Annotated in this window: 56 protein-coding genes and 8 pseudogenes (1 of these 64 cut by a window edge); 34 read left to right on the forward strand and 30 right to left on the reverse strand. The window is 68.9% G+C overall.

Annotated elements, in window-relative coordinates:
• On the reverse strand, positions 1-51 hold the beginning of the coding sequence (locus QF037_RS44730) for a hypothetical protein (protein ID WP_307037842.1). It extends 639 nt beyond the left edge of the window; 51 of the gene's 690 nt are visible here — the first part of the coding sequence; it begins with the start codon at positions 49-51; its stop codon lies beyond the left edge, outside the window.
• Between QF037_RS44730 and QF037_RS44735 the strand changes: the two are divergent.
• The 7 genes and pseudogenes from QF037_RS44735 to QF037_RS44765 form a co-directional block, all read left to right on the forward strand.
• Positions 48-303 (forward strand): annotated as a pseudogene (locus QF037_RS44735) (glycoside hydrolase family 43 protein); the annotation flags it as partial. The gene QF037_RS44730 and the pseudogene QF037_RS44735 overlap by 4 nt on opposite strands.
• Positions 298-498, forward strand: a pseudogene (locus QF037_RS44740) (MarR family winged helix-turn-helix transcriptional regulator); the annotation flags it as partial. The pseudogenes QF037_RS44735 and QF037_RS44740, both read left to right, overlap by 6 nt.
• A 152-nt stretch (positions 499-650) precedes the next feature.
• Entirely contained in the window at positions 651-1,259 is a 609-nt protein-coding gene (locus QF037_RS44745; protein ID WP_307035541.1) for a DsbA family protein, read from the forward strand.
• Positions 1,260-1,307: 48 nt separating this feature from the next.
• The gene (locus QF037_RS44750) at positions 1,308-2,114 is read left to right on the forward strand and encodes an MBL fold metallo-hydrolase (RefSeq protein WP_307035543.1); all 807 of its coding nucleotides are present in this window, start codon (positions 1,308-1,310) and stop codon (positions 2,112-2,114) included.
• Between the two features lie 2 nt (positions 2,115-2,116).
• Positions 2,117-2,527 carry a nuclear transport factor 2 family protein gene (locus QF037_RS44755; protein WP_307035546.1) on the forward strand — a complete coding sequence of 137 codons (411 nt, stop codon included), beginning with the start codon at positions 2,117-2,119 and terminating at the stop codon, positions 2,525-2,527.
• Between the two features lie 213 nt (positions 2,528-2,740).
• Positions 2,741-3,435 (forward strand): annotated as a pseudogene (locus QF037_RS44760) (RNA-guided endonuclease InsQ/TnpB family protein); the annotation flags it as partial.
• A gap of 244 nt (positions 3,436-3,679) precedes the next feature.
• Positions 3,680-3,868 (forward strand): hypothetical protein, encoded by a 189-nt coding sequence (locus tag QF037_RS44765; RefSeq protein WP_307035548.1) that lies wholly within the window; start codon positions 3,680-3,682, stop codon positions 3,866-3,868.
• A gap of 234 nt (positions 3,869-4,102) precedes the next feature.
• Here the strand turns inward: QF037_RS44765 and QF037_RS44770 are convergent, their stop codons facing one another.
• Complete coding sequence (locus tag QF037_RS44770; RefSeq protein WP_307035550.1) at positions 4,103-4,993, reverse strand: aminoglycoside phosphotransferase family protein; 891 nt, start codon at positions 4,991-4,993, stop codon at positions 4,103-4,105.
• Between the two features lie 185 nt (positions 4,994-5,178).
• Between QF037_RS44770 and QF037_RS44775 the strand changes: the two genes are divergently transcribed.
• Positions 5,179-5,832, forward strand: a complete 654-nt coding sequence (locus QF037_RS44775; protein ID WP_307035552.1) for a class I SAM-dependent methyltransferase — start codon at positions 5,179-5,181, stop codon at positions 5,830-5,832.
• 44 nt (positions 5,833-5,876) lie between these two features.
• Positions 5,877-6,302 (forward strand): response regulator transcription factor, encoded by a 426-nt coding sequence (locus QF037_RS44780; RefSeq protein WP_307035554.1) that lies wholly within the window; start codon positions 5,877-5,879, stop codon positions 6,300-6,302.
• A gap of 78 nt (positions 6,303-6,380) precedes the next feature.
• Here the strand turns inward: QF037_RS44780 and QF037_RS44785 are convergent, their stop codons facing one another.
• The 3 genes from QF037_RS44785 to QF037_RS44795 form a co-directional block, all read right to left on the reverse strand.
• Positions 6,381-7,238 (reverse strand): hypothetical protein, encoded by an 858-nt coding sequence (locus tag QF037_RS44785; protein ID WP_307035556.1) that lies wholly within the window; start codon positions 7,236-7,238, stop codon positions 6,381-6,383.
• Between the two features lie 109 nt (positions 7,239-7,347).
• A complete protein-coding gene (locus QF037_RS44790) occupies positions 7,348-8,178 on the reverse strand; it encodes a hypothetical protein (RefSeq protein ID WP_307035558.1) in 831 nt (276 codons plus the stop codon).
• Positions 8,179-8,219: 41 nt separating this feature from the next.
• The gene (locus QF037_RS44795; RefSeq protein ID WP_307035560.1) at positions 8,220-8,459 is read right to left on the reverse strand and encodes a hypothetical protein; all 240 of its coding nucleotides are present in this window, start codon (positions 8,457-8,459) and stop codon (positions 8,220-8,222) included.
• 258 nt (positions 8,460-8,717) lie between these two features.
• Between QF037_RS44795 and QF037_RS44800 the strand changes: the two genes are divergently transcribed.
• The 6 genes and pseudogenes from QF037_RS44800 to QF037_RS44825 all read left to right on the forward strand — a co-directional run bounded on the left by QF037_RS44800 (position 8,718) and on the right by QF037_RS44825 (position 14,696).
• The gene (locus QF037_RS44800) at positions 8,718-9,467 is read left to right on the forward strand and encodes an SDR family oxidoreductase (protein ID WP_307035563.1); all 750 of its coding nucleotides are present in this window, start codon (positions 8,718-8,720) and stop codon (positions 9,465-9,467) included.
• 362 nt (positions 9,468-9,829) lie between these two features.
• Complete coding sequence (locus QF037_RS44805; RefSeq protein WP_307035565.1) at positions 9,830-10,669, forward strand: helix-turn-helix transcriptional regulator; 840 nt, start codon at positions 9,830-9,832, stop codon at positions 10,667-10,669.
• Positions 10,670-10,844: 175 nt separating this feature from the next.
• Positions 10,845-11,438, forward strand: a complete 594-nt coding sequence (locus tag QF037_RS44810) for a TetR/AcrR family transcriptional regulator (protein ID WP_307035567.1) — start codon at positions 10,845-10,847, stop codon at positions 11,436-11,438.
• A gap of 106 nt (positions 11,439-11,544) precedes the next feature.
• Entirely contained in the window at positions 11,545-12,282 is a 738-nt protein-coding gene (locus QF037_RS44815; protein ID WP_307035569.1) for an NADPH-dependent F420 reductase, read from the forward strand.
• A gap of 259 nt (positions 12,283-12,541) precedes the next feature.
• Positions 12,542-13,243 carry a nitroreductase gene (locus tag QF037_RS44820; RefSeq protein ID WP_307035571.1) on the forward strand — a complete coding sequence of 234 codons (702 nt, stop codon included), beginning with the start codon at positions 12,542-12,544 and terminating at the stop codon, positions 13,241-13,243.
• Between the two features lie 218 nt (positions 13,244-13,461).
• Positions 13,462-14,696, forward strand: a pseudogene (locus QF037_RS44825) (NtaA/DmoA family FMN-dependent monooxygenase).
• A 102-nt stretch (positions 14,697-14,798) separates the two neighbouring features.
• Here QF037_RS44825 and QF037_RS44830 read toward each other — a convergent pair.
• The 5 genes and pseudogenes from QF037_RS44830 to QF037_RS44850 all read right to left on the reverse strand — a co-directional run bounded on the left by QF037_RS44830 (position 14,799) and on the right by QF037_RS44850 (position 17,686).
• Positions 14,799-15,404 (reverse strand): dihydrofolate reductase family protein, encoded by a 606-nt coding sequence (locus QF037_RS44830; protein WP_307035573.1) that lies wholly within the window; start codon positions 15,402-15,404, stop codon positions 14,799-14,801.
• 87 nt (positions 15,405-15,491) lie between these two features.
• Complete coding sequence (locus tag QF037_RS44835; protein ID WP_307035575.1) at positions 15,492-15,887, reverse strand: META domain-containing protein; 396 nt, start codon at positions 15,885-15,887, stop codon at positions 15,492-15,494.
• A gap of 49 nt (positions 15,888-15,936) precedes the next feature.
• Positions 15,937-16,768, reverse strand: a pseudogene (locus QF037_RS44840) (NAD(P)/FAD-dependent oxidoreductase).
• Positions 16,769-16,818: 50 nt separating this feature from the next.
• A complete protein-coding gene (locus QF037_RS44845; protein WP_307035576.1) occupies positions 16,819-17,238 on the reverse strand; it encodes an arsenate reductase ArsC in 420 nt (139 codons plus the stop codon).
• Positions 17,239-17,365: 127 nt separating this feature from the next.
• Entirely contained in the window at positions 17,366-17,686 is a 321-nt protein-coding gene (locus QF037_RS44850) for an arsenate-mycothiol transferase ArsC (RefSeq protein ID WP_307035578.1), read from the reverse strand.
• 73 nt (positions 17,687-17,759) lie between these two features.
• Between QF037_RS44850 and QF037_RS44855 the strand changes: the two genes are divergently transcribed.
• From QF037_RS44855 to QF037_RS44885, 7 genes and pseudogenes are all read left to right on the forward strand, one after another.
• A complete protein-coding gene (locus QF037_RS44855) occupies positions 17,760-18,074 on the forward strand; it encodes an ArsR/SmtB family transcription factor (protein ID WP_307035580.1) in 315 nt (104 codons plus the stop codon).
• 37 nt (positions 18,075-18,111) lie between these two features.
• Positions 18,112-18,888 carry an aquaporin gene (locus QF037_RS44860; RefSeq protein WP_307035582.1) on the forward strand — a complete coding sequence of 259 codons (777 nt, stop codon included), beginning with the start codon at positions 18,112-18,114 and terminating at the stop codon, positions 18,886-18,888.
• Positions 18,885-19,626, forward strand: a pseudogene (locus QF037_RS44865) (NAD(P)-binding domain-containing protein); the annotation flags it as partial. The gene QF037_RS44860 and the pseudogene QF037_RS44865, both read left to right, overlap by 4 nt.
• Before the next feature lie 446 nt (positions 19,627-20,072).
• Positions 20,073-22,049 (forward strand): sensor histidine kinase, encoded by a 1,977-nt coding sequence (locus QF037_RS44870; RefSeq protein ID WP_307035584.1) that lies wholly within the window; start codon positions 20,073-20,075, stop codon positions 22,047-22,049.
• Positions 22,046-22,456 (forward strand): roadblock/LC7 domain-containing protein, encoded by a 411-nt coding sequence (locus tag QF037_RS44875; protein WP_307035586.1) that lies wholly within the window; start codon positions 22,046-22,048, stop codon positions 22,454-22,456. Before QF037_RS44870 ends, QF037_RS44875 begins: the two co-directional genes overlap by 4 nt.
• An 829-nt stretch (positions 22,457-23,285) precedes the next feature.
• On the forward strand, positions 23,286-23,858 hold the full coding sequence (locus QF037_RS44880; protein ID WP_307035589.1) for a hypothetical protein: 573 nt from the start codon (positions 23,286-23,288) through the stop codon (positions 23,856-23,858).
• Between the two features lie 180 nt (positions 23,859-24,038).
• Positions 24,039-24,396: pseudogene (locus QF037_RS44885) on the forward strand (hypothetical protein); the annotation flags it as partial.
• Between the two features lie 349 nt (positions 24,397-24,745).
• Here QF037_RS44885 and QF037_RS44890 read toward each other — a convergent pair.
• Complete coding sequence (locus QF037_RS44890; protein WP_307035591.1) at positions 24,746-25,510, reverse strand: GAF and ANTAR domain-containing protein; 765 nt, start codon at positions 25,508-25,510, stop codon at positions 24,746-24,748.
• A 404-nt stretch (positions 25,511-25,914) separates the two neighbouring features.
• Here QF037_RS44890 and QF037_RS44895 point away from each other — a divergent pair, with 404 nt between their 5' ends.
• Positions 25,915-26,673 carry an anti-sigma factor antagonist gene (locus QF037_RS44895; RefSeq protein ID WP_307035593.1) on the forward strand — a complete coding sequence of 253 codons (759 nt, stop codon included), beginning with the start codon at positions 25,915-25,917 and terminating at the stop codon, positions 26,671-26,673.
• A gap of 77 nt (positions 26,674-26,750) precedes the next feature.
• Here the strand turns inward: QF037_RS44895 and QF037_RS44900 are convergent, their stop codons facing one another.
• From QF037_RS44900 to QF037_RS44935, 8 genes are all read right to left on the reverse strand, one after another.
• A complete protein-coding gene (locus QF037_RS44900) occupies positions 26,751-27,284 on the reverse strand; it encodes a DUF3291 domain-containing protein (protein WP_307035596.1) in 534 nt (177 codons plus the stop codon).
• Between the two features lie 303 nt (positions 27,285-27,587).
• Positions 27,588-28,271 carry a HemK2/MTQ2 family protein methyltransferase gene (locus tag QF037_RS44905; protein WP_307035598.1) on the reverse strand — a complete coding sequence of 228 codons (684 nt, stop codon included), beginning with the start codon at positions 28,269-28,271 and terminating at the stop codon, positions 27,588-27,590.
• Between the two features lie 482 nt (positions 28,272-28,753).
• The gene (locus QF037_RS44910) at positions 28,754-29,071 is read right to left on the reverse strand and encodes a hypothetical protein (protein WP_307035600.1); all 318 of its coding nucleotides are present in this window, start codon (positions 29,069-29,071) and stop codon (positions 28,754-28,756) included.
• A 154-nt stretch (positions 29,072-29,225) separates the two neighbouring features.
• The gene (locus tag QF037_RS44915) at positions 29,226-29,336 is read right to left on the reverse strand and encodes an SDR family oxidoreductase (protein WP_307035602.1); all 111 of its coding nucleotides are present in this window, start codon (positions 29,334-29,336) and stop codon (positions 29,226-29,228) included.
• A complete protein-coding gene (locus QF037_RS44920; protein WP_307035605.1) occupies positions 29,315-29,533 on the reverse strand; it encodes a hypothetical protein in 219 nt (72 codons plus the stop codon). Before QF037_RS44920 ends, QF037_RS44915 begins: the two co-directional genes overlap by 22 nt.
• Positions 29,534-29,572: 39 nt before the next feature.
• On the reverse strand, positions 29,573-29,884 hold the full coding sequence (locus QF037_RS44925) for a hypothetical protein (RefSeq protein ID WP_307035606.1): 312 nt from the start codon (positions 29,882-29,884) through the stop codon (positions 29,573-29,575).
• A 213-nt stretch (positions 29,885-30,097) separates the two neighbouring features.
• Entirely contained in the window at positions 30,098-30,826 is a 729-nt protein-coding gene (locus QF037_RS44930; protein WP_307035607.1) for a spermidine synthase, read from the reverse strand.
• Between the two features lie 102 nt (positions 30,827-30,928).
• On the reverse strand, positions 30,929-32,614 hold the full coding sequence (locus QF037_RS44935) for a ribonuclease J (RefSeq protein WP_307035609.1): 1,686 nt from the start codon (positions 32,612-32,614) through the stop codon (positions 30,929-30,931).
• Positions 32,615-33,038: 424 nt separating this feature from the next.
• Between QF037_RS44935 and QF037_RS44940 the strand changes: the two genes are divergently transcribed.
• Entirely contained in the window at positions 33,039-33,551 is a 513-nt protein-coding gene (locus tag QF037_RS44940) for an AAA family ATPase (protein WP_307035610.1), read from the forward strand.
• A gap of 90 nt (positions 33,552-33,641) precedes the next feature.
• Here the strand turns inward: QF037_RS44940 and QF037_RS44945 are convergent, their stop codons facing one another.
• The 3 genes from QF037_RS44945 to QF037_RS44955 all read right to left on the reverse strand — a co-directional run bounded on the left by QF037_RS44945 (position 33,642) and on the right by QF037_RS44955 (position 36,379).
• Complete coding sequence (locus QF037_RS44945; protein WP_307035612.1) at positions 33,642-34,184, reverse strand: NAD(P)H-dependent oxidoreductase; 543 nt, start codon at positions 34,182-34,184, stop codon at positions 33,642-33,644.
• 70 nt (positions 34,185-34,254) lie between these two features.
• Positions 34,255-35,235, reverse strand: a complete 981-nt coding sequence (locus tag QF037_RS44950; protein ID WP_307035614.1) for an aldo/keto reductase — start codon at positions 35,233-35,235, stop codon at positions 34,255-34,257.
• 304 nt (positions 35,236-35,539) lie between these two features.
• Positions 35,540-36,379 carry an SDR family oxidoreductase gene (locus QF037_RS44955; protein WP_307035616.1) on the reverse strand — a complete coding sequence of 280 codons (840 nt, stop codon included), beginning with the start codon at positions 36,377-36,379 and terminating at the stop codon, positions 35,540-35,542.
• Between the two features lie 243 nt (positions 36,380-36,622).
• Here QF037_RS44955 and QF037_RS44960 point away from each other — a divergent pair, with 243 nt between their 5' ends.
• Positions 36,623-37,579, forward strand: a complete 957-nt coding sequence (locus QF037_RS44960) for a helix-turn-helix domain-containing protein (protein ID WP_307035618.1) — start codon at positions 36,623-36,625, stop codon at positions 37,577-37,579.
• 144 nt (positions 37,580-37,723) lie between these two features.
• Here the strand turns inward: QF037_RS44960 and QF037_RS44965 are convergent, their stop codons facing one another.
• Positions 37,724-38,680 (reverse strand): threonine/serine dehydratase, encoded by a 957-nt coding sequence (locus QF037_RS44965; protein ID WP_307035620.1) that lies wholly within the window; start codon positions 38,678-38,680, stop codon positions 37,724-37,726.
• Positions 38,681-38,755: 75 nt separating this feature from the next.
• On the opposite strand from QF037_RS44965, the gene QF037_RS44970 reads away from it, so the two are divergent.
• Positions 38,756-39,424: a TetR/AcrR family transcriptional regulator C-terminal domain-containing protein gene (locus tag QF037_RS44970; RefSeq protein WP_307035622.1), complete on the forward strand. Its 669-nt coding sequence runs from the start codon at positions 38,756-38,758 to the stop codon at positions 39,422-39,424.
• A gap of 259 nt (positions 39,425-39,683) precedes the next feature.
• Here QF037_RS44970 and QF037_RS44975 read toward each other — a convergent pair whose 3' ends face one another.
• From QF037_RS44975 to QF037_RS44985, 3 genes and pseudogenes are all read right to left on the reverse strand, one after another.
• Positions 39,684-40,979, reverse strand: coding sequence for an MFS transporter (locus QF037_RS44975; RefSeq protein WP_307035624.1), 1,296 nt, complete (start codon positions 40,977-40,979; stop codon positions 39,684-39,686).
• Complete coding sequence (locus QF037_RS44980; RefSeq protein ID WP_307035626.1) at positions 40,976-41,515, reverse strand: ArsR/SmtB family transcription factor; 540 nt, start codon at positions 41,513-41,515, stop codon at positions 40,976-40,978. Before QF037_RS44980 ends, QF037_RS44975 begins: the two co-directional genes overlap by 4 nt.
• A gap of 301 nt (positions 41,516-41,816) precedes the next feature.
• A pseudogene (locus QF037_RS44985) lies at positions 41,817-41,954 on the reverse strand (VOC family protein); the annotation flags it as partial.
• A gap of 139 nt (positions 41,955-42,093) precedes the next feature.
• On the opposite strand from QF037_RS44985, the gene QF037_RS44990 reads away from it, so the two are divergent.
• Positions 42,094-42,249 (forward strand): alpha/beta fold hydrolase, encoded by a 156-nt coding sequence (locus QF037_RS44990; protein WP_307035628.1) that lies wholly within the window; start codon positions 42,094-42,096, stop codon positions 42,247-42,249.
• 140 nt (positions 42,250-42,389) lie between these two features.
• On the opposite strand, the gene QF037_RS44995 is transcribed toward QF037_RS44990, so the two are convergent.
• Both QF037_RS44995 and QF037_RS45000 read right to left on the reverse strand, forming a co-directional pair.
• Entirely contained in the window at positions 42,390-42,866 is a 477-nt protein-coding gene (locus QF037_RS44995; RefSeq protein ID WP_307035630.1) for a hypothetical protein, read from the reverse strand.
• Between the two features lie 109 nt (positions 42,867-42,975).
• Entirely contained in the window at positions 42,976-43,707 is a 732-nt protein-coding gene (locus QF037_RS45000) for a hypothetical protein (RefSeq protein WP_307035632.1), read from the reverse strand.
• Positions 43,708-44,605: 898 nt separating this feature from the next.
• Here QF037_RS45000 and QF037_RS45005 point away from each other — a divergent pair.
• From QF037_RS45005 to QF037_RS45015, 3 genes are all read left to right on the forward strand, one after another.
• Complete coding sequence (locus QF037_RS45005; RefSeq protein ID WP_307035634.1) at positions 44,606-46,930, forward strand: hypothetical protein; 2,325 nt, start codon at positions 44,606-44,608, stop codon at positions 46,928-46,930.
• Between the two features lie 85 nt (positions 46,931-47,015).
• Positions 47,016-47,801, forward strand: coding sequence for a hypothetical protein (locus QF037_RS45010; RefSeq protein WP_307035636.1), 786 nt, complete (start codon positions 47,016-47,018; stop codon positions 47,799-47,801).
• Between the two features lie 102 nt (positions 47,802-47,903).
• Positions 47,904-48,584, forward strand: a complete 681-nt coding sequence (locus QF037_RS45015) for a hypothetical protein (protein WP_307035638.1) — start codon at positions 47,904-47,906, stop codon at positions 48,582-48,584.
• A gap of 18 nt (positions 48,585-48,602) precedes the next feature.
• On the opposite strand, the gene QF037_RS45020 is transcribed toward QF037_RS45015, so the two are convergent.
• On the reverse strand, positions 48,603-49,079 hold the full coding sequence (locus QF037_RS45020; protein ID WP_307035641.1) for a MarR family winged helix-turn-helix transcriptional regulator: 477 nt from the start codon (positions 49,077-49,079) through the stop codon (positions 48,603-48,605).
• 62 nt (positions 49,080-49,141) lie between these two features.
• Between QF037_RS45020 and QF037_RS45025 the strand changes: the two genes are divergently transcribed.
• On the forward strand, positions 49,142-49,510 hold the full coding sequence (locus QF037_RS45025; RefSeq protein WP_307035643.1) for a VOC family protein: 369 nt from the start codon (positions 49,142-49,144) through the stop codon (positions 49,508-49,510).
• A 62-nt stretch (positions 49,511-49,572) separates the two neighbouring features.
• Here the strand turns inward: QF037_RS45025 and QF037_RS45030 are convergent, their stop codons facing one another.
• Positions 49,573-51,459, reverse strand: a complete 1,887-nt coding sequence (locus tag QF037_RS45030; RefSeq protein WP_307035645.1) for an ABC transporter ATP-binding protein — start codon at positions 51,457-51,459, stop codon at positions 49,573-49,575.
• A 269-nt stretch (positions 51,460-51,728) separates the two neighbouring features.
• Between QF037_RS45030 and QF037_RS45035 the strand changes: the two genes are divergently transcribed.
• The 3 genes from QF037_RS45035 to QF037_RS45045 all read left to right on the forward strand — a co-directional run bounded on the left by QF037_RS45035 (position 51,729) and on the right by QF037_RS45045 (position 54,835).
• On the forward strand, positions 51,729-52,598 hold the full coding sequence (locus QF037_RS45035) for a calcium-binding protein (protein WP_307035647.1): 870 nt from the start codon (positions 51,729-51,731) through the stop codon (positions 52,596-52,598).
• Between the two features lie 79 nt (positions 52,599-52,677).
• Positions 52,678-53,334: a 3'-5' exonuclease gene (locus QF037_RS45040; protein WP_307035649.1), complete on the forward strand. Its 657-nt coding sequence runs from the start codon at positions 52,678-52,680 to the stop codon at positions 53,332-53,334.
• Complete coding sequence (locus tag QF037_RS45045; protein ID WP_307035651.1) at positions 53,327-54,835, forward strand: DUF4246 domain-containing protein; 1,509 nt, start codon at positions 53,327-53,329, stop codon at positions 54,833-54,835. Before QF037_RS45040 ends, QF037_RS45045 begins: the two co-directional genes overlap by 8 nt.
• Positions 54,836-54,895 lie beyond the last annotated feature (60 nt).

Genomic DNA, 54,895 nt, shown 5'->3' on the forward strand with positions numbered 1-54,895 from the left:
CAGTCCGCGCTCGTCGAGGAAGTCCAGCAGCCCGGCGAGGGATTCGGCCACCGCCTCGGCGCGGTCCGGGCCCGGAACCTCGGCCAGGGCGCTGGGAAGAGGACGGCACCTGCTGGTGCGTCTTCTCCGCGGAAGGGGTTCGCGCGGTGCGCATCGACCCGAAATCCGGCGAACTGCTCGGCGAGCCGCGGCGAGTGGTGGTACCTCCTGCTGTCGGAGGGCGGGACCGAACGCGGACACGCGCTGTCGCTGGCCCGCGCCCGCACTCTGCCGGGCCCGTTCGAACCGCACCCGGCCAACCCGGGCGACCGGCGCGGCAAGCTGGTGCGGCTGACGGCGCTGGGCGAGGAGACGGCCGTACGCGTTGCGCAGGTGCACTTGGAGAACATCAAGCGGCACTTCGTGGAGCCCTTGCCCGAGGTGGACCGCGCGCGGTTCGCGGAGGATCTGCGGATCGTCAGCCACACTGCCCGGGACGTGCTGCCTCGACTGCCTTGACCTGCGAAGCGGTGGGAGTGCGGGTCTAATGACAGTGGCCTCGTTCGCGTGTCCTGGTTCACACGGGTCGAAGAATATCTGACGAGTCAGTTACTGTTTGGTCAGATGAACTGCTCGCAACCGGCGGGCGGTCCTCTTTACCGAGGTCTTCGATGAAGCTCGTCTACGTCTTCGACGCCTACTGCGGCTGGTCCCACGGTTTCTCCGGGACGCTCCGCGAGGCCGCCTCCCGCCACCCCGAACTGCCGGTGGAGGTGGTCTCCGGCGGCCTGTTCACCGGTCCGCGCCGGGTTCCGATCAGGCAGTTCGGCTACGTCCAGGGCGCGAACGCCAAGATCGCCGAGTTGACCGGTGCCGAGTTCGGCGAGGGCTACGAGCGGCTGATCGCCGACGGCTCGTTCGTCATGGACTCCGAGGCCGCCGCCCGTGGCGTCGCCGCCCTGCGCCAGGCGGCCCCCGACCGCGCGGCGGAACTGGCCGCCGCCCTCCAGAACGCCTTCTACATCGACGGCCTGAGCCTGTCCGACCCGGCCACCTACCGCACGGTGGCCCAGGCGGCCGGCCTCGACGCGGATGCCGTCTCCTCCGCCTTCGAAGCCCCCGCAACGCGGGCCGCCGCCGAAGCCGACTTCCGCCGCGCCGCCGCGCTGGGCGTCAGCGGCTTCCCCACACTCCTGGCCGTCGACGGCGACACCGTCACCCCGCTGGCCCACGGCCACGCCACCGCCGACGAGATCGACGAACGCCTCGCCGCGCACTGAGCTTCCCCCGTCCCCACGCCACCCGTCCCTCGCGCAAAGGAGCCATCGATGAGCACGCTCGACTTCAAGGTCCTCGACCTGGACTTCCCGGCCGGCAGCAAGAACAAGACCGCCACCCTCGTCACCGGCGAGACCGAGGCGCTGCTGGTCGACGCCGCCTTCACTCGCGCCGACGGCCACCGCCTGGCCGCCGAGATCCTCGACTCCGGCAAGCAGCTCACCACTGTGTTCGTCTCCCACGCCGACCCCGACTTCTACTTCGGCGCCGAAGTCATCGCCGACGCCTTCCCCGAGGCGAAGTTCGTCGCCACCCCCGTCGTCATCGAGCACATCCAGCACTCCTACGAGGGCAAGCTCAAGGCCTGGGCGGCACTCGGTCCGAACCTGCCCACCCGCCTGGTCGACCTGGAGCCGCTGACCGGCGACCTCACCCTGGAGGGCCACCGCTTCGAGCTCAAGGGCGGCACCCCCGAGCTCTCCGACCGGCACTACCTGTGGCAGGCCGAGCACCGCGCCCTGCTCGGCGGCGTCCTGCTCTTCCAGCAGGAGCACGTCTGGGTCGCCGACACCGCCACCCCCGCCTCCCGCACCGCGTGGATCAAGCTCCTCGACGAGATGGCCGCCCTCGACCCGCAGCTGGTCGTCCCGGGCCACCGCCTGCCCGGCACCGCCGCCGACGCGTCCGCGATCACGGCCACGCGCGACTACCTCGTCGCCTTCGAGGAGGAGCTCGGCAAGGCGGCCGACGGTGCCGCGCTGACCGAGGCGCTGATCGCGCGCTACCCGGACAACGGCATGCTGATCGCCGCCCAGATCGGGGCGAAGGTCGCCAAGGGCGAGATGAAGTGGGGCTGACCATGACCGAGTTCGCCACCTCCACCGCACCCGCGGATGTCGTACGCCGCCAGTACCTGGCCTCCGCCGCCGGTGACCTGGAAGCCCTGCGTGGCACCCTCGCCCCCGATGTGGAGTGGACCGAGATGGCCGGCTTCCCCCTCGCCGGCACCTACCGCACCCCCGACGGCGTCACCGCCAACGTCATGGAAAAGCTCGGCCAGGACTGGGACGGCTGGGCCGCCCACGACGACACCTACGTCGTCGACGGCGAGAACGTCGTCGTCCTGGCCCGCTACACCGCGACCAACAAGGCCACCGGCAAGGCGATCGACGTCCGCGTCGCCCACCACTTCGTCGTACGCGGCGGACTCATCGTGCGGTTCGAGCAGTTCGTCGACACCGCTCTCGTGCGCGACGCCATGACCGACTGACGCGTTCCGTACCACCGCATGGCAGGAGATCGGCAAGTCCGCTGACGACAACAAGGCGCTCGTGGTCGCCTTCTACGAGCAGGCGTTCAACGACTACCAGCCCGAGCAGGCCGCCGAAGCCCACCTCGGCGAGAGCTACATCCAGCACAACCCCGAGGCCCAGGACGGGCCGTAGGCGTTCGTCGGCTATGTCCACTGGCTGCGCGGGGCAGGGCAGGTTTGCTTCAGCAGTCCCTGCGCGATGCCAAGGCCGCCTACAGGAACTTCTTCGCCTCCCTCAGGGGCGAGCGCAGGTGGCCGAGGTTGAGTGCGCCCCGGTTCAAGTCCCGCAAGGACAGCCGTCAGTCGATCCGCTTCACCGCCAATGCCCGCTGGTCCATCACCGACTCCGGGAAGCTGACCCTTCCCAAAATCGGGGCGGTGAAGGTGAAACGGTCCCGCGCCCTGCCCGCGCAGCCCTCCTCGGTCACCGTCATCAAGGACGCGGCCGGACGGTACTTCGACACCGCCGCGCGGAGAAGAAACTGAAGAAAGCCCAGCGGGAGCTGTCCCGCAAACAAAAGGGCAGCCGGAACCGGGAGAAAGCCCGCCTGAAGGTCGCCCGCGCCCACGCGCAAGTGACTGACGCCCGCCGTGCCCTGGTCAAGGTCGGCAGGTTCGAGCCGATCTCCCAGACCTGCTCTGCCTGCGGTACCAAAGACGGCCCCAAACCCCTCAACAACCGGGAATGGACCTGCACCGCCTGCGGCAGCGTCCACGACCGAAACCACCACGCCGCGAGGAACGTGAAAACGGCCGCCGGACTGGCGGTGTCAGTCTGTGGAGCGCCGGTAAGACCAGGACACGTCCTGGCGCAGCGCGACGAAGCAGGAAGCCACGGATTCCCGTCCGAACCCCGTGCCGCGTAGCGGCACAGCAACGGAAGAGAAGGCCAAAATCCCCGGGCTTCAGCCCGAGGAGCAAGTCAAGGGCACGCCTACCGCGCCGCCTGGGCCGAGGCCGGCCACCCCGCCGAGCCAGGCGCGCAGGTCCGCTCGACCTATCTGGAGTACGAGCACCGCATGATGGCCGAGGGCATGGCCGAACTGGGCCGCCCCGCCCCGCCCCGTCCCGGCACGCGCCGACCGGGCCGCGGCCGTCGAACCCGGCGGCATGGTCTTCGCCGGCAGCCCCGACGAGATCGCCGACCGCATCCTCCACCTGCACGGGCTGCTCGGACACACCCGCCAGATCCTTCAGATGGACGTGGGCGGCATGCCGCAGCGCGACTTCCTGCACGCCATCGAACTTCTCGGCACGAAGGTGCTCCCTCAGATCCGGGCCGAGCTGGCGAAAGCATGAGCCGGAGCCGTCCCCGCAGCGCGGCCACCTGCCGCGCCGCAGTCTCCATCGGACTCCGTGGCACTCAAGTCGTCGCCGCTATGCAGTCCGCCCACCAGCCCATGGCCTCCCCGGGCCGGCGAGTTGCGTGAGCGACGCATCCGGGTCGATGCGATCAGCCCCGGGCGTGGTCTGCACGCCCGACCGGTGAAGCAGGGGGAAGGTGTCCCGTCTCGGCCTACGATCGGGGCGACATCACTCCATCGACTTCAGAATGCGGTCGAGTGTCCGGCGTCCCATTCTGCTCATCGTCGGATTGGTCTCGACGTAGTACCAGACCACACCCATCGCCTGTTCGAACGCCCAGGCCTTGCCGCGCTCCCACTCCAGATCGTCGCAGTTCAGTGTCCGCCGGAGCACGTCCCGCGGGCCTGACTGCAACAGGTGCCAGGCGCTGACCAGATCCAGTGCGGGGTCGGCCGGGCCGAAGCCGCCGGTGTCGAGTACGCCGCTGAGCCGGTCTCCCTCGACGAGAACATTGCCGGGAATCAGGTCACCATGGCTCATCACGTCGGCACCCGTGCGTGGCAACTCCCGAAAGTGGCTCCACAGTTGGCGCAGCCGGGGCACGTCGAGCAGCCCCTTGCTCTCCTCGAAGCACTGCGCCATCCAATCGTCGTGGTGGGCGAGAAGGCCGCCACGATTGTCGCCGTTGAAAAGCCGCCCCCGCGTGTCGACGTCCCGCAGGCCTGCGATGAAGGCCGCGAGGTCCTCGGCGAAAGCGTCGGACCCACTCGGGTCGGCATCGGAGGCGACCGTTCCCGGCAACCATGTCTGGACCGACCACGGCATCGGGTAACCCGCGCCAGGCTTGCCCAGGGCGACAGGTTCCGGGGCGGGGATCCGAGACACCTGTGCCAGCTCCGCGCTCGCCCGGGCTTCCTGTTCCAGAACCGTCAGCGCCTCGGCGGCATCGGCCGGACGCAGCGGGAAACGCGCAGAGAGGTCGTTCCCGATGCGGAAGATGGCGTTGACCGTCCCGGTCGACGCCAGGTGTCGGATCGCCTTGCCGCTCCACTGAGGGAACTGTTCTTGGATCAAGGTCGCAACAATGTCGGCGGTCACGTCCACTTGGTCATCGTGCATGGTGATTCGCGCAGGCCCTTCCCCTAGTCCAACGCGAAACGCCGGAAGCAGACCACAACTACTGAGACAACAGCCAGTATTCATAAGCCAGGGCCCAGATCAACTGAGATTTTTTCCGAAGCATCGCGGGCAACGGGTGGCAGAATCCCGTGTGCCCTCGGTGAACCTGCCACTAGGTTTGCGGGGTGACTGACACCGTCTACCTCGCCGCGGTCCGGGAGTCGTACGACACCGTGGCCGCCGACTACGCAGCAAGCGTCAAGGCTCCCGCCGAACTGGATCCGCTGTCGCGCGCGATGCTGGCCGCGTTCGCCGAACTCGTACAGACAACGGTGGGCGGGTCGGTCGCGGACGTGGGGTGCGGTCCCGGGAAGGTCACAGCGCACCTGACTGAACTGGGGCTCTCGGCATTCGGTGTCGATGTGTCCCCAAAGATGATCGAGCTGGCCCGGGAGGCCTATCCGGACCTGCGGTTTGCCGTGGGCTCCATGACCGCGTTGGAGATCGGCGACCACGATCTCGGCGGCATTCTGGCCTACTACTCCACTCACCACACGCCTCCGGAGTTGTTGCCGGTCGTGTTCGCCGAGTTCCACCGCACCCTGGCGCCGGGTGGCCACCTGATGCTCGTCTGCCGGGTGGGGAAGGATGAGCACCTGCGTCGAACCATTGCCTACGGCGACCGATCGGCGCCCTTCGAGTCCTATCGGCTGCCTGCGGATCGCATCTCCGAACTGCTGGACCAGGCTGGGCTCGTTGTCACCGCGCGACTGGTGCAAGCGCTCGACGAAGGGGTGAAGGGAACGATCGCCAGTTTCATGGTCCGCAAACCGGAGTAGCCCGGATTCGGTGCGATCCCGTCCCCGGTCAGTTTGCCCACTCCTTGCTGCTCGGCGCCCCGCTGGAAGCGGCGGCGGGGCGCGGCCGGGACGGCACGCACGCCTGGCTCAGGGGGCGCCGGCTCGCAGAGGCGGGCGGCAGCGGAATGCTGGTCGGCCTCGCCGACGTCACCCGTCCCCCCGGCGGCGGCTCCGAGGCTTTGTACGGCTCACCGGGCCGCGCCCAACTCACCGAACGGCTGGCCACCCTGACCGTCCGGGAGCTGGAGATAGTGGAGCTGGTCGCGCAGGGTCTCACCAGCAAGGCCATCGCGGACCGGCTCTACGTCAGTCGGCGTACCGTCGAGACCCATGTCTCCCGAGCCTTCCGCAAGACCGGGGTCTCCTCGCGTACCGCCCTGGCCACGCTGATGACCCGCCGCCGCCGCACGGGGAGCCGTTTCGGGGACGCCCGTGCGGAGCAGGAGTGAGCCCGGCCCGGGTGCCTCCTCGGCGGTGATGAATGAGGCTGTCCGGGCCGGTCACTGTGTTCTTGGCCGGGACGCGGCCTACTTGACGTCGATGAAGTCGCCGGTCGCCTTCGCGGTGCCGGTCGTGGTGGTGCCGGCGAAGGCGAAGCGGTAGTAGCCGTCGGTGCCGGCCTTGGTGGTGGTGCTAAGGGTGCCGGTGCTGCTGGTCTTGACCGTCTTGAGGGTGGTGTAGGTGCTGCTGCCCTTCTTGCGGAACTGCAACTGCACCGGCTGGGCCGCGTATCCGGCGTACTTGCCCGTGGTCCAGTTCGCGCGGCTCAGCTTGCCGGTGACCGTGATGGTCTTGCCCTTCTTCACCGGCTCCGGGGAGGCGTTGGCGGTCAGCTTGGCCGCGCGCTTGATCTTGGTTCTGGTGACGTCGTCGTCGTAACTGGCGTTCGCGTAGAGGTCGTAGGCGCCCAGGAAGAGCTTCCAGGTTCCCGCGGTGCCGTTGCCGTCCTTGAAGGCGACCGCGGGGTCGATGGTGAAGACCGTCTTGCAGCTGTAGCTGTAGCCGTCCTGGACCGGCGTCTCCGTGCAGGTGGGGTAGTCGTCCGACTCCAGGCCACCGGTGATGGTGTCCGTGCTCGAACTGTCGGTGCCCTGCCACAGGAACGCCTGGGTGATGGCCACGCCTTCCACGTCGAAGGCGGTGAACGTGACGGGAACAGCCTTCTTGCCGGTGACGCCGAGAACGATGTCCTTGCCGGCGTTGACGACCCCGTCCGAGAAGGTGGTGCCGCCCAGCGCGTCCTGCGGCTCGACGCTCGGCGAGGCGAAGGCGAGGAGATCCTTCGCCGCACCGGGACGCTCCGCTGCCTGGGCGGCACTCGGAAGAACGAGCGCCGAGAGTACGACGGCGCCGGAAAGGACAGTGGCAGCAGCGCGTATGCGCATGTGATTCCCCAAGGTGAGGTCGGGTGGCCCTGCCGAACTGTCTGTGTGGCAGGGCCTGTTGATGTGATGGTGAAGAGGTCGGAGCCCGCTGGCTCCCCGCCCGAGAGACTCAGGGCGTGGGAGAACGCAGGACGTCGTCGATGTCGAAGCTGGTGTCGGGAGTTGGGTAGAGGTCCGTCGGGTAGAGGTCTGTCGGCTGGGACCCCGGTGTGGGGACATCGGCCGGGTCGGCGGTGGGCTTGCCGTCCGGACTGCACACCTGCGGTGCCGAGGGCTGGGACAGTTCGTAGTCGGCGACCCGCTTCGACCGGAAGTCCACCGGGGCGCTGTCCCAGCGGCTCTCGTCGCCGCCGACCTCGATCTCCTCGGGAAGTTCCTTGCTCGTCAGCGGCTTGCCCACGGTGATCGAGAGGAGAGCGCCTACGCAGGGGCTGCGGTCACTCGCGTAGAGGGACTTGGGCAGGGCGATCTTCCGCTCGCTGCTCCCGTCCGTACGGAGTTCGACGCGCTTCACCCGGCGGATGTCGAAGTAGTAGACGGGTTTCGTTCCGTCCGAGAGACGTTCCCCGCGGGCGCCGTCCGCGACGCCGTACACGAGCTTCCAGAACTCGAACTGCACGGTGATCTCACGGCAGAGCGGGCCGTCGTACCCCGGCAGGCTGGCCACCTTCACCTTCTCGTCCTCGTAGTTCTCCTTGGGCGTGTCGACGACGAGCCGAGCCCAGTCCCTGGATTCCTGGGCCGTCCACCCCTTGTTGTCGTGGCAGCCGGACGCCCCGGTCGGATACGGGGGAGTGAGGGACGGGGTCGGCGAAGGGCTCGGCGACCCGGACACCACCGTCGCGCTCTCGGACGGATCCCCGGAAAGAGACGTGCCCTGGGTGCCGGAACAACCCCCGGTGAACAGGACGGCCACAGCGAGGGCCGCGACGACAGGCACGACGGAGTCTCTCCGCTCGGAAATGCGCCTCGGGATGTACCTCACCGGTCGAACCAGTTCCGGGCTTCCGCGGAGCTGAAGCCCCGCAGCAGGGCGAGGGCGAGGACGAGGACGACGCCCGCGAGGACCGGGGCGCCGCCCTGACCCTGATCCGCCGCGTTGCTCACCACGGCCAGCAACAAGGCGCCCACCGTCAGGTTCAGCACGGCGTTGACCCGTACCCCCACCACCGTCAGCTGGACGTTCCTCGGCATCGGCGCCTTCACGCTCGGTGTCGTCATAAGCGCAAGGAAACGGCACAGATGTCAGGGACACATCGGTAGGAGTACGTAATCCGTTACGTATGTGCCACCGCTGCCTGTGCGCCGCGTTCTCAGGGGGACGTCACGAGGACGGGGCCGGGCGGCTATGGCCTCTGTTGGCTCAGCAAGAGACTGCCGATCCATGGATAAACCGTCCTCTCCCGCCCCCGCACGGACGCTTCTACGGTCGAAGCCGCGGGCGCTCAACGGCCCGCCGTACCGAAGGAGCAGGACCCCATGAAGATGACCGGCAACACGATCCTGATCACTGGCGGAACCTCGGGCATCGGCCTCGGGCTGGCCCTGCGGCTGCACGAGGCCGGCAACAAGGTGATCGTCGCCGGACGGCGCAAGGAACTCCTGGACGAGATCACGGCCGAGCACCCGGGCGTCGACGCCCTCGTCCTGGATGTCGCCGACCCCGACTCGATCGCCCGGGCCCGTGAGACCGTGGCAGCGAGCCACCCGGGGCTGAACGTCCTGGTCAACAATGCCGGCATCATGCTGCGGGAGGACCTCCTCGACCCGGCCGGGCTCGCGGTCGCCGAGGACCACGTGACGGTCAATCTGCTCGGCGCGATCCGGATGACGTACGCCTTCCTGCCGCTGCTGGTGGGTAAGGACGACGCGGTCGTCGTGAATGTCACCTCGGCGCTGGCGTTCGTGCCGTACCAGAGCACGCCGACCTACAGCGCGACGAAGGCCGCGCTGCACTCGTTCTCCGAGAGCCTGCGCATCCAGCTCGCCGGTGCCGAGGCCGGCGTCCAGGTGATCGAGGTGGTCCCGCCGGGCGTGCGCACAACCCTGCTGGGCCAGCAGGACAGCGACCAGTCCATGCCGTTGGACGACTTCCTCACCGAGACCCTCGACCTGCTGCGCGAGAAGCCGGATTCGAAGGAGCTGGTCGTCGAGCGCGCCGGGTTCATTCGCGACGCGGTGGCCAACGGCTCCTACGACGACGTCCTCGCCATGATCAGCGGCAGCTGACCGTTCTGTGGTGACCGCGGCTCGGCGTGGTCCTCACCGAAGGCAAGCGTCTTTCCGCTTCGCCCCGGTCCTCGCACTGGAGGCGACCGGCTCGGTCCCGAGTGACGAGAGACGCGAGCGCCCGGACGACAGGGCGAACACCGTCGCGTCGGCCGGGTCGGGCGACGAGGCCCGTTGGACATCGTCGACGGGGAGCCCCGCCGCATGCCGTCCTCCCAGCGGCCGAGTGGTCATCGGGTCGCCTGCTTGCGAGCGCCCTCGGTGTCGGCCCCATGAGCAGCCTCACGCGGGCGGGAGAGCAGCGCTCATCCATGGATCGGCAGTCTCTGGATAGCCGGAGAGGATGAGGTGAGGATGGGGGGATGGACAAGAAGGAACTGGCGGCATTCCTGCGCCACCGGCGTGAGGCCCTGCGGCCCCGAGACGTCGGTCTGGTCGAGGGACCCCGCAGGCGCACACAGGGGCTGCGCCGCGAGGAGGTCGCGCAGCTCGCCGGCATGTCCACCGACTACTACGCCCGGCTGGAACAGCAGCGTGCCCCGCAGCCCTCCGTCCAGATCACCGCGGCCCTCGCCCGGGCACTACGGCTGTCTCTGGATGAGCGCGACCATCTCTTCGTCCTCATCGGACACAACGCCCCGGCCCGCTTCCACCGCTCCGAACATGTCAACCCGCCGCTGCTACGGGTCCTGGACCGCCTGGACGATTCCCCGGCCATGGTGCAGACCGACCTGCTCGACACCCTCGCGATGAACCCTTTGGCCGTCGCGCTGCTCGGCGACCAGACCCGCCACCCCGGTCTGGCCAGCAGTGGCTACTACCGCTGGTTCATGGACCCGGCCGACCGTCTGATGGTTCCCGAGGAGAACCGCGAACGCCACGGCCGCGCCCAGGCGGCACGCCTGCGGGCCGCGCTGACATCTGGCAGCGATACCCCCCGAGCCGCCCGGATCCTCGCCGAACTCCAGGAACACAGCCCCGAGTTCGTCCGCATGTGGGAACTTCAAGAAGTCGCGCAACGCTACGAAGACTGCAAGACCATCCTCCATCCCGAACTCGGCCGCATCGATGTCGACGCCCAGCTCCTGTTCACCGAGAACCGCGCCCAGACCCTGGTGGTGCTGACCACTCGCCCCGGCACGGAGAGCCACAGCAAACTCGAACTGCTCTCCGTCATCGGAGACCAGCAGCTCACCCCCTGACGTCCTGCTGGGGACGGGTTCGCACGTACGCGGCCATGTCATCGTCGACGCCGCGGGGCTGTATCAAAGTGATCGGCCGCCGGTTTGACCGGATGCCGCCTCCGTTTTACTGTTGAGTGCATACGGAGGCAGCATCCACTTTGCTGCGGTCACCAGATCACAGGCAGGAGGGCGTATGAGCGCCGACGAACAGCGAGGACGCAAGCCCCGCGCGGACGTCCAGCGCAACCGCGCGGCCCTCCTGGAGACCGCGCAGCGTCACTTCCTGCAGCACGGGGTCGGGACCTCCCTGGAAGCGGTGGCCAAGGAGGCGGGCGTCGGGCCCGGCACCCTGTACCGGCACTTCCCCACCCGGGAAGCGCTGCTGGCGGCCGTACTGCAGACACGCTCCGAGGAACTGGTCGCCCGCCAGGCGGACATCGACCAGCTCGGCGACCCGGCCGAGGCGCTGGAGCAGTGGCTGCGGGCGATGGAGGAGTACTTCAGCGCCTTCAGCGGGCTGCCGGACCCGCTCATGGCCGCGGCCCGGGCGCAGGAGCCGGACAACCCGCTCACCATTCCCTGCCACATCCTCATCTCGGCCACCGATCAGTACGTGCGGACCGCGCAGCTCGCGGGGCGCGTGCGCGCCTCGGTGCGCGGACAGGACCTGTTCCTCGCCGCCTGCTCCGTCGCCTGGATCAAGGGCACCGGCACCGAGGAGGAGTCGCTCGACCGGCTCCGCACCCTCATCGCAAGCGGCTACTGCGAGCAAGGCGCCCAGGCGTAAACCGCCGGGCCCTCCGCCCCGACCCCCGCCACGCCAGGCGGCAACGCCCCACGGCCATCACGTCGCGCTGCCCTCAGGGGCGGCACAACCTCGCAAGGAACAAATCATGAAAATTACTGTCATAGGCGCCGGTGCCATCGGCGGGAACCTCGCCGCCAAGCTCAGCACGGCCGGGCACGACGTCCAGGTGGCCGACGCCCGCGGCCCCGAGGCCGTCCGGGCGGAGGTGCTGCAGTCCGGGGCCCGCGCGGTGGACCTCGCCGACGCCGTCCAGGGCCGGGACGTCATCATCCTGTCGATCCCCTTCGGAGTGGCGGGCCAGCTGGCCGACGTGTTCGCGTCGGTGCCCGACGAGACGGTGGTCATCGACACCGCGAACTACTACCCCGGCATGCTCAGCGAGCCGATCGAGGCGGTGGACCACGGCCAGGTGGAGAGCTTGTACACCGCCGAGCTGCTCGGCCGCCCGGTGGTCAAGGCGTGGAACGCCGCCCTGGCCGAGACTCAGCGGACCAAGGGCGTCCCGGCCGGAACGCCCGGCCGCCTCGCCATCCCCGTCGCCGGCGACAGCGAGGAGGCGAGGAAGGTGGCCATGAGCCTGGTCGACGACACCGGCTTCGACCCCTACGACGCCGGCCCCCTGGCCGACTCCTGGCGCCAGCAGCCCAACAGCCCCGCCTACTGCACCGAACTCACCCTCGCCCAACTGCCGGCAGCCCTGGCCGCAGCCGACCGCGCCAAGGACACGCGCGTCCGCGACAGCCTCCCGCAACGCTTCGCCGCCCTCGGCGCCCACCCCACCGTCGACGACGTCGTCGAGATGAACCGCGCCGCCCACCGCTGAACCACCCGACGCCGCTCTCGCGCACGCAACGAACGAGAGCGGCCCCACAAAACGAACACGAAGAGCGCATAGCCCCCGCGCTGCAGCCTGCTGCCCGCAGTCTCGGCACGCCGCTGCCCGCGAGCATCCGCATGCCGGCCGGCGCCCCCAGGGCGCGCTGCAGCCGGCCCCCGTACGGCCTGCCCCGCGCATGGCCCGCCGTACGGCACTGCGCCGTGGCCGCCGTGGCGATGACTGCGCGCCATGGAGAGGAACCGCCGTGCCCGGCACCACATCACCCTTCACCGACATCGCACGCTCCCGACGCTCCCCCCGAAGGTTCCTGCCCACCGCCCTGTCCTCTTCGGATATCCGCGGCGTGCTGGAAGACGCACAGACCGCCCCCTCGAACAGCAACACCCAGCCGTGGACCGTGCACGTCGTCTCGGGTGCGGCGCGCGACGCCCTGGCCGAAGACCTGCTCCGGGCCGCGGAGGAGGGGCGGACCTCGCAGGATTTCACCGATGGCTACGGTGAGGAGGGCATCTATGTCGAGCGGTCGCGGGCCCTGGGCGCGAGTGTCTACCGGGCCCGGGGTGTCGAGCGCTCGGACCAGGGCGGCAGGAGGGCGGCGGTCCGCGAGAACCTGGAGTTCTACGGTGCTCCCCATGCCGCCTTCCTGTTCATGCCGGCCCTCGGCGACGGGGTACGAACGGCCGGCGACATCGGCATGTACGCGCAGAACGTCTTGCTCTCGCTGGCGGCCCGGGGTCTGGCCGGCATCCCGCAGACCATCCTCGGCGTCTACGCCGACACCGTCCGCGAGTTCCTGGGTGTCCCCGCGGAGCTCAAGCTGCTGTTCGGCATCTCCTTCGGCATGGCTGACCCGGCGGCGCCGGTGAACACACTTCGCACAGAGCGGGTTCCACTGCAGCGGAGCGTGGTCCTGCATGACACTCCGGGAGTCCTCGACAGGCCGTAGGTCCTGCGCCCGCACTGCTTTTGGCAATTCGGAGGATGCGAAACCTCCGCATTCTCGAAATAGGCGAACGGAGACGTTCTCCGTTTTTCATCGCCTGGTCTGGAGAAGTAATCGTGACGAGCCGACAGATGGTCCTGGGCATGCAGTTCAGCGGCGGATACGGGGCCGCACCCGGGGCCTGGCGGCTACCGGGGGCGAACCTGAACAGCTACACGGACATGGACCAGTTCGTGCGTTACGCGCAGGCCGCCGAGCGCGGCAAGATCCAACTGCTGTTCATCGCCGACACCCCGGTCCTGGACGTCGACCTCGACCACCATGCCCCGCACCACATGATCGACCCGCTGCTGGTCCTGACCGTCCTCGCACGCGAGACCGAGCGGATCGGCCTGGTCACCACCGCCTCCACCACCTTCACCGAGCCCTACAATCTCGCCCGCCAGTTCAAGGCCCTGGACGTGATCAGCCACGGCCGGGCCGGCTGGAACGCCGTGACCACCTCGGACCCCGCCGCCGCGGCGAACTTCGGCGCGACGATCCCGCCGCGCGCGGAGAAGTACGAGCGACCCACGAGGTCATCCAGATCGTGCAGGGGCTGTGGGGCAGCTGGGAGCAGGACGCCTGGCTTCTCGACCTCGACGGCAAGCGCTTCGCTGACATGGACAAGATCCAGCCCGTCAACTTGCAGGGCAAGCACGTCGCCTCCCGCGGCCCGCTGCCCATCCCCCCGTCCGAGCAGGGCCAGCCGGTCATCTTCCAGGCAGGCGGCGGCAGTTACGGCCTGGAACTCGCGGGCCGTTACGCCAGCGGCGTCTACGCCAACCCGTACACCATCGAGGACGCCCGGGCCCACCGCCAGGCCCTGCGGGACGCGGCCGAGCGCGCCGGACGCGACCCGGACGAGGTGAAGATGCTCGCCGGCTTCATGCCGACCATCGCCCCCTCCCGCCAGGCCGCCCTTCAGCGGCGCCGCTTCCTGGACGAGGTCGTCGACCTGAACCAACGCGTCGCCTACCTCGGCGCCATGATCGGCCTCCCGCTCGGCCCCGCCCAGCTCGACGAGCCCCTGACCGCGGCCCAGCTCGCCGACGCCGTACCCAGCCCGCACGACCCACGATCCGCCCGCGCCCTCGAAGTGGCCCAGCAAGGCTGGACGCTGCGCGACGTGCTCGCCCACGGCGTCATCGACTACCACCCGGTGGTCGCCGGCACCGCCGCCGACGCGGCCGACCACATGCAGCAGTGGTTCGAGGCAGGGGCCTGTGACGGCTTCTCGATCGCCATCGACAGCTACCACGACGGCTTCGACACCTTCGTCGACCAGGTCGTCCCCATCCTGCAGGAACGCGGCCTGTTCCACGACGACTACGAAGGCCCCACCCTGCGCGAGAACCTCGGCGCCCACGACCAGTACGGCCTCGACCCGCGCCTCACGAACCCGGCCCGGTCATGACCCCGCCATCAAGAGAGCGGCCCTATCGCGTGCCTGACCGGACTTCGAGCGGCTGGACCGAGACCGACCCAGCTCGGAAATACGCCGCTCCCGGCATTGACCCTAGTAACTGTCGTACCTGGGCTTACCGTTCGGCCGGTAGACGCCGACGATGGTGCCCCCCTTCGTCGTCGAGACACTGACCGGCTCCAACGCCGTGGGGATCGCTCCGTCGGCGAACAGCCGCTTGCCGGTGCCGATGATCACCGGATGGATGGTCAACCGGTACTCGTCTACCAGGCCATGCCGCATGAGAGTCTGGGCGAGGTCGCCGCTGCCGACGACGTTGATGTCGCCGCCGTCGGACGCCTTGAGATCGCATACGGCGTCGGCGATGTCGCCCTCCAGCAGCGTGGAGTTCTGCCACCCGACGGACGTCAGGGTCCGAGACGCCACGTACTTGTGCATGCCGTTCATCCGATCGGTGAACGGGTTGGCGGGATCGGCGGTCGGCCAGTACGACGCGAAGATCTCGTACGTCTTGCGGCCGAGCAGCATCGCGTCGGCGGGCTCGTACCAACCGGCGATGGCCGCGCCGACCTCGTCGTCGTCCACCGGCTTCTGCCAGCCGCCGTGCTCGAAGCCGCTCTCAGCGTCCTCGTCCGGACCGCCCGGCGCCTGCATGACGCCGTCCAGCGTCAGGAACGTGCAAACAATGATCTCGCGCATGGTGCGCTCCCTTCGTCGACGGGTAGACCGCACAGCCGCCGAAAACTCATCGGCTGAACCCCCGCGGGGCAGCACAAGGGCGCAGTCTCACCGCCTCAGGGCGATGACGTGGCCGTCCGGGCCCGTGAGGGTGAGCGTGCGGGCGGTTACGCGGGCCTCGTAGGTGCCGCCGGAGGGAGTGACGTCGACATAGTCGGGCGAGTAGCAGGCGATCATCGTCGCCCCGTACTTGCTGTCGAAGGTGATCGCGGACTGGACGACATTCACGACTGCCTTGCCCGAGACACGGTTGCAGCCGTCGTGGCCGGTGAAGGTGTGCTTGTCGGCTTCGAACATCAGCCCCGCACGGGAACCCTTCGGCACGGAGTGAGTGACGCCGTCGACAGTGATGGCGTGGGCGTGCCATTCGAGACCGGTGAGGGCGGGCGGCGCGGTGCGCGTGCCGTCATTGCCGGACTGAGCGAAGGATGTGGTCGCGTACATCGAGGTGTAAGCCTCCGCGTTTCGGGTTCATTGCAGGCCATGGGGCTGGTCATCGACCACTGCCATCGGTTCGGTTTTCGCCCACGCTCGGTGCTGAATGGTGCCGACCGAGCCCGCGATGATGCGCTGACCAGCCACCCACTGCTCTCTGCCGGCAAGTGTGGGTGGTCAGCTGACGGCGCTCTCGAGGTCGATGTCTGCAGTCGCTGGCGGCGGCGGTGATGGCCTGGCGGTGGGTGTGGTCGAGACGCCTCGGATGTTCGTGCGGGTCGACGGCGACTGCACCTTCAGGTAGCCGGGGTCGTCCAACTCCACCTGGCCCGTGAGGAGTTCGGTACGAGGGTAGGGTTGAGCGGCTGTGCACGACGCTCACGGAGCGGGCGAAGCGGGTGAGGAAGGTGGCCTCCTCCATGGCGGTGTCGCCGCCGCCGACGACCACGATGTCGCGGTCGCGGAAGAAGAAGCCGTCGCAGGTGGCACACCAGGACACGCCCCGGCCGCAGAGCTCGTCCTCCTTCGGGAGGCCCAGCTTGCGGTAGCCGGAGCCGGAGCCGGTCGCGACGATCACCGTCTTTGCCCGGTGCACCGTGCCCGCGGTGTCGGTGACGGTCTTGATGCCGCCGGTCAGGTCGGCCTCGACGATGTCGTCGTCGACCATCTCGGCGCCGAAGCGCACCGCCTGGGCCCGCATGTTCTCCACGAGAACCGGGCCGTCGATGCCTCGGGGAAGCCGGGGAGGTTCTCGACCTCGGTGGTCGTGGTCAGCGCGCCGCCGACGAAGATCGCACCGCTGAAGACGAGGGGCTTGAGTTCGGCGCGGGCGGTGTAGAGGGCGGCGGTGTAGCCGGGCGGGCGGAGCCGATGACGACGACCTCGCGTATGCCGTCACTGGCGGTCGCGTCGGTCGTGTCGGTTCCGTTGGTCACTGGGCTCACGCCTGCTGCTTCGCGTCGATCTCGGCGATCAGCGCCTCGATGCGCGTCTTGATCTCGTCCCGGATCGGGCGAACAGCCTCGACACCCTTGCCCGCCGGGTCATCGAGGGCCCAGTCGAGGTATGTCTTGCCGGGGAAGACCGGGCAGGCGTCGCCGCAGCCCATGGTGATGACGTAGTCGGACGCCTGAACAGCCTCGGTCGTCAAGATCTTCGGCTCGGCCGCGGAGATGTCGACCCCGACCTCCTGCATGGCCTCGACCGCGGACGGGTTGACCTGGTCGCCGGGGACGGAGCCGGCGGAGCGGACCTCGATCCGGTCGCCCGCGAGGTGGGTCAGGAAACCGGCGGCCATCTGAGAGCGCCCGGCGTTGTGGACGCAGACGAAGAGCACGGAGGCGAGCGGGCTGGAGGACATGGGTGCTTCCTTAGTACGAGGAGTGCGAGGTGTACGGGGTCCAGGCGTTCGGCAGCGAGTCGAGCAGTTCGGTGATGTGGGCGTCGATCTCGTCGCGGATGCGGCGCACGACGGCGGTCGGGGCGCCCTAGGGGTCGGTGACGGGCCAGTCCAGGTAGCGGCCGGGCACGATCGGGCAGGCATCCCCGCGGCCCATCGTGATGACGGTGTCGGTGGTCTGCACCACTTCGTCGGTCAGCGGCTTCGGGAAGGCGTCCGTGAGATCCACACCGGCCTCGGTGAGCACGTGCGCGACGATCGGCTCGACTTCGGCGGCAGGGTGCGTGCCGGCGGAGGAGACGGTGACGTGGCTGCGGACGCGGACGCGGACGTGCTCAGCCAGGCGTTCGTCGGGCAGGACGGGGGCGGGGCGGCGGTCATGGAAAACCCCTTCGGGGCGTGGGCCCACGGGCGTGGGGATGCGGGTCCCAGGGTTCAGCCAGGGCTGGTATCAGCTCGGAGTGATGTGAAAATATCAGCCCATGATGACGTCAGTCGACACTGATCTGATGCGGGTTCTCGCGGACCCGCTCCGCCTCCAGATCATCACCCTGCTCGCCAGGGAGACGCTCTGCAGCACGCACCTGATCGAGGAGACGGGGGCCAAGCAGACCAACCTCTCCAACCATTTGAAGGTGCTGCGCGAGGCCGGGGTCGTGGAGACCGAGCCCTGCGGCCGGTTCACCTACTACCGGCTCAAGTCCGACGTCATCGCCACCCTCGCGGGCCAGTTCGCCGACCTGGCAGAGACCGCGCGCGTCACCGCCGAGAACAACGTCAAGCGGTCCTGCCCCTGACCACCGTCGCTACGGCGACTGCAATGAAGGAGTCCTGTTGACCGCCACCGAGGCCGCCGAGCACGACAGAACCGGGGAGGCCGCCACAGCCGGCGAGCCGCAGCCCGCGCCGGGCGCGACGCCACCCCGTACCCCGCTGACGTCCCGGGCCGCGGCCGAACTGACCGGTACAGCACTCCTCGTCGCCATCGTGATCGGCTCCGGTATCCAGGCGACCGAACTCACGCAAGACGTCGGCATCCAGTTGCTGGCGAACTCGATCGCCACCGTCTTCGGCCTCGGCATCCTGATCCTGCTGCTCGGCCCGGTGTCGGGCGCGCACCTCAACCCCGTCGTCACGCTGGCCGAGTGGTGGACCGCGCGACGCGGCGGCGACGGTGTCACGGCCCGCGAGGTCGCGGTGTACGTCCCCGCGCAGATCGTCGGCGCGATCGCGGGCGTCGTCCTGGCGGACGCGATGTTCGGCAAGCCCCTGATGGAGTGGTCCACGCACGACCGCTCAGCCGGCCATCTACTGCTGGGCGAGGTGGTTGCCACCGCCGGGCTCATCCTGCTGATCTTCGGCCTCGCCCGCACGAACCAGCTCCGGTTCGCACCGATGGCCGTGGCCTCGTACATCGGTGCCGCCTACTGGTTCACGTCCTCCACGTCCTTCGCCAACCCGGCGGTGACGATCGGCCGTACCTTCAGCGACACGTTCGCGGGCATCGCGCCGGGCTCGCTGCCGGGCTTCATCGGCGCCCAACTCGTGGGCGGGATCGTCGGTCTGGCACTGGTGGCGCTCATCTTCGTGCGCGGCCGGCCCGCTGATTGACCCGTAGAACGCAGGTGGTGGTAATCGGCGGCGGCCAGTCCGGCCTCGCCGCCGGTTACCACCTGAGCCGCCTCGGCGTGGACTTCGTCATCCTCGACGCCCAGGCGACCAGGCGACGGCGGGCGATGCCTGGCAGCACACGTGGGACTCTCTTCACGTCTTCTCTCCGGCAGCCTTCTCCTCGCTGCCAGGTCGGCTCATGCCGCCGCAGGTGGGGGAGGAGTACCCGGACGCAGAGCATCTGGTGGCGTATCTGCGGGACCACGAGAAGCGTTACGAGCGACCGGCGCGGGTGGCGGCGTGCATCGGGACGGTGAACTCCTGCGTGTGGAGACCAACTCCGGGATCTGGCACGCCCGTGCAGTGATCAGCGTGGCGGGCACGTGGTGGCGGCCCTTTCTCCCCGCTGTTCCAGGCAGGGGGCATTCCCAGGGGCGTCAGCTGCACACGGTGGAGTACCGCGGCCCGCACGACGTCGCCGGGCAGCGCGTCGTGATCGTAGGGGGCGGCAACTCCGGCGCCCAGATCGCCGCCGACCTGGCCTACGACACCGAGCAGACCTGGGTCACTCAGCGCCCGCCCCGCTACCTGGCCGACGACATCGACGGCCACGCCCTCTTCGACGCAGCCACCGCCCGCCGCCGCGCCCTGGACGAGGGCCGCACGGACTCAGGCGGCGTCGCGTCACTGGGCGGCATCGTCGCCGTACCGCCTGTGCGCGAGGCCCGAGATCGTGGCGGCCGTCGTGCAGCGGAGAGAGTTCCCTAGCCGCCGATCGCTGACATCGGGCGGTCCGGCTGGACGAAGGTCGGGTCGTCCAGGCCCGTTCTCACGGACGAGACGAGTCGGCAGCTTGTGCAGGAATTCCCGGCGCCGGTCGGTGGGGACCAACCGCCAAAAGTTCGACCACCTTTGGTGGTCCGCGGTCACAGTGTCTGGACCTGCGGTGTGAGGGCGGCGCAACTGAAGTCCCCACGCGGTCTAACAGGTCGGAAACCGGCCGCTGCCGCGGTCGGACTAGCTTCGTGACTATGAGATTGTGGACGCCAGTACGGCCGCTGCTGGGCAGACTCGGCGCAATCGGCAAGGGCGTGTTCGGCAGGGGTGGTTCAGGGCCCCGCCACGGTGACGGAACGGCTCTGGGGCGTCGGCCGATCCCGGGCTGGCGCAGCATCAAAGGCCGTGTGGCGGTGGTCATCACGGTCCCCGTCTGCCTGCTGCTGGCGGTGGCAGGTCTGGCCGTGAGCGGCCGCGCCGAGGCCCTCGGCGACGCACGGACGACGCGTGCCGAGGTTGGCCTCAGCCTGCGCATCCAGGCCCTGGTGCACCAGCTGCAACGCGAACGGGGCCTGACCAATGGCCTGTTGGGTGGCGAGGAGGAGTTCCGTCCGTCACTCGCCGCTACCCGCAAGCGCGTTGACACGGCGCTGCGCGCCATGCGCCCCGAAAACGCGGTCGAGGATGTCCTCCAGCGTCACCTGCGGCGGCTGGCCGACATTCGTGCCGCCGCCGACGGGGGCACCGCCGACCCGGGCGCCGTTCTCACCTTCTACACGCGCGCCGTCGACGCCCTGAACGCCGTCGATCCGGTGGCGGAGACCGCGACGGGCGCCGACCGTCAACTGCGCGACGGCCTGGCGGCGTTGCGGGAGCTGGCCGCGATCAAGGAGTCCGTCGCTCTCGAACGCGGGCTCCTCAACGGCGTGTTCGCCCAAGGCGCCTTCCGTGGCGACGCATACCTCGACTTCAGCGAGGTACGCGCCACACGCGTCGCCGCCCAAGCCCGTTTCCGGCAGGTCGCCACCGCACCCCAGCACGCGGCCCTGAAGAACGCCTTCGCAACCCGGGACGCCCAACGCGCTGCCGCCTACGAGAAACAGGCGGAGGGCGCCGCCGACGGCTCCGCGCTGCACGTCGACGCCGGCACCTGGTGGGACGCGATGACCGTACTCGTCGATGACCTGTACACCGTCCAGCAGTCGGTCGGTGGCGACGTACGGGATCGGGCCGACCGGCTCAGCCACGACGCCGAGCTGGCCCTCGCCGTCTATCTCGCCGCGGGAACGCTCATGGCCGCCCTCGTCGTAGGACTCGCCGCTTTCGCCTCGCGTTCCCTCACCCGCCCGCTCGGCGCGCTCGCCGAGGCCGCCCACGAGGTGGCTCGGCACCGGCTGCCCGAGGCCGTCGCCCGGATCCAGCAATCCCCGCAGGACCAGGCGGAGTTCCTCCGGCCGGCGGATGCCCCGGCCCACCCTGATGTACGGCAGCTGGGCGGGGCTGCGGAGATCGCCGAGGTCGCCGCGTCCCTGCACCAAGTGGAAGACACCGCCCTCCACTTGGCCGCCCAGCAGGCAGGCCTGCGCCGCAACACCACCGAATCACTGGCCAATCTCGGCCGCCGCAACCAGAACCTCGTGCGCCGCCAGCTGGGCCTCATCACCCGCCTGGAACGCAAGGAACTCGACCCGGACGCCCTCGCCGAGCTCTTCGAACTCGACCACCTTGCCACCCGTATGCGGCGCAACGCCGAAAGCCTGCTGGTCCTGGCCGGGCAGAATCCGCCGCGACCCTCCGCAGCGCCCGCCGACGGCCTGGAAGTCGTCCAGTCCGCCGTCGCCGAGGTGGAGCAGTACCGGCGGGTCCTGATCGCGACCGTGGAGCCGGTGCGGGTACGCGGGCACGCCGTCGCCGATGTCGCCCACCTCCTCGCCGAACTCATCGAGAACGGGCTGACCTTCTCGCCGCCGACCGAACCGGTCGAGGTGCACGGCTGGTACGACTCCGAGGACGACACGTACAGCCTCGCCGTCGTCGACCACGGCGTCGGCATGTCGGAGGCCGACAAGGCACGCGCCAACGCCCGTCTGCGCGATCCCGGGCAGGAGGCCTTCCTCGCCGCGCCCACACGGTTCCTCGGCCACCTCGTCGTCGGCCGGCTCGCCCACCGTCTCGGTGAAGGCGCCCAGGTCCACCTCTTCGACACTCCGGGCGGCGGCTTGTCCGCACTCCTTGCCCTTCCCGGTCGTCTGCTCGCCCCCGTGGAAGACCCCTCCGCGTCACCCCCGCCTGCCCGGCCCCCCGCTGTCTCCTCCCTGCTCAACGGCTTCAGAGCAGGTGTCGCCCGTGCCGAGGCCCGAACCACCCAAGGAGCGTCATCGTGACCACCGCCGTCCAGAGTTTCGGCTGGCTCATCTCGGAGTTCGCACGCACCACCGACGGTGTCACCGACGCCGTCGCCGTGTCCTCGGACGGCCTGCTCATGGCCGCTTCGGACACACTCGGCCGAGACCGCGCCGACCATCTCGCGGCCATCGTCTCCGGCATCACCAGCCTCGCCCAGAACGCGGCGACGACACACGGATTCCGCGGCATGAAGCTCGTCATGATCGAAATGTTCGGCGGATTCCTCATGGTCGGTCGCATCCGCGACGGCAGCTGCCTCGGAGTCCTCGCCGCCGAGGGGTGCGACGTCGGCCTGGTCGGCTACGAAATGGCCGTCCTCGCCGACCGCGCCGGCGAACTGCTCACCCCGCAGTTGGTACGCGAACTCCACACCTCGCCCGCGTGAGCCACGGTCTGGTCGCCGACGACGTGGCGGGACGCATCACATGGAGTGTGTCGCCATCCTTGAACCGCTCACCAGTGGCATCTGACCTGCTGTTTTGTGACCGCGCATCGTGTTCGGTGTCGGCGTCACGGTAGATATCCCGAGGCGGAAACTGACGCGCAGGAACCATGCGATACAGGGCGGTTCCCGCGGCGGATCGGCCAGAGGGGAACCCGACGGGCTCCGCGGCTGCCGGTCCGAACCGCGGGGTCCTGGGCGGCTGCCTGGCCTGCAGAGCCCGGTACATCGAGTGCCCTGAATCGCTCGGACGACGCTTCAAGGCGGCTTCCCGACCTGCATCGGAAATCGCCGTGGGGCAGGACGCGGAGCGGTTGCAGTGGGAGCCTTCCGCGTTCGTGTCCTCACGCAAGGTGCCCTGCGACGTCGGTGCCGCGGGGGAGACTCCGTCGCCGGAGGGCGGTGGCTGGAGCCGCGTTGTCGGCGATGCGGCTCCAGCTGGCCTTGGTGCGAACCTGCCGCGGCTCGGGACGACGACCCTGCTGGCCGCGGGTACCGCACACGGCGTACTGGCGCGGACCCTGTACATGCGGCCGCCGCCCGGCGCCGGGTTCACACCCGAAGACCTGCATCAGGGAGCCCAGTGGATGTACTACGGCGGTGACCTCGTAGAGGCCGGCATGGCCATGCTGATGGGGAGGAGCTGGTACATCGCCGCCGGACGGGCCCGAGCACCTGGCCGACGCCGGGTTTTCGGGACAGATCGGTTGACGGGCGGCCCGATGGGGGCACTCGGAGGTCATCACCGGACTTCGGCAGCCGGAGGAGAACCTTGAACACGACGGCACGGGCCTCCCAGGACGGTCCGACACGGCACAAGCGGCTGGCGATCTACCTCAACGACCACCTGGCGGGGGCGACGGCGGGCGTCGAACTCGCCGCCCGCGCGGCTCAGGAGCACCGGGGGTCGCCCTTCGGCGAGGCGCTGGAAAACCTGCGGAAGGAGATCTCGCAGGACCGGCAGGCCCTGGTACGCCTCCTCGGTGACCTCGACGTCCCGGTCCGGCGTTACAAGGTCTACGGAGCGTGGCTCGGCGAGAAGGCGGGACGAGCCAAGCCCAACGGGCGGCTGGTGCGCCGCTCAGGGCTTGCGCTGCTGGTAGAGCTGGAAACCCTGCGGCTGGGGGCGCTGGGCAAGGAGGCCCTGTGGCGTGGCCTGCTGGCCGCGTCGGCACAGGATGCGCGCCTGGACGCAGACCGCTTGGAGGAGTTGCTGCGCCGGGCAGAGCGGCAGATCAACACACTGGACTCCCTGCACTCCAGGGCCGCCACCGCACTGCTGTTCCCCACGCAGCCCAAGGAACCGCCGTCTACGGCTGCGGCCGGCACCGGTTCATCGGCCTGACCTCGTCACCCTCCGCTTGTCCCGGCGTTGTGCGGCAGTTGTCGCAGGGTGCTGACACCCACGGTGGAGACGGCCCTCCTCGGTCTGGCCGATCCCTTTCCACGGCCTTCACGTTTTGGTTACAGGGAAGGGGCACGGGTACTCGCGCGGCTCCGCTGCGGCCCCGGCCGAGGAGACCTCATGGGCTTCAACCCTCTGGAACATCAAGGCATCTCTCTGGACCGCCAGTTGCGCAACTGGCGGGAGCTCGACGTCGAGCCCGTCGACCCCGACCACGGGGACCCGTACACCAAGTGCCGGATCATCACGATGAACGGCGTCAACTGGCTGCTGCCCGGTCTCCGTATCTGAAGCAGGCGTACGAGTTCGGTGTCCTGGAGGACTTCGACCACCTGTACCGGTACGCCAACCTTTACGAGATGATCGAGCACGCAAGGCGGAGTCGATCGTCGAGGGCCTCACCGAGGTGATGCCGGGACGACCGACCAAGTTTCACCACCGGCATCCGGCCGACAACGTGCGTGAACCCTACGACCGCGCGACCGTCAGCGCCCCGTTCGGCGGTGATGTCGGGGATGCTGCGAGCGTCGCCGGTGCGATAGCAGTCCATGCAGGGTCCGCGGCCGGTCTGCATCTGCATCAACTCGACGAACGCGACTTCCTCGTCGGTGGCGGCCATGGTCTTCAGCGTGCCCCGGGCATCGGCGATCATCACCGCCGCCGCGTCCACCTTCAGCAGTTCCTGGCAGCGTCGTACCAGCAGACCGAAGAGGTGCAGCGGGTCGAATTGCGGTGCATAGGTGTCGGCCAGGTCGATGAACGCCTTGGCCAGCCCGCGCTCGCGGTTCATGCCCGCTTCCCCGGCGACGTCGTGTGTGCCTGTTCGTTCATTCATGGCGGAGGTCCGTGGTGCGGTCGATGACCGCTCGCGCGATGCCGGTGGAGGTCTGGTCCTGCGCGAAGGCCCGAGCCCGCAATCTGAGCAGGGCCTCCTGGGGGTTAACCCCCAACTGCATCATGATCATCCCGGTGGCCTGGTGGACTTCTTCTCGGTCCGCTTCGGCGCCCTGCAGCCACGTGACGACCTCGGATGAGTCGGCAGAAGCGTGGTCGAGGGCGCTGATGGCCAGTGTGAGCGCATCGGCGACCAGCAGCGCGGTGCGCAGATGTGCCTGGCTCATGGCACCTGCGGTCTCCCGGTAGAGGTCAAGGGTGCCCAGCTGGCCCGCGGCAGCCGTCAACGGAACTGAGAAGACGGCTTCGACGCCGATCTTGGCCGCCTTCACCGTGAACAGCGGCCATCGGCGGGCGTCCGGGCCGCGCGTCAGATCCGGAGCAAGCACCGGGGCCCGCAACCGCAGGGCCTCCGTGCACGGACCCTCACCCAGCGTGAACTGGGTGTCCGCCAGCTCCGAGGCAACCTCGTCACTGGCGAAGAGCACGATGCCCGTCCGCGTGGCAGGGCCGGCGAGCGAAGCCGACAGGCCCGAGACCTCCGGCAGGAGCGTCACGCAGGCCCGGCACAGCGCGTCGGGTATCGCGGCGTCGGGGAGTCCCGCGACCGCACTGGTCAGGTCGCGGGCGATGCGGGAACGCTCACGCTGCGCAGTGCGTTCAGCGTTCTGGTCGCCTGGTTCCCTGTCCCCGGACACCCTGGTCCTCTCTGTCGGCGGGCGCATTTGCCGTCCGGATCGGTGGTGTCCGGTCTTGTCCATCCGGGCGATCATCGACGGGCGGCCCGCCCGTCCTGACGCAGTTCCCAACCGTGTCCAACAGAAACCCGACGGCATCAACGGATGCGGCCGCCATATTTCCCGGGCCGCTCCCACCGCCTTCCCGTGATCACGAGGGCTGCGTGCCCGGCTGCGGCGCAGGGTCTCGCCGGAGGGCGGGTCATGCTCACGGCCGGCCTCAGCCCGTATGGGACTCCGCAACCTGTCCACACCCACAGAACAGGCCGACCGTTTCGCGCATTCAAAAGCACGACTTCCGTTTCACGTATTTGTTGACGTGGAAGGCGAAAGATGGGGATGCTGAAAGAAGCACGGAAGGACGGATGCTCGGAGCCGCGATGTTCGATCAGGTAGCCGCCCTGCCGGGTGTGCGGCAGGAGCGTTGCGTCGATTGCGGCGCGGAACGGCGCCCCGGCTCCTGCGTTCCCCCGTTGTCGTTGACCATCCATGCCGACGCGGACGGCCAACCCACTGTGGTGACGGCGTCCGGCGAGATCGACTTCGGAAACAGCCCGGCACTGGGACAGATCCTGCAGGAGGCGCTGGACCATTCCGCGGACGGCGTGGAAGTCGACCTCGCTGGGATCGGGTTCTGCGACTGCTCCGGACTCAACGTTCTGCTGCACATGCGCCGACGTGCCCGCGAGGCCGCCAAGACGCTCACCGTCCGAGCCTCCGGCCCTACCGTGCAACGTCTGCTCGCGTTGACCGGCACCGTCGACGAGCTCACCGCAACGGATACGGCACGGACACCCCGCACGGGAGGCGACAGGGCGCCATGTGGCCCGGAGCATGACGCGGACCGGACCATCGACGGCATCAGGGCGGAAATCGAACAACTGCGACGCGCCATGCAGACCCGCCCGGCCATCGACGTCGCCCGTGGCATCCTCATGGCCGCGTACACCATCAGCGCGGAGCAGGCGTGGCAGGTCCTGGTGACCACCTCGCAGACCAGCAACACCAAACTCAGCCTGCTCGCCGAAACCCTCATGAACACCGTGCACGGCGACAACCTGCCCGAGCCGCTCGCCAGTCACTTGGCAAAAGCCTTGCAGGAACACGGCGGCCTGTCCCTCTGACGACGAGCGGCCGCAACGGAAGAAGACGGGCCTCCCGCGCGGTAGCGGCCACAGGCGCAGTTGAGGGCGTTAGGCCGTCATTCAATCGGACCTTTGACAGGAGATCCATCCGGCGCGAACGAGTGGTGGAAGGTGAACGCGTGCGGCGCGGAGCCGTGGTCGTGGAGGTGTTCCAGCCTGGAAACCCCGTCCTGCCAGGTGGGTATCACGTCGTCAGAGACCCACCAGAACACGTAATTCGCGTGCCCTGTCCTCTCGAACCAGTCGTAACGCCTGTTCAGCGCATCACGGTGCAGACCGGTGTAGACGGCGTCGAAGGCGGGGCGCAGATCGGCCCAGAGTGAGAGCGTCGTGGCCAGGGCGGTGGTTTCCACCGTACGGCCCTTGCCGTACCAGGCCGGTACGGCGAACTCTCCCCAGGCGCCCCAGTCCGCCTCGAAGAGCGCGCCCCGGTCACCGTCTGCGGCCTCAGCACGCGCGAGATATCCAGGGTGCTGACTGAACTCCCGGTAGACGGCCTCACCAATGTCGTAGAACTCGCGCGTGAGAGGCGCGGGACCGGCGAGAGGTGACTTCAGGACACCGAATGTGTACAGAGCAAGGTGGGGCATGCGTCTCTCCCTGGTTGGCCGAAGGCCAGGTGAAGGTAGCTGCCTCTGCGAGCCCTGTCGAAGTTGCGTTTTCCCTGTCCAAGTGGCCTCTTGCGCCAGTCGTTGGTGGGCATCGGCCCTGTCCGACAGCCCCGACCCCCCAAGGCCGAGCACCGATGCATCGCCTGGGAGACGAGCCTGCCGGGCTCAAAGACCGTCAGCGCTTCGGCCGTACCGCCTCGTTCGCACCGTCACAGCACAGCGACCGGCGCCGAGAGGCTGTCGGGCAACTGCAACTGTTCAACTGGGAGGGGACCTTCGTGCTCACGGTCGCTCGGCGCGGACGACCACCAGCTCCTCTTCACTGTCGTGCGCATCGACCAGCCCCTGCCGAATCAGCCAGGGCCGACGGGAACGTAGGACGGGCCCGTGGGGCACCACGGCGCGGTCGGCGACCGATGCACGCAGTCCGCGCTCTGCCAGCAGCCGCAGCGTGGTCTCCGTCCCGCACAGGCCGGAGTGCACGATCAGCAGGACTCCTCCCGGACGCAGCACCGTGGGAGCCGCCTCGCAGATGCGGTCCACGAATGTCCGGCCGTCCCCGCCCGCCTCCCAGGCCCGCGCCGCACCCCGGCGCGGCAGCCGGGCGGCGGGGGAGGGGACGTAGGGCGGATTGCTGACCACCAGGTCGTACGATCGCCCTGTCACCGCCGTCGTGAGGTCGCCGCGCCGGACGCGGACCCGCTGCCGGGCCAGCAGCGCGTTGACGCGCGCGGTGAACACGGCCAGCCGCGAGATGTCGACGGCGGTCACCTGGGCACCCAGCCGCGCCGCCTGCACGGCGACCGCGCCGCTTCCGGTGCCGAGGTCCAGGACGTCGGTCGCGGAGCCGACGTCCTCCCGGCCCATGGCTCGCATCAGCAGCCCTGTGTCCCACTGCGGGGCGTACACGCCCGGGGGTGTCAGCAACGACACCGGCGGAGCCGGCATCAGAGTTTCCGCCACCATCGGGCATCTCCATTCGTCAGGTCCTGCCTCTGGCGCCACTCTGGGTGCCCAGGACGCGTTGATCCAATCCTGGTGGGGACCCGCTGTCTGTGGTGGTCTGCGGTGGTCTGCGAAGCGGAACAGCGGGTGCCGGTACCGATCCTGCGCTCTCGTGGCAGCGGGCTACCGGCGACGGTCAGGGGCAGCGAGACGGCCGCTACACTCCGGACTTCGACCGCCTGGACCGCGAAGAGCGGCACAACCGCCAGGGCTGCGCGAACTCCGCGGGTAGCGCGCCCGACCTCCGTGGACGCCAGTACTCAGGGCGGGCACGGGAGCCCGTGACTCACGGCATGCCTGGGCCGACCTTCCCACCAGGCCTCGTTGCCGAGCGAGCTGGCGGACAGGCCGGGTTTCGGGACGAGTGGCTCGCCTCAACAGCGTGCCCGTTGCTGACTGTGCTCTGATGCTGTGCGTTCAGGGCCGCGGCTGGTGGCTGGTCCTCATGCCGCCATGGTCAGTGCGGTGGCCGTGGCGATCGCCGTGTCGGCGCTGGCGTGGATGACCAGTCGAATGTCCTCTTCCGTTTCGGCGCTGGCCGCGAGGAGGCGTCGCGTGGGGGCGCTACGAGTGGCCACGGACATCACCAGGCCGAGGCGGCTGCACAGGCGGTGGGCGCGCCGGACCACGCTGAGCGCCGCTTGGGTCGGCGCGGGCTGGTCGAGGACGATCACGACCGAAGCCGGCTTGTATGCGTGGACGAGGTCGCTGATCTCAGTGAGTAGGGCAGCTCTCAAATCGATGCCGGGATCGTCGTGCATCGTGATGACGAGAACACGTCGCTCAAACATGTGAGATATCAGCACGGTTTGGTCCTTTCCCTATCAGAGCACTTCATATCTGAATTCCCTGGTATTGGGATTTCAATGCAGGCGGTTGACGTCGCAGGCTGTGGGCCGGATTCGGTAGCTGTGCTCACGGCGTCCAGGTCGGGCCGGGCGCCACGACGTTCGCGCGCACGCCCCGTTGGGCCAGATGTACGGTGACGGACTCGGTCAAGGTGATCAACGCTGCCTTGGACGCCACGTAATCGATCCTCGTCTCGCTGCCTTGAGTGCTTCCTCTGTTGCCGTGGCGATGACCGCGTCCCCGGGCTGGAAGTGGAGCAGTGCTGTCATGAGCAGGTGGAAGTAGGCATAGAAATTGATCTTGAAGGTTCGGTCGAAGTCCTCGGCGGTCAGCTGCTGCAGCTCCAGCTTGCTCCACCGTCCGATCGACGGCATCACGGCAGAACACGGGGTCGATGAGGTCGCCGGGCAGTATCAGGCAGCGCCGGCCGTGCTTCTCCACCTCGTGCCGTACCTGTTCGGCGTCGCCTTGTTCGTCGCGTACAGCAGTGCGACCGCGCGTCCGATGCCGGAATCACCGCCCGTGATCAGTGCGACCTTGTCCTGAAGCTTTCCGCTGGCGCGGTATCGGCTCGCCCGGTCGCGCGGCGCGGTGCGCATGTCGGCTTCCAGGCCGGGCCGCGGCTGCTTGTCGGAATCGTAGGAAGGGGCGGGCTCGGAGGTGACCTGCGGTGCGGACGGTTCCTGCTCGGGCCGCAAGGTATTCCCTTCGCCGGAGCTGTTCACGGCGGGGCATGGTTCCTCGGGCCGCGCCGTGCTTGCGGGCCTCGCGTTCCCAGTGAGGCGGCAGCCGATCAAGTCGACTGTCCGGGCGGAGCAGCGCGCGGCTCCGCCGTGGGGCAGCGTCCCGTCGACCGCCAGGTCGGACTCGGTCACGGCGAGACAGGCGTGACGACGTTCCTCCATGCGTGGGCCCAGGAGGTGCCGGCCGCCGGCGTCCTACGGTGTGTCCGGTGCTGTGCCGGCGAGGTAGACGGTGTTGGCCGAGGTGCCGCCTTGCAGGGGGTTGTCGAAGGCGACGACATGGGCCGCTGCCTGTGCGAAGACCTTCGTGAGAGTGGAGGTGAACTCCTCGTCCGGCGGGTCGTTCGACCACAGGGCGAACACCCCGCCGGGGTGCAGATGATCTGCGAGAGCGCGGAGTCCGGCTGGCTGGTAGAGCGCGGCGTGGCGGGGGTGGAGGACATGGCGTGGTGAGTGGTCGACATCCAGCAGGATGGCGTGGAAGCGACGGCCCGGCTCCTGCGGGTCCAGACCGCGGGCGTCGGCGGCCAGCGCGAAGAAGTCGCCGTGCACCAAGCGGCAGCGGGCGTCCGACGTCAGTCGGGCCCCCAGGGGCACCAAGTGCCGCTGGTGCCAGTCGATGACTTCGGCGAGCGCGTCGATCACGGTCAGCGAGCGCACCCGGGGATCGTCCAGGGCCGCCTGGGCGGTGTAGCCGAGCCCGAGTCCGCCGACCGCGACGTCCAGTTCGGTGTCCGGCAGCTCGGCCAGGGCGAGTTCCGTGAGCGCGACCTCGCCGACGGTGAAGAGACTGGACATCAGGAACTCATCGCCGAGCTTCACCTCGTACACGTCGTCTCCCGAGACCGGGTGGCGGCGCCTGCGCAGACTGATCTCGCCGATCGGCGTCGGTCGCCAATCGATCTCCTCGAAGCGCAGGCTCATCCGCTCACCTTTCTGACGTTCGTGGATGCACGGGGCTGTCGCCGGTGTGGCGACACATACTCCGCCCGGGCGTGAGAGCCGGGAGCCGGGGCGGCGGCCCGGTCAGGCGTCGATGATCACGGGGATGATCAGCGGCCTGCGGCGGTGGGTGCGGAACGCCCAGTTGGCCACGGCGCGGGCGATGAGCTGTTCGAGCTGGTGCGCGTCGCCGACGCCTTCCTGGGCGGCGGTGGCCAGCGTCTTTTCGATGACGGGGATGACCGGCTCGAAGGTGGTGTCGTCGTGGACGAAGCCGCGGGCCAGGAAGTCAGGGGCCTCGGCCAGGGCGCCGGTGTCGGCGTCGACGATGGCCACGACCGTGATGACACCCTCCTCGGCGAGGGTGACCCGGTCCTTGAGGGACGCTTCGGTGGCGCCGCCGACTTCCATGCCGTCGACGTAGACGTTGCCCGCGGGCACCTTGCCGGTGATGGAGGCGCGGCCGTCGACGAGGTCGACGACGACACCGTCCTCGGCGATGACGACCCGGTCGGGGTCGACGCCGGTGCGGATGGCGAGGTCGGCGTTGGCCCGCAGGTGACGGAACTCGCCGTGCACGGGCATGACGTTGCGGGGACGGACGATGTTGTAGCAGTAGACGAGCTCGCCGGCGCTGGCGTGGCCGGAGACGTGCACCTTCGCGTTGCCCTTGTGGACGACGTTGGCGCCCCATCGGGTCAGGCCGTTGATCACCCGGTAGATGGCGTTCTCGTTGCCGGGGATGAGGGAACTGGCGAGCAGGACGGTGTCGCCCTTGCCGATGCGGATCTGGTGGTCGCGGTTGGCCATCCGGGACAGGGCCGCCATCGGCTCGCCCTGGGATCCGGTGCAGACCAGGGTGATCTTGTGGTCAGGGAGCTTCTCCAGCTCCTTGGGGGTCACGATCAGGTTGGACGGGACCTTGAGGTAGCCCAGGTCGCGGGCGATGCCCATGTTGCGGACCATGGAGCGACCCACGAAGGCCACCTTCCGGCCGTGCTGGTGGGCGGCGTCCAGGACCTGCTGGATGCGGTGCACATGGCTGGCGAAGCTGGAGACGATGACCCGCCGCGGGGCGGTCCTCATCACCTGCTCGATCGCGGGGTTCAGTTCGCGTTCGGAGGTGGTGAAGCCGGGAACCTCGGCGTTGGTGGAGTCGGTGAGGAACAGGTCCACGCCCTCCTCACCGAGCCGGGCGAACGCGCGCAGGTCGGTGATCCGGTCGTCGAGGGGGAACTGGTCCATCTTGAAGTCACCGGTGTGCAGCACCAGCCCGGCGGCGGTACGAAGGGCCACCGCCAGCCCGTCCGGGATGGAGTGGTTGACGGCCACGAACTCGCATTCGAAGGGACCGAAGCTGCGCCGGTCGCCCTCCCGCACGCGCACCGTGCGCGGGGTGATCCTGTGCTCCTTGAGCTTGGCCTCGATGAAAGCGAGGGTGAGCTTCGAGCCGACGACGGGGATGTCCGCCCGCTCCCGCAGCAGATAGGGCACACCGCCGATGTGGTCCTCGTGGCCATGGGTGAGCACGACGGCCACGATGTCGTCGAGGCGGTCCCGGATCGAGGTGAAGTCCGGGAGGATCACATCCACGCCGGGCTGGTTCTCCTCCGGGAACAGCACGCCGCAGTCCACGATCAGCAGCTTGCCGGCATGCTCGAAGACGGTCATGTTCCGGCCGATTTCGCCCAGGCCTCCCAGGGCGGTCACTCTCAGCCCGCCGTTGGGCAGGGGAGGGGCGGCTTTGAGTTCTGGGTGCGGATGGCTCATACCCTCACGTTACCGGGGAGCCGGCCGGGGTGATCCACTGGCTGCCCGGTCGATGCGATGCCCGTACCCGTCCTGGTGGTCGGCGTGACCGTGCGGACGCTTCTGACCCGCAGGTTGCTGAAGGGATCGACGTCACGGTCTATGGTGCAGGCATGTGCTGCTGCGCCGCTATGACTACCCGTGTCGCCGCTCTGCGGCGGTATCCGAGGCTGCCGTAACTACGGCCCCTTGCTGATGTACCGCCGGATCAGTGTTCTGCCGGCAGCCACCCACTGGTCTCTGTGCTGCCGGGCCATCCTGCCTGATCAGGGGAGACATGTCTCAGTCGCAGCGCTTCGACGCACAGCACGAAAGCCCATACCCATGCCCGCATACAGCCGGACTCGTTGTCACACAGGACCCGCGTGTCGCCACCCTGTTCCTGATGGTCGGGCTCCCCGGAGCCGGGAAGACCACCCGGGCCAACGAGCTCGCCGTGACGCACCGGGCGCTGCGGCTGACCCCGGATCACTGGATGGCCCCGCTTTTCGACGACTCGATGGCCGACGGCAAGCGCTTTGTGCTCGAAGGGCGGCTCATTTCGGTCGCCCTGCAGGCGCTGCGGCTGGGGACCAACGTCGTGCTCGACTACGGGCTCTGGGGCCGCGATGAACGCTCGGCACTGCGCTGGCTGGCACGGTCGGCCGGGGCAGCATGCCAGGTGGTCTATCTGCCCGTGGACAAGGACGTCCAGCTCGTCCGCATCGCGCATCGCCAGACAACGGCACCGCATCAGACGTTCCCGATGACTGAGGCCGACGTAGACCGATGGCGGGAGCAGTTCCAGGTGCCCGACGCCGCCGAACTCGCCGGCAGCGAGATTCCGCCCCCGCCGGCGGGCTGGCCGGGCTGGCCGGAGTGGGCGCTGGACCACTGGCCCTCGTGCACCGACAGCTGAGCCGGCTGTCCCGCCCGGGAGCAGCGTCCTGACGGCGTTTCGTGCCGCCCTTGCGGTGCCGCAAGGGCGGCCGCTGTCGTGAGAGTGCGCTCAGGCGGCGTAGGAGGCGAGCAGTTCGTTGTACTGCTTGGCGGCGGAGGCCAGGTCCTCGTCGGAGAGGCCGAAGGCGGTGCCGTACACCTTGACCATCGGCTGCTGGATGTCGAACTGGCACAGCCGCAGGGTCGCGTGCCAGTTGCTGAGGAGGGTCTCGATGGTGGCCTGGTTCGAGCCTTCGGGGGTGTAGTGATCGACGGGGACACCGGTCGTGACCGCGACGACGGCCTTCTTGCCGGCCAGCTGCGAGGGGGAGCCGTCGATGGTGAAGGCCCAGCCAAAGGTGAAGACCTTGTCCTGCCACTGCTTGAACAGCGGCGTGGTGTTGTACCAGAACACCGGGTGCTGGAAGACGATCACATCGTGCTCGGCGAGCAGCGCCTGCTCGGCGTCGACGTCGATCCGGAAGTCGGGATAGGTGGCGTACAGGTCGTGCACGGTGACATGGGCCAGATCGCGGACGGCGTCCACGAGCGCGGCGTTGGCCTTCGACTGGGACAGATCGGGGTGACCTACGACAAGGAGAACCTTGGACATGACGAGAAACCTCTTCAGTGATCAGTGAATTGGTGCATGGGTGCAGGTGCGCCGGGATCTTCGCCGGGGCTCAGCGGTCGATGCTGGCCATGTTCGCCTCGTTGTGGCGTTCGCCCGCGGCCGGCGTGAGGTTGTTCAGGCGGTCGAGCTGAGCGGCGCTGAGTTCGACGGCGTCGGCGGCTGTGTTCTCTTCGACGCGTGAGACCCGCCGGGTCCCGGGGATGGGGGCGATGTCGTCGCCACGGGTCAGCAGCCATGCCAGCGCGGTCTGGGCCGGGGTGGCCCCGATCTCGGCGCCGATGGCCCGCACTTCGTCGATGATCGCCAGGTTGCGCTGGAAGTTCTCGCCGATGAAACGCGGGTTGGTCTTGCGCCAGTCGTCGTCCGTGAAGTCGTCGACGGTACGGATCTGCCCGGTCAACAGGCCGTGACCGAGGGGGGAGTAGGGGACGAATCCGATGCCGAGCTCGCGCAGCAGCGGGAGGATTTCGGCCTCGACGTCGCGCGTCCACAGCGAGTATTCGGTCTGCAGCGCGGCCACCGGATGGACGGCGTGGGCGCGGCGGATCGTGTCGGGGCCGGCCTCGGAGAGGCCGATGTGGCGCACCTTGCCCTCGGCGACCAGCTCGGCGAGCGCGCCGATGGTCTCCTCGATGGGCGTGTTGGGGTCGACACGGTGCTGGTAGTAGAGGTCGATGTAGTCGGTGCCGAGCCGCAGGAGCGAGCCTTCGACCGCGGTCTTCACATTGGCGGGGCTGCTGTCGATCACGCCGGGACCGTCACCGGCGTGGGAGACGAGGCCGAACTTCGTCGCCACCACGACGTCGTCGCGGCGGCCCTTGATGGCCTTGCCGACGATTTCCTCGCTGTGGAAGGGGCCGTAGATCTCGGCGGTGTCGATGTGGGTGACCCCGAGGTCCACGGCCCGGTGGATGGTGCGGATCGACTCGGCGTCGTCGAGCCCTCCGCCCGTGGTGTAGGTGCCGGCCATGGTCATGGCTCCCAGGCCGATGCGGGAGACATCGAGCCCGCCCAGTGATACGTGCTGCATCAGGTACTCCTTGTCGTAGTGGCCGTCGGACCCGCCCGGTGGACATAGCTGTGGGCGCTATGACCGCCTCGTCGGCCGACGGACCGCTTCGGGATCTGCGCATCCGGCGTCGGCGCCGAAGTGGGGCATGCGCATGACTTCGTCTGACTTCGTCGTCCTGGCGGCCGGCGCGCGGGGGCCGGCCAGGGGATATGCGAGCCGGCCGGGGTGACGCCGGTGGGGCTAGGGACGGGCGACGGGAATCCGTACTGGTCACGTACAAACTGCGCCGTGCTCGGCTCGTACTGGGCCTGGGGTGTGCTGCTCAGGCGTCGGCGTAGGCCAGGGCGCCACCGAGGGCGCGGGAGGCGTCGGCCTGGGTGAGGAGTTCCTTCGCCTTGGCCTCGGCGGCCTCGATGGCGTCCGCGCCGGCGATGAAGCGCTGCGGGGGCTTGTCCTGGCCGGCGATGGTGAGCAGGGCGCGGGCGAGCTTGGCGGGGTCGCCGGGCTGCTTGCCGTTCATGCTCTTCATGCCCTCGATCCTCGGGGCGGTGCGCGGGGCGTAGTCCTCGATGGACAGCTCGGGCCAGGTGGTGGAGCCGTCCACGAGGAGTTCGGTGCGGAAGTAGCCGGGCTCCACGACCGTGGTGTGGATGTTGTACGGCTCGACGTCGTAGCGCAGCGACTCCATCCAGCCCTCTGCCGCGAACTTGGAGGCGGCGTAGGCGGAGGTGAACTCCATGCCGACCAGGCCGGCGGTCGAGGTGATCGTGATGATGTGGCCGGCGCGCTGTTTGCGCAGGGTCGGCAGGACGGCGCGGGTGACGTTCATCGGGCCGAAGAGGTTCGTCTCGAACTGCCGGCGCATCTGTGCGGGCGAGATCTCCTCGAAGTAGCCGGTGAAGAGGTTACCGGCGTTGTTGATCAGGACGTCGATGCGCCCGAACCGGTCGACGGCGGCCTGCGCGGCGGACTCGGCGTCCTGGAGGCTGGTGACGTCGAGCTTGGTGACCAGCAGGTTGTCCTGCGGTCCGCCCAGGGTCTTCTCGACCTCTTCGGGGCGGCGGCCGGTGGCGACGACCTGGTGGCCGGCGGCGAGGGCCTCGCGGGCGATGTCGGTGCCCAGGCCGCGGCCGGCACCGGTGACGAGAATGACCTTGCTCATGAAACGTTTCCTTTCAGACGCCGTGATCCGGCACCTGGTGTGTGCGGGGTGGGGCATACCGACAGCGCCGCAGAGGGGAGTGGGACCGGCGGCACAGCGCCGACTGCCCGGACGGACGGTTCACACCGCCGTGGGCGGTGCACCACCAAGAAAACCGGCTGTCACAGGTGGGTGGGAGTCCCTGATGAGGGGGTCACTGACAGGGACCCCCAGCCCGGCGCCGGCACTCGTAGAGTGAAGCGCATGGCAGGCAGAAACGACCCACAAGGCAACAACCGCGACATCCGTGATGATTTCCGTGCGGAGATCCGGGAATTCCTCGGCACGCGACGGGCCAGGGTCACCCCCGAGCAGGCCGGACTGCCCCTGTACGGCGGAGAGCGCCGACGGGTCACCGGGCTGCGCCGCGAGGAGGTCGCCCTCCTCGCGGGCATCTCCAGCGAGTACTACACCCGGCTCGAGCGCGGCAACGCCACCGGCGTCTCCGAGAGCGTCATCGACGGCATCGCGCAGGCACTTCAGCTCGACGAGGCCGAACGCATCCACCTGCTCGACCTCCTGCGCGGCGCCGGCACGACCCGTCCGCCACGCCGCCGCCCGGCCCAGCAGCGAGTCCGGTCCGCGGTGCAGCGCGTCCTCGACTCGATGGCCGGCACGCCCGCGTTCATCCTCAGCGGACGCGGGGACATCCTGGCCGCCAACCACCTCGGGCGCGCCCTGTTCTCCCTCGTCTACGCCGATCCCGTACGGCCGCCGAACAACGCCCGGTTCGTCTTTCTCAGCCCGCACGCGAGCGAGTTCTTCCGCCACTGGGACGAAGTCGCCAACGACACGGTCGCCATGCTGCGCGCCGAAGCCGGCCGCGACCTCTACGACCGACGGCTGACGGACCTGATCGGGGAACTGTCCACCCGCAGCGAGGAATTCCGGCGCCGCTGGGCGGCCCACAACGTCCGGATGCACACCACCGGCGTCAAGCTCCTGCACCACCCGGTCGTCGGCGACCTCGACCTGCCCTTCGAAACCTTCCCGCTCCCCGACGGCCCCAGCCAGTTCCTCCTCACCTACACCGCCGAGCCCGCATCCCCGTCCCAGGACGCCCTGAACCTGCTGGCCAGCTGGGCCGCGACCAACGGCGACATCGACCGGACCACCCTGGACGCCTCCCAGCCCGCAGACTCCGGCGAGACCCCCGACTGACCGACGAGCCAGGCGAGCCGAGCTGTGGCACCTTCCTGAACCAAAGCTGCTGTGAGTGTGGCCCCAGTTGAAGTCTTCGAGATCGAGCTCGCGGAGCCAGGACAAGTCGCGCTCCCGCACGTCGGCGGGGGGTGGTCTCGCTGGTCAGTGGACCAGGTCGCTGGGGTCGGTGTTGGCGCCGCAGAGTACGAGGGCGACATTCTCGCCCGGGGCGGGTCGGTAGGGGGCGCCGGTGGCCGTGAGGGCGGCGAAAGCTGTGGCGGCAGCGTGTTCGACGGCGAGTCGGCGGTCGTCCCACAAGGCCTGGCGGGCGCGGATGATCTCGCTGTCCGGTACGAGGACGGAGCGCACGTTGTCCTGCTGGGCCGCGTGGAGTGCCATCGCGGAGGTGCGGCGGGCGCCCAGGGAGTCGGCGGCGACGGAGTCCACGCGGACATCGACCGGGTGGCCGGACTCCAAGGCGGCGTTCAGGGCCCGGCAGTTCTCCGGCTCGACGGCCACGACGCGGATGCCGTGGTGTCGGGCGGCGGTGGACATGCCGGCGAACAGCCCACCGCCGCCGACGGCGACCACGACCGTGTCCAGGCCGGGCAGCCGGGCGTGGATCTCCTCCAGGAGGGTGCCCGCGCCCGCCGCGATGAGCGGGTGGTCGTAGGCGTGGGAGGTGAGTGCGCCGGTGGTGTCGGCGAACTTCTGGCAGGCGGCGAGGGCCTCGGCGTACTCCGTGCCGACGAGACGGACGACGGCGCCGTACGCGCGCAGCTTGGCCACCTTCACCGCGGGTGCGGTGGCGGGTACGAAGACGGTCGCGGTGACGCCCTGTTGTCGCGCGGCCCACGCGCACGCGAGCCCCGCGTTGCCACCGGAGGCGATGGTGACCCCCGTGTCCGGGAGGGTGCCGGCGTCGCGGTGGGCCTGGAGGAAGTTCTGCGCACCGCGGGCCTTGAAGGAGCCCGTGTGCTGCATGAACTCCTGCGCCAGCCACAGCTCGCACGGTCCCGGCGCGCTGCCGGCGTCGGCCGGAGCGAGGGTGACGGGGCGGACCCGGCCGGTGATCCGTTCGGCGGCGGCTTTGACGTCACCGTAGGTGAGCTGGTCCATGGTGCTGCTCCTGTGGAGGGGGCGACCCGCTCTTCGGCCGGGCTGTTCGATACGGCGTATCGTACAGTGACTCATATGCCGCGTCACTCACCCTCTCTGGACCGTGCGACCCCGGACCGCATCGCCGAGACCGCCCTCCTCCTCGTTGACGAGGGCGGCCCCGAGGCGCTGACCTTCCGGGCACTGGCCATGCGACTGGACATCTCCCTCGCTTCCCTTCAGCGGCGCTGCACCGACATGGCCGGCCTCCTCGATCTGTGCACCGACCACCTGGCCGCCCGCCTCCCCGTGATCGAGCCGGGAACCGACTGGGCCACGGCGACCGAAGCGCGCTTCCTCGCGCTGTACCGGCTGCTCGCCGCCCACCCCGGGCTCCTCGCGCTGCGCGGGACGCGCCCCTGGCTCGGATCGAACCTGCTGGCCCGCCTGGTGGAGCCGCAGCTGGCCGACAGCCTCGCGGCAGGGATGAGCCCGCAGGAGGCGATCACCGCGTACCGGCGGTTGTACCTGCTCACGCTCGGCAGCGCGAGCTTCGTAGACCACCGCGACTCCAAGGCCACCCAGGCCGCGACGCGCACCGCGCTGGCCGCGCTCGACCCGGAGGAGTTTCCGGCGCTGACCGGTCACCTGGCCGCGATCGTGCCCGCGGTGACCGACGACGAGGTCTACTACGGCGCTCTGCGCCAACTCATCGACGCCGCCACCGTCACCTCTCCCTCCGCCGACGCAAAGCAAGGACCCTGACCAGGCCCTCTCGGCCTCCGTGGGCGGTCAAGGGTAGCCAGCTCCCAAGTACGTATCACTTCCAGGACGTTGTCCTTGGCGAAGGCGGCCGACAGTCCCAGGCTCGGATCGCTCTGCCAAAGCAAGCGGCCCCTGCCGGGAGCCGTACGCCGCCGTGGGCGACGAGGATGGACGGCCGGCACCCCCGAGTCGACCTGGCCACTCGTTGCGCTCGGCAGGGGCCTGGCCCCCGCGTGTGGCGGCGCCTTCCCGGCAGGCTTCACAACACGTCGGACGCACTCTGCTGGGCGGGCTGCTTGATTGCCGGGTGATCTGGGCCGTCGGCCGGGGCGGCGGCGCGCAGGGCCGCTTCGACCCGGCGGTTGCTGGTCATGGATGCCGTGACGGCCGTCATCGCCAGGAGGAGGCCGGCGGCGGCGTAGAGCGGGGTGCGGATGTCGTAGGTGGTGGCCAGCCAGCCGCCGAGGAAGGCCCCGATGGGGGCGGCGCACATGGCCAGCATGCGGGAGGTGGAGGCGACCCGGCCCATGAGGTGGGCGGGGACGATCGCCTGCCGGAGGGAGGGCGCGAGGACCATGGTGGCGCCCATGCCGGCCCCGCAGACGGCGAGCGCGAGCCCGGCCACGTACGGGTTCGGGGCGGCGGCCAGGCCCAGGATGGCCAGCCCTTCGACGGCGGCCGTGCAGGTCAGTGCGGTGCCGGTGCCGAGTCGTCGGCCGAGGTAGGAGGCGATGCCTGCGCCGAGAAGACCGCCGGCGGCCTCCGCCGTGAGGAGCAGGCCGAAGCCGTAGGTGTCGATGCCGAGGCGGTCGTGCGCGAAGAGGGCGAGGACGGTTTCCACGGCGAGGAAGGCGACGTTCCCGACCGCCGGGCGGAGCGCGAGTCCGAGCAGCACCCGGTCCCGGAAGACGTACGAGGCGCCGGCCCGCGCTTGCCGAAGCAGCGACTCGCGGACCTGCGGCACGGGCCGGGGCATGGCGGGCAGCGTACGGACGAGCAGCGCGGAGAACAGGAACGACACCGCGTCGGCGAGCAGTGGAACCGCCCGCCCGAGCGCGAGCAGTGCACTGCCCGCAGGCGGCCCCGCGAAACCGGACATGGCGGTCTGGGCTCCGCGCAGGCGGGAGTTGGCGCGCTCCAGGAGTGCGGGGTCGCGGCGGAGCAGATCCGGCAGGTAGGCCGTGGCGGCCGTATCGAAGAGGAGCCCGCCGAGGCCGAGCAGGAAGGCGACGGCCGCGAGCAGCGCAATGCTCAGCACGTCGAGCGCGGCCGCCGCCGCCGGTATCGCGAGCAGCGCCGCACGCGACGCGTCCGCGACCCACATCGTGCGTCGGCGGTCCCAGCGGTCCACCAGGGCACCGCCGAGCACTCCGAAGAGCAGCCACGGCAGCGTGCCGGCGGCCGTGACGACAGCGAGCGCCATCGGATCCCGCGTCAGCGTCAACGCGATGAGCGGCAGCGCGGCGTGCGACACCCCGTCACCGAGCGAGGAGATGGTCTGCGCGGTCCACAGCCGTCCGAATCCGGTCGGCAACTTCCGAGCGGTTGAGGTCACTTGGCGTTCCCCTCGGCCTGCTCGCGCGGTGCCGGGTGGAACAGTGAGAAGACGAGTGACGCGTCAGGCAGCGACGGATCGGACAGCTCCTGGAACTCGTCCGCCAGTGCCTCCAGCCGCGCCCCCAGCTGCGCGAACTGCTCCTCGGTGAGCCGCAGATGAGCCATCCGTACGTGCCGCTCGCCGTCCACCGGCGACGCCTCCAGGTCCGCCACCGCATGGCGCATCAGCACATCCGGCCCTCCCGCGCCCGGATCCGGCAGCTCGATCGACCGCGCGGCCATCGCGTAGTACCGCTCGGTGACACCGCGCACCTTCCGCGTCCGTACCACCTTCACCAGGCCGGCCCGTTCCAACAGCCGTATGTGATAGCTGGAACTCCCCTTCGCGAGACCCACTCGGTCGGCGATCTGCGTGATCGTCGCGGGCTCGAAGCGGAGCGCCGCCATGATCCGGTGGCGGGTCAGATTGGAGACGGCGCGCAACTGTTCGTCCGTGGTGACGTGAAAGGTCTCGGGGAGGTCATCGGTAGGCATGCGAGCAATGGTCAACGATTCTTGACCATTGAGCAAGGGGATTCCATGGGCCTTCCAGAACCTGCTGTCCGGACCCGCGAGACCTTCCGGCGAAGCGCCCCAGCCCCGCTGCCGGTCCGGGTCCATGACGACCGGTCAGAAGTCCGCGCACGGCACGGCGGCTTGTGTGAGCCAAGGCTCGAAGCGAATCCGCCCGGCAAGCGGCTCCCCGGCACCTCACCGCCCCAAGTGTTGGCTTGGGGAGGGGAGTTGGGGAGCCGCTCAGCGTGAGGACCTGACAGGACCGCCGCTCAGCAGCTTGCTAGGGGCGGACGTACGGCACAGTCATGATCTCCATGTTGTGGCCGCTCGGGTCGTCGAAATAGGCGCCGCGTCCGCCGAAGAGACGGTTGATCTGGCCGGGTTCGGTGTGGCGGGGGTCGGCGTAGCAGGTGGATCCAGGGCCTCGACCTGTACGGCGCCTCCGACTCGCTGTTGCTGTTCGGCTATCGGGCATGTACACCAGCCTGGAAGCGGTCGGCGTCCGCCCGTAAAGTGAGGCGTACCTACGCCGCCGCCGCACCCACCCGGTGCTGACCGTGTGGACCTCGTCCGAGGCCGCCGACTGGGAGAAAACCACGCTGCACGTGAACGGCTCCCGGGTCGAGCACTGGCCAGGCGTCGGACACTACCTGCACGAGGAACAGCCTCAGCGCACCGAGCAGCTCATCCGGAAGTGGGCGGACACGATGTGACGGGGGAAGGTGGATGTGAGCGGGCCATCAACTGCTGCACGCAGTGCGATGGCCCACCCGTTCACTTGTGCACGTGGCGGGACGGCCTCGCAGTCGCGCGCCAGTGCCCTTCCGGTGCAGGATGCCGGAAGCGAGCTCGGTCAGGTGAGCCAGCTGTCCGTGGCGCACGCGGTGTTTTGCACCCACCGGTGGGAGGAGATGTGGTTGGGCACGCTGCCGCTGGTGTACCTGTTGTCGGTCACGTCGTCTGCATACAGCTCGTACGGTGAGAGGCACACGTATCCGTGCTCGGAGGCGTAGTTGAGCGCCAGGTAGAAGGCGACGACGTCGTTGCCGCCGATCGTGCCGTTGTTCGCGACGGACTTGGGCTCGCTCCAGTCGTTGCCCTGGAAGGGCCCCGAACTGTCGCTCCAGTCGGGGTCGTTGCCGGGGGTGACGCCCAGGAGCGTGCCCGTGCAGTCGAACCCGTTCCACGCGCGGACGTTGCCGTCGCGGCCGTGGCTGCTCCACTCGGCGTCGCAGTACTGGCCCTGTTCGGCCGCGTGGGCGGATGTGGGGACGGCGAGGCCGAGGGCCATCAGGCCCGTGGCCGCGATGGCCGTGGTCAGCTTGCGCATGTGTACTCCTGTTGTCTGTCTCGTGGGAGGTGTGCTGATCCACGGCGGTGACCATGGACGTGGTGTCGCGACCGTGCGCCGTTGTCACGGGAGGTCCTGAACGGAGCTCTCACGTGCGCGGTTCGACGACCTTCTTGGCGCGGGCGAGCGCCTGGAGCTGGAGGCGCGCGTAGGTGTCGAGGTCGCTGCCGTAGCGGTCGCGAAGCTTGTTGACGTAATGGGTCTCGCGTTCGTTTCCGATGGACCGGAGTGAGGTGTTCTTCGCACACGTCGCATCGGCGACGGCGAGCTTGCGCTCTGCCTCGAATGCCTCGCCGGGGCCCGCCTTCAGGCCGTGCTCGATGGCTGCCTGACGGGCCTCTTGCGGAGTGCGGTACGTGTGGCCCGAACGTGCCATGCACTGGGACCAGGAAGCCAGCGCCGCAGCGAAGCGCTTGTCGGCCATCACCTGGGGGACGTAGAGGGGTTGCAGACCCATCGCCGTCTTCTCCGCACGGAACCAGGCCACCCGGTCCCCGTAGAGGTGCTTCTCCGCCTCCGCCACGCAGCCGCCCACTCGCTTGCGGACTGTCCCGCCGGTGGGCACCTCGGCCGTGATGACGGGGGCGTCGATGCCTTCGTCCAGGGCCCTGTCGTAGGCCGCACGCCGCTCGTCGGAGAGGCCGGCGCGGTAGGCGACGTTCCTGTTGGTCAGCCGGGCGCGTTCGTGCTTGGCGTCGATACGGCTGCCGTAGCCGTGCTTGTCCGCCCAGGCGACATCGTCCGTGACCCAGCCGAGCGTGCGGCTTTCCTCGAGGCTCAGCCGCTCCGCCTCCCAGAAGTCGAAGCCCTTGCGCGTCATGCAGCGTTTGATCAACCGCTGTTGGGCATCAGCGATACGCAGCCGCTCGGCGTCGGTCAGCTCGCGCAGTCGCGTGCTTGTGCCCGAGGTTCCCCGATCCGTCCCGGAGGGTTTGTCATCCTGCTTCTGCGGGCCACATCCCGCCGTGACAACACCCAGAGCCACCGTCACGACGAGCGCGGCAGCGCCCATGCGCTTCATCAACAACCACTTCCCCCGATGCGGGCGCGTCGTCCCGGCCCGCGGTTGACCTGCGGACCGAGAGCAACGTATGCGACAGTGCGGCGCCTGCCGTCCTGACATCTGTCAGGACCACCAGGGCGCGAAGGCCGGGGCAAAACGAGCAACTCGGCGATGTCAGCGAACTCCGTGGGGAAGGAGGCCGGTACGCCCCGGGGGCGGCCGGAATCAGCCAGCTGGGCTTGTCTGCAGGGGCGGGCATCCGCCGGCGCTGTACGGTCATCCACTACTCGGGAGCGGGGGCGGAACCCCGGTGATGGGTGCCTTCGCCTGGGGTGACGCAAGACGTTCCGGATCCGGCAGGCCATGCGGGAGCCGACGGCACGGGGGTGGACTCGGAAACCCTGGCGAGGCACGCGGAGCGATCAAAACCCAAAGGGGTGGCACCGCGCGCTGGCCAGCGATCCGCGACTGATCGGCCTCTGATCCGCAACCGTCATCGGATGGCCTTGGGCTCTCGAGCACCAACTGCCCCACGGCACGACCCGTCTGTCCTGTCATGTACTGGACCTGCCTGGTGCCCTCTTGTTGTGTGGACCGTGCCGCTTCACCACGCAAGGGGCTGAAGACCGCAAAAGGGGGAACTGGCATGATCCGTAAGAGAAGTGACGCACGATTAGAAGCACCACCACGAAGCAGAAGACGCCGCGGACGAGGTATGGCCGTAACCGCGCTCAGCTCCATCGCGCTCGCGCTCCCACAGTCCGTACCGGCACCCGCGCAGGCCGCACCGGCCGCGCAGAAGCCCGGCGTCAGCTGTGCCATCCCGCAGGAATGGTCGAGCTGCGTGCACATCACCACCAAGCTGGACCGGGCGCCCGCCGTGGGCGAGAGTGCCAGGCTGACCATCGAGGTCGCCTCCCGCATCGACGTCTCCGACGCACTTGTGCGGGCCGATCTGCCCGGCGCGCTGGAATGGCAGTCCGCCCCCGCCGGCTGGAAGACGGAGGAGCTCGGTCCGCTGCTGCCCGAGGACGGCACCGGAGTGCGGCGCGCCTCGCGCACCGTCGACCTCCACAAGGGCCAGACCCTGCGGTACGCCGCGACCGTACGCGGCACGAGCGCCGCCTCCACCTCGGTGCGCGCGCAGGTGGACGGCCCCTCGGACCAGCCTCTCGACCTCGACACGCACATGCAGTTGCTGTCCGTCGGCGCGAGCCGCGCCGACTCCTACCTGGGGCTCCACCAGCGCCGCAACTCGACGGCCCTGGCCCCCATCCCTCACGACACCGAACTCGTACCCTCCGCGCCGAACGTGAAATACCGGCCGGTCTCGACGGACGGTCTGCCCAAGCCGCACAGCGACGACCCGCCGACCGCCGACCCGTCCGTGCAGGCCCTCTCCTGTGCGACCGGCACGGTCGGCTACGCGGACCAGGACGGCGTCGCGCACCCCTCACGCAACATCCAGGTACAGGCGTGGGACGACGACACGATCGGGGACGACCTGCTCGACGTGGCGCTCACCGACGGCAACGGCGGCTTCCGGCTGTGCTTCGAGAACGGCAACGACCCGGGCGGCCAGGACCTGTACCTGCGGGTGGTCGCCGAGAACGGCCTGGCGCGCGTGGTCGACGAGTGGTTCCTCGGCCGCGACCTGTACTTCTTCCAGTCGGGACAGCGCGACGACATCGCTGACGGCCGCACCGTGGACTTCGGCCGAGTGGCCCCCGGCGACCAGGCACTCAACCGCGTCCTGCACGCCTTCGCGCAGGCCGACGACGCTCAGGCGTGGACGCCCGGAGAGTGCTGGGACGCCCGCGACACAGGCGATTGCCGCCGCATGGAGATCGTGTACCCGGACGACGACAGCAACGACAACAGCCGTTACACGCGCGACGACGACACCGTACGGCTGGAGCCGGCCACGCCCGACGACCGTACGGACGCCGTGCACGAGTACGGCCACGCCGTCATGGACGACATCTACGACGACGACTTCTGGCCGAACACCGAGAACTGCAGTCCGCACCAGATGAACCAGAGCAGCTCTGTCGGCTGCGCCTGGAGCGAGGGCTTCGCGAACTTCTACCCCATGGCCATCTACAACGAGCCGCTGTACCGCGGTTGGAACGTGGAGAACACCACGGACTACCAGCCGGGTGACGCCACCGAGGGCCGGGTCACCGGCTCCCTGTGGGACCTGATCGACCCGCCGGGCGAGGCCTACTGGGACGACCACCAGGAGAACGCCACGGGCGCGATCTGGGACACCCTGCTCGACCGACGCTCGGGCACGTTCCGCGAATTCTGGACCCACCGCGGTCAGGAGGGCCACGACGTCGGCCCGGGCCCGCTCGGCGCACTGTTCCAGAACGGGATCGACTACGGATTCCGCAATCCGCTCGCGGACGGCACGGCGCTGACCCGTCCCACCCCCGAGCAGCAGCAGAACTACCGCTACGACACCTCGACCGTGTTCTGGTCGGTCACGGCGATCCGTCCGCCCGCGAACGTCGACTACGACCTCTACATGTACGACGACTTCGACCTCCAGCAGCTGCTCGGGCTGAGCCTGGGCACGGGGGACACGATCGACTTCGTCGCGGTGGACTCGGCGGTCCATGGCATGGGTGACTACTATCCGGCGGTCAGACGGCCCGGTCTGGAGCCCGGGGGCGGCGAGTACCGCATCGAACTGTCCAACCCCAGCCGGTTGCTGGTCAGTCCCGCCACCCAGACGATGAACGGTAACGACGACATCGTCTCCGTCTGGGACTTCTGCCCGGGCACACCGGGCGGCGACGTCACCCTCACGGCGACCCCGTCCGATCCGTCGCAGGACGCCGAACTGTTCCTCATGGACTCCGACCCGGCCGACCCCGCCAGTGGCGTAGTGGGGCGTTCCGGTGCGGCGGCGTCGTCCACCAGCGGCGGTCCGGGACAACCCGAGTCGCTCACCTTCACCCCGCAGGGCAACTGCTACGGCGTCGTCCTGGTCAACCGTGCCGGCTCCGGCACCTACACCCTCACCCGGTCCTGACGTCCGGTCATGACCGGTTTCCCGCCGGGGCGGCGGTGTCCGGCCCCGGCGGGAACCCGCACCCGCCAAGACTCGTCGGAGCTGTATGCGTGCCCCCGCCGTGACCGCTGCCGTGACCGCCGTACTGCTCGCCGGGACATCCGTGGCGTGCGGTGGGCAGTCGTCATCGCGAGAGGGCGCTCCGCCCGTGGCGTCGGCGCCACCGGACCTGCTCGTACTGCGGACCCAGGAATCCCACAGCGGGCCCGCGCCCTGGGAGCTGGGCCGGCTGCCGGGCTTCTCGCTCTATGGCGGAGGCCGGGTCATCGTCCCCGGAGAGCCGGCCGGAGCACTCCAGACGGCCCGCGAATTCCCGCTCTCGGGCCCGCAGTACGAGCGGATCATGACGGATGCCCGGGCAGCGGGCCTCGGCCGGGCCCGTACCTACGAGGACTCCCGCAGCACCGACGCCTCGCTGTTGCGAGTGACGCTGCGGACGACGGGGGGTGTGCGGACCACTCGGATCGCCGCTCCGGAGGCGGGCGGGACGGGCTCGCGGGGGGAGCTCCTGGAGTACGTCGAGCGCCTTCCGGACGCTCCCCGCGGGGCACGCGAGTTCCGCCCGACAGCCCTGGCGGTGCTGGCCACCAGCGGAGTGAGCGCGGGATCGGCCTCCGCCACGCCGTGGCCCCTGCGCCCGCTCTCCGAGGGCACGTGGACCCGTGAGGGCAGGTGCACCGTCCTGACCGGCCAGGCACTGACACAGGCTCAGCACCTCGCCCGAGACGCACGCCAGGACAGCCGCTGGACCAGCGGTGGCAGCCTCTACGCGGTGTCCTTCCGGCCCCTGCTGCCCGACGAACACACCTGCCGGGACCTCGACGTCCGCTGACACCCCGACCGGCGACACCAAGGGGGCGGTACCCGAGACGGATCCGGGCAAGACCCACTCGGCGTCGCCGAGACTGTCAGATCCCTGATGTTGGATGGAGGCGTGACCATTCACCATGTTGCCCGGCGACTGCCCGAGATTTCCGAGCTGCGCGATCACTGCCGTTCGATGGCGATGCTGGAAGCGATACTCAGCCCGGAATGGGCCGACCGGCACTACTCCTTCGACGCGCACTGGTCCGCCGGAGAGGAGATGGCCTCGATGCGCAACGGATCGGGCGACGAGTTCTCCATCGTCTTCTCGGACGCCGGCGCCTACATCCGTGGGTTCGCGCACGAGTCGCCCATGAGTCCCTACGCCAATGACGGGCCGTGGCCAGGCGTCCTGGACGACGTCCCGGACGTCTTCCGTTCCTGCGTCGAAGAGCCCGCGTTCGCGGACGAGGACGGAATGCCGGCCGTGACCGCATGCGCGTGGCGAGAACGGGGCGATGGCGCCTGGAAGGCGGGCACGATCGAGTTCCCTGACGACGGTGCCGGCGATCCGGATGGCTCCGCGTACCTGTTCCGGCTCCTCGCCGACCGGGCTCCGGAGGCATTCCAGCGTTTCGCCGAGGACTACTACGAAATCCCGGTGCCCCTCGCGGCCATTCAGCACGTGTTCGCACGGCGTCCTGTGACGAGCGAGGTGGTCGCGGCCTTGAATCCGGAAGTGGCGTTGGACGCCCTGGCAAAGGACACGGCCGAGATCGGCTATCCGACAGGCGACCGCGCCGACACCTGATGCCGGAAGAGCAACTGCCTACGGCTGCGTGGGGCGCCGAACAATCTCGTTGTCCCCGCGCAGAGAATGGATCATGCTCTGCAGGATCCGGAAGGCCTCTGACTGTTCGGTCTCGGTCAAGCCGGCCTGCATTCTGGCCTCGACGGACCGGACGGCCGCGCTCGCCTTTTCGAGGCTTCGGCGGCCGCGAGGCGTGAGCCGCGTGGGAAGCACCTTCCCGACGGCCGCCTCCGCGGGTCTGGTCACGTAGCCGTCTCGTTCCAGGGACTGGAGCAGCACGTTCATCGTTTGCCGTGTCACGAACGCGCCCCGCGCGAGCTCGGAGTTCGACAAGCCCGGTCGTTGCGCCAGCAGTTCGAGGCAGGAGTAGTGCGTCACGCTCATCCCGAGCGGCCGCAGCACTTCCTCCATGGCCGCACGGAGGGCGCTCGAGGCTTCTTTGAGCAGGTAGCCCAGTGACGTCTCCAGGTCGACGCCGACACCTTCTTGACTCATGTCAGCATTCTGACATACCTTTTTTCGTGTCAGAAAACTGACACGAAAAAAGGAGCGTCATCATGCCCGCCACCGGACCCGACTTCATTTCGCTCCAAGTGCGCGACCTCGACGCTTCGCAGGCGTTCTACGAGCAGTACCTGGGCCTCGTCCGCTCCCTGGCCGGACCTCCGCACGCCGTCGTGTTCGAGACGAAGCCGATCGCGTTCGCCCTGCGCGACGTCCTTCCCGGCACCGACCTCGCATCCGTCGCGCAGCCCGGCATCGGTGCCGCGATCTGGCTCCACGCCACCGATGTCCAGGCCATCCACGACGCACTCGCCGCCGACGGCCACACCATCGTCTCCGCACCGATCGACGGCCCCTTCGGCCGGACCTTCACCTTCGCCGACCCCGACGGCTACCAGGTGACACTCCACGACCGCGCCTGATCGACCAAGCACCGCAGGACGATCATCAGCGGTTGCGCCCTGGACTCGTGCGCGACGCCCGGTCAGGCGGTCTTGGTCCCCGCGGGTGACGGAAGTGTAGGGCCGGCGTGGGGCGCTGGGTCGGTCGCCTGGTCCGGGCAGGTGGAGTTCTGTTGGTCGTTCTCGCCGAGGAAGCCGCCCGACTGGTGTTGCCAGAGCCTGGCGTAGGCGCCCTGTGCCGTGAGCAGTTCTTCGTGGGAGCCCTGTTCGATCACCTTCCCGTGGTCCAGGACGACGAGACGGTCCATGCCCGCGACGGTGCTCAGCCGGTGGGCGACCACGAGCGCCGTGCGCCCCTTCATCAGCCGCCACAACGCGTCCTGCACGAGGATCTCGCTCTCCGAGTCCAGGGCGCTGGTCGCTTCGTCGAGCAGGAGGACCGGCGCGTCCCGCAGGATGGCGCGGGCCAGGGCGACGCGCTGGCGCTGGCCGCCTGAGAGCTTGACGCCTCGCTCGCCCACCAGCGTCCGGAAGCCGTCGGGGAGCTGCTCGGCGAATTCCGTGACGTGCGCCGCCTCGGCTGCCGCGAGGATCTCCTCGTCCGACGCGCCGGGCCGGGCGAAGGCGATGTTGTCCCGCAGCGTGCGGTGGAACATGGCGGGTTCCTGCGGGACGTAGGCGATCAGCGACCGCAGATCACTCTGGCGCAGACGGCTGATGTCCTGGCCGCCGATCAGGATGCGTCCGCCGTTGACGTCCGACATCCGCAGCAGGAGGCGCGTCAGGGTGGTCTTGCCGCCGCCGGACCGGCCGACCAGCCCGATCCGTGCACCCGCCGCCACGTCCAGGTCGAGCCCTTCGAAGATTGGTGCCGCGCCCGCGTGGGCGAACGTGACCTTGTCGAAGCGGACACCGGAGTCTCGTGGCGCGAGCGGCTCCGGCGTCGGCGGGTCGAGCACGGTGGGCGGATCCAGCAGGAGCTCCGTGAACTGCGCCGCCTCGGTCATCGAGCTTTCCAGGCGCCGGTAGATCTGATTGAACTCGAACATGATCTCGGTCGCCTGGGAGTAGTAGGTGAAGGCGACAACAACCCCCTCCACCCCCAGCCCCGGACCGCCGAAGGCGATCGCCACCACCAGCCCCAGCACATTGGTGGCGACGGACAGCGGCGCGATCACGGTGTCGACACGCAGGTTGCCGTAGTCCCACGACCTCAGCGTCAGCCGTCGGGACTCCGCGACCCGGCTGCGGTGCTCGGCGCCCTCGCGCCGTTCGGCCGCGAACGCCCGGATGGTCTCCATGTTCATGAGGCTGTCGGCGACATGGCCGGAGACGCGGGCGATCGCCGCCTCCCGTTCGTTGACCAGCCGTTGCCGACGACGGATCAGCGGGGTCGCGGCCACCAGGGTCAGCGCCATCATCACGAGCAGGCCGACGACCAGCATCGGCGAGTAGGTCCACAGCACGGCGGCGCCGAACAGCAACGGCACGAGACTGCCGACGATCCGGTACGTCATCGTGTCGATGAAGTCCTCGAATCGCTTGCCGTAGCTCAGGACCCGCTTGGTGAGGGAGCCGGCGAAGTTGTCGTGGAAGAACGCCGCGTCCTTGGCCAGGAGTTCGTCCATGCCGTCGACGTACAGGTGCTCCATGCCGAGCGCCGCCACCCGGTTCAGACAGTGCTGCCCGACCCGCCACACGGCCTCGGAGAGCAGTAGTGTCACCCCGAAGCCCAGCACGTACGGCGACGCGGAGTCGAGGGTGAGGCCACCGTCCGTGGCGGCCTGCCCCGCCAGCTTGGCGATCAGCAAGGGGGCGATGTAGCGGATGCCGATGTTGCCCAGGGCCGGAAGCAGCAGTGCGGGCAGCGCCAGCCACCGTAAGCGCAGGAGTTCACGGTTGTAGTGGCGCAGCGCCAGCAGGACCGCACTCCTGCCTGGAGCGGAGCCGTACGTGTCAGAGGTGCCCATCACACTCCCGGGGGTGAGGAAGCGGGCAGTGTCCCGTCGAACAAGGTTCTCAGTCCATGCATTTACGGCGGAGCGGTGATAACCGGACACTCTGCCGCCGGGTTCGGCTGCACCAGTCCGCTCTGCCGTACGGGTTCCCGATCCAGGGCAACGATCGGGCCGGTTCGGTGGTCGTAGAAGGCGACATGCACCAACCTGCTGTGCCCTGCTGCCAACTGCCCTCGTTCGGTGAGCGGTTGGGTGCGTGGCGCCTTGGCCGTGGAGGATTCATGAGCCGTTACGTCCCACCGATGAGCGAGAGACAACTCGGCGCGCGCGAGGTCTCCTCGCCCGCCCGAGCCACACGCGCCTCGTGGCGCAAGCCCGTCCGGAGCGCGGCACGGCGAGGAACCGTGGTGGGAGCCGTCGCCGTAGTGGTGGTGGGGGCGGGCGCTTGGGCTGATGCCGCGCCCGATACCTCGCGCAGTGAGCCGGTGGTCAGTGGTGCCGTCATCAACTCGGGGCATGACGTCATCGTGGGGATCACCCGCAACGTGGTCTTCCCGGTCACGGTCACCGGATCGGACGACTCCGGGCTCTCCTTTGTCGATGTGGACCTGAAAGGACCTCACGGCGGCTTCTACACCACCGACGCGTTCTGCGAGACCGCCACGGACTGCACGGCGGTGTTCACCGTCAACGCCCACCTGGCTCCCGGCAGCGACGACCCGGTGGACCTGGCCAACGCCAACGCGGGTACCTGGTCGGTGGACTCCTTGGTCGACGCCAGCGACGGCGATTCCGTCTATTCCCCCGGCGTAGCGTCGTTCGCCCTCAAGCGTGCTGCGCAGCTGACGGTCAACGCGGCACCGGAACCGGTCGCCAAGAGCGCGCAGATCACCGTCACCGGCAAGCTGGTGCGGGCCAATTGGGACACCTACCGGTATGCGGGATATGCGGGCCGAGCGGTGAAACTGCAGTTCCGCCCCAAGGGCAGCAGCACCTACACCACGGTGGCCACGGTGAACACCAGCAGTACGGGCAACCTGCGCACCACCGTCAAAGCGGTCAAGGACGGCTACTGGCGGTGGAACTTCACCGGCTCGGCCACCACCGGGCCCGCCAAGGCAGCCGGCGACTTCGTCGACGTACGGTCCTGAACGGGCGAGCGTCAGCGACGGTGCGGACGGGTGGAAATCGAGGTGCCGGAACCGGCTGCGCATCCCTACTCTCGGCCCCATGCCCCATGAACCGTCGCTGCTGAACGTCATTGACGTGGAGGCCACCTGCTGGGACGGGCGGCCGCCGCCCGGCTCTGTGAACGAGATCATCGAGATCGGTCTCACCGTCGTGGACGTATCGGCACGGCGCCGCGTGTCCCGGCACCGCGTCGTGGTCCGCCCTGTCCGGTCGGCGGTGAGCAATTTCTGCACCGAACTGACCGGACTGACGCAAGCCGAGGTGGAACGGGGCGTCACCTTCGCCGAGGCATGCCGGATTCTCGTCGAGGAGTACGAAGCCGGAAAGCGGCCCTGGGCGAGCTGGGGCGAGTACGACCGTCGGCAATTCGCTCGGCAGAGTCAGGCCGACGGGGTGGCCTACCCGTTCGGCTATCCGACGGAGCGCACCCACACCAACGCCAAGGCGGTATTTGCCGCGGCGTACGGGCTGCGGAAGAAGCCGGGTATGGATCACGCTCTACAGATCGCCGGGCTGCCGCTCGAGGGGCGCCATCACCGAGGCGAGGACGACGCATGGAACATCGCGGCGCTCGTTCTCGATCTGCTGGACCGCGGGGCATGGCCAGTGACTGGTGGGGCATCTCCTCGTGTCAGTCCCCTCAAGTATCCTTCCGGCCACCACTCACTTACTGGGAAGACACAGAGACTTGACTGACCTGTCTGCTTTTCCGCTGCCTTTTCACGCTTCCCGGTCCATAGCGTTCGCGACACCCCGCACACTGCGGGAACTTCAGATGATGGAGTGCAGCTCACAGATTCGGGCGAAGCCGCGGTGGTTCGACAAGATGAACGACCCCGACATCGTCGCCCGATGGACGCGAGAGGCGATCGCCCAGGGGCTCACCGAAGCACAGGTGCAGTACGTGCTGGCCGAACTTCGGCATTACGCCGCGCTGCGAGACGCACGAACCGGCATCGAGGTGTCCGCCGTCGATGGAGTCTGGCAGTCGGACACACTTGTCGACGACAAGCTCAGATTGCGGCTGCGCGAGGCGGTGCAGGCTCTGGAGCAGGTCCCCGAGGCAGAACAGGACTGGCATCCCGGATCCGACGGCCTCGTACTGGATCTGGTTCACCCCTCACTGTTTTGTCTGGTGAGAGGGGTGAGCGGGGCACCCGAGCGGGCTTGGCGCAATCCGACGGACCGATACTCGAAGTACGAGTTCTCGGAGAGGTTCCAGTGGCCGCCGACGGACGTGGATGTCAGTGACGACGGCTCAGTCGCTTTCCGTTCGTATGTCAACAACGTGCATCCCGAGACGCATCGCGAACTGGCCTCCGTGCTACCCGACTTGTTCGCTCGCTTCCGCCCGCTCTGGGAGAACGTGCTGACCGACCTGCGGCATCCGCGACCGGTGCGGATCGAGGCCGATCCGTACGGATGGTACGACTCGGAGCCGGAATACCCGGACAAGTCCTCCTACAGCGATGACGAGGCGTACGCCGAAGCCCTCCAGGCGTGGGAAGAAGCCCACGATTCCTGGTGGGAAGACCGCCGTCCGGTCATCCCGGATGCCCCCGCGTTCACCCCGCCCGCGATGCCCGATGCGGCCGACCGAGTCGATCTGCGTGGTCGCTCTCTCCAGGTCATCGTCAAGATTGCCGCTATTCATCTGACCCCGGACAAACCTGAATACCCCGGCGGTTCCTGGCATGTCGAGGGGATGATGAACGAGCGGATCGTCTCGACCGGCATCTACTACTGGGACAGCGAGAACATCACCGAAAGTCATCTGAGTTTCCGGGCGGCACTCGACGACCCGAGCTACGAACAGAACGACGACAATGGTCTGCGCGAGGTCTACGGCCTGGAAGACGAAGACGCACTGAACCAGGTACTGGGATCGGCATCGACGTCGGCAGGACGCTGCCTTGCCTTCCCGAACGTCCTGCAACACCGCGTCGGTTCCTTCCGCCTCACGGACGCGACCCGCCCGGGTTATCGCAAGATTCTGGCGTTCTTCCTGGTCGATCCGTCAGAAAAGATCGTCTCGACATCCGATGTGCCACCGCAGCAACCCTGGTCCGACTCCTCGACCATGACACTTGAACAGGCCAATGAGTACCGCGACCAGCTCATGCAAGAACGCAAGTTCTTCGTCGACGAGCACAACGAACAGCTCTACGAACGAGAATTCTCGCTCTGCGAGCACTGAGCCTCTTCGAAACCCTGTTGGGCACGGCCGTGTTCAGGCAGCTCAGGATGTGTGACCGCA

Origin of the sequence: Streptomyces canus, from assembly GCF_030815415.1 — a bacterium.
Classification (GTDB): Bacteria; Actinomycetota; Actinomycetes; order Streptomycetales; family Streptomycetaceae; genus Streptomyces; species Streptomyces canus_F.

Coding starts and splice junctions, on each gene's coding strand:
- QF037_RS44855 (WP_307035580.1), top strand. CDS start 17,760: ATGATGACGTCAGTCGACACTGATCTGATGCGGGTTCTCGCGGACCCG.
- QF037_RS44800 (WP_307035563.1), top strand. CDS start 8,718: ATGAAGATGACCGGCAACACGATCCTGATCACTGGCGGAACCTCGGGC.
- QF037_RS44895 (WP_307035593.1), top strand. CDS start 25,915: ATGCTCGGAGCCGCGATGTTCGATCAGGTAGCCGCCCTGCCGGGTGTG.
- QF037_RS45020 (WP_307035641.1), bottom strand. CDS start 49,079: ATGAGTCAAGAAGGTGTCGGCGTCGACCTGGAGACGTCACTGGGCTAC.
- QF037_RS45040 (WP_307035649.1), top strand. CDS start 52,678: ATGCCCCATGAACCGTCGCTGCTGAACGTCATTGACGTGGAGGCCACC.
- QF037_RS44835 (WP_307035575.1), bottom strand. CDS start 15,887: ATGTACGCGACCACATCCTTCGCTCAGTCCGGCAATGACGGCACGCGC.
- QF037_RS45000 (WP_307035632.1), bottom strand. CDS start 43,707: ATGACGCGCAAGGGCTTCGACTTCTGGGAGGCGGAGCGGCTGAGCCTC.
- QF037_RS45035 (WP_307035647.1), top strand. CDS start 51,729: ATGAGCCGTTACGTCCCACCGATGAGCGAGAGACAACTCGGCGCGCGC.
- QF037_RS44805 (WP_307035565.1), top strand. CDS start 9,830: ATGGACAAGAAGGAACTGGCGGCATTCCTGCGCCACCGGCGTGAGGCC.
- QF037_RS44910 (WP_307035600.1), bottom strand. CDS start 29,071: ATGCACGACGATCCCGGCATCGATTTGAGAGCTGCCCTACTCACTGAG.
- QF037_RS44845 (WP_307035576.1), bottom strand. CDS start 17,238: ATGTCCTCCAGCCCGCTCGCCTCCGTGCTCTTCGTCTGCGTCCACAAC.
- QF037_RS44765 (WP_307035548.1), top strand. CDS start 3,680: ATGGTCTTCGCCGGCAGCCCCGACGAGATCGCCGACCGCATCCTCCAC.
- QF037_RS44795 (WP_307035560.1), bottom strand. CDS start 8,459: ATGACGACACCGAGCGTGAAGGCGCCGATGCCGAGGAACGTCCAGCTG.
- QF037_RS44995 (WP_307035630.1), bottom strand. CDS start 42,866: ATGCGCAAGCTGACCACGGCCATCGCGGCCACGGGCCTGATGGCCCTC.
- QF037_RS44905 (WP_307035598.1), bottom strand. CDS start 28,271: ATGGTGGCGGAAACTCTGATGCCGGCTCCGCCGGTGTCGTTGCTGACA.
- QF037_RS45005 (WP_307035634.1), top strand. CDS start 44,606: ATGGCCGTAACCGCGCTCAGCTCCATCGCGCTCGCGCTCCCACAGTCC.
- QF037_RS44815 (WP_307035569.1), top strand. CDS start 11,545: ATGAAAATTACTGTCATAGGCGCCGGTGCCATCGGCGGGAACCTCGCC.
- QF037_RS44955 (WP_307035616.1), bottom strand. CDS start 36,379: ATGAGCAAGGTCATTCTCGTCACCGGTGCCGGCCGCGGCCTGGGCACC.
- QF037_RS44920 (WP_307035605.1), bottom strand. CDS start 29,533: ATGCCGTCGATCGGACGGTGGAGCAAGCTGGAGCTGCAGCAGCTGACC.
- QF037_RS44950 (WP_307035614.1), bottom strand. CDS start 35,235: ATGCAGCACGTATCACTGGGCGGGCTCGATGTCTCCCGCATCGGCCTG.
- QF037_RS44930 (WP_307035607.1), bottom strand. CDS start 30,826: ATGAGCCTGCGCTTCGAGGAGATCGATTGGCGACCGACGCCGATCGGC.
- QF037_RS45025 (WP_307035643.1), top strand. CDS start 49,142: ATGCCCGCCACCGGACCCGACTTCATTTCGCTCCAAGTGCGCGACCTC.
- QF037_RS44945 (WP_307035612.1), bottom strand. CDS start 34,184: ATGTCCAAGGTTCTCCTTGTCGTAGGTCACCCCGATCTGTCCCAGTCG.
- QF037_RS44965 (WP_307035620.1), bottom strand. CDS start 38,680: ATGGACCAGCTCACCTACGGTGACGTCAAAGCCGCCGCCGAACGGATC.
- QF037_RS44770 (WP_307035550.1), bottom strand. CDS start 4,993: ATGCACGATGACCAAGTGGACGTGACCGCCGACATTGTTGCGACCTTG.
- QF037_RS44750 (WP_307035543.1), top strand. CDS start 1,308: ATGAGCACGCTCGACTTCAAGGTCCTCGACCTGGACTTCCCGGCCGGC.
- QF037_RS45010 (WP_307035636.1), top strand. CDS start 47,016: ATGCGTGCCCCCGCCGTGACCGCTGCCGTGACCGCCGTACTGCTCGCC.
- QF037_RS44900 (WP_307035596.1), bottom strand. CDS start 27,284: ATGCCCCACCTTGCTCTGTACACATTCGGTGTCCTGAAGTCACCTCTC.
- QF037_RS44980 (WP_307035626.1), bottom strand. CDS start 41,515: ATGCCTACCGATGACCTCCCCGAGACCTTTCACGTCACCACGGACGAA.
- QF037_RS44745 (WP_307035541.1), top strand. CDS start 651: ATGAAGCTCGTCTACGTCTTCGACGCCTACTGCGGCTGGTCCCACGGT.
- QF037_RS44830 (WP_307035573.1), bottom strand. CDS start 15,404: ATGCGCGAGATCATTGTTTGCACGTTCCTGACGCTGGACGGCGTCATG.
- QF037_RS44810 (WP_307035567.1), top strand. CDS start 10,845: ATGAGCGCCGACGAACAGCGAGGACGCAAGCCCCGCGCGGACGTCCAG.
- QF037_RS44785 (WP_307035556.1), bottom strand. CDS start 7,238: ATGCGCATACGCGCTGCTGCCACTGTCCTTTCCGGCGCCGTCGTACTC.
- QF037_RS44755 (WP_307035546.1), top strand. CDS start 2,117: ATGACCGAGTTCGCCACCTCCACCGCACCCGCGGATGTCGTACGCCGC.
- QF037_RS44935 (WP_307035609.1), bottom strand. CDS start 32,614: ATGAGCCATCCGCACCCAGAACTCAAAGCCGCCCCTCCCCTGCCCAAC.
- QF037_RS44960 (WP_307035618.1), top strand. CDS start 36,623: ATGGCAGGCAGAAACGACCCACAAGGCAACAACCGCGACATCCGTGAT.
- QF037_RS45030 (WP_307035645.1), bottom strand. CDS start 51,459: ATGGGCACCTCTGACACGTACGGCTCCGCTCCAGGCAGGAGTGCGGTC.
- QF037_RS44940 (WP_307035610.1), top strand. CDS start 33,039: ATGGTCGGGCTCCCCGGAGCCGGGAAGACCACCCGGGCCAACGAGCTC.
- QF037_RS44970 (WP_307035622.1), top strand. CDS start 38,756: ATGCCGCGTCACTCACCCTCTCTGGACCGTGCGACCCCGGACCGCATC.